This window comes from Bradyrhizobium sp. CIR18 (genome assembly GCF_014198295.1).
Classification (GTDB): domain Bacteria; phylum Pseudomonadota; class Alphaproteobacteria; order Rhizobiales; family Xanthobacteraceae; genus Bradyrhizobium.
On the sequence record NZ_JACIHF010000016.1, the window covers coordinates 115,343 to 168,268 of the forward strand.

The following is a 52,926-nucleotide window of genomic DNA, read 5'->3' on the forward strand; positions in this document are numbered from 1 at the left end:
AGCACGGCGGCGGCGAGCAGGAGGATGGCCACGGCGTCGAGGGCACGGTCAGCCATGATCAGCTCTTGACCGATCCCGACCAGGCGGTCGACTTCGTTCGTGCCACCAAGGTCGATGCGCTCGCCATCGCAATGGGCACCTCGCACGGAGCCTACAAGTTCAGCCGCAAGCCGGATGGCGACATCCTGGCGATGCGCGTGGTCGAGGAGATCCATCGCCGCCTGCCGAATACGCACCTCGTCATGCACGGCTCCTCGTCGGTGCCGCAGCCGCTGCAGGACATGTTCAACCAGTTCGGCGGCGAGATGCCGCAGACCTGGGGCGTGCCAGTCGAGGAGATCGTGCGCGGCATCAAGAGCGGTGTGCGCAAGGTCAATATCGACACCGACTGCCGCCTCGCGATGACGGCCGTGTTCCGCAAGGTCGCCGCTCAAACGCGTTCCGAATTCGATCCGCGCAAATTCCTTAAACCCGCGATGGACGCGATGCGCGAGCTCTGTCGTGATCGTTTCGAGCAGTTCGGCACCGCCGGCCACGCCAGCAAGATCAAGGTCATTCCCTTGAGCGAGATGGCGCGGCGCTATCGCGCCGCCGAGCTCGATCCGCGCATCGATGCCCGCGAGCCCGTTGCGGCTTAGTCAATCGGAAACAACAGAGAAAACAACAGGAGAGAGACATGAACGCACATGCAGGCACGGTTCGCGGCAAAGAGCGCTATCGCTCCGGTGTGATGGAATACAAGCGCATGGGCTATTGGGAGCCCGATTACACGCCAAAGGACACCGACGTCATCGCGCTGTTCCGCGTGACACCGCAGGAGGGCGTCGACCCGATCGAGGCCTCGGCTGCGGTGGCAGGTGAATCCTCGACCGCGACCTGGACCGTGGTGTGGACCGATCGCCTGACCGCGGCGGAGAAGTATCGCGCGAAATGCTACCGCGTCGATCCCGTGCCGGGCACGCCGGGCTCGTATTTCGCCTACATCGCCTACGACCTCGACCTGTTCGAGCCGGGCTCGATCGCGAACCTCTCGGCCTCGATCATCGGCAACGTGTTCGGCTTCAAGCCGCTCAAGGCGCTGCGGCTGGAAGACATGCGTTTCCCTGTCGCCTATGTGAAGACCTTCCAGGGGCCGGCGACCGGCATCGTGGTCGAGCGCGAACGGCTCGACAAGTTCGGCCGGCCGCTGCTGGGCGCGACGGTGAAGCCGAAGCTCGGGCTTTCGGGCCGCAACTATGGCCGCGTGGTCTACGAGGCGCTGAAGGGCGGACTCGACTTCACCAAGGACGACGAGAACATCAACTCGCAGCCTTTCATGCATTGGCGCGACCGTTTCCTCTACTGCATGGAGGCCGTGAACCGCGCACAGGCGGCCTCTGGCGAAGTGAAGGGCACCTACCTGAACATCACCGCCGGCACGATGGAGGACATGTATGAGCGTGCAGAGTTCGCCAAGGAGCTCGGATCGTGCATCGTCATGATCGATCTCGTGATCGGCTACACCGCGATCCAGTCGATGGCCAAATGGGCGCGGCGCAACGACATGATCCTGCATCTGCATCGCGCCGGTCACTCCACCTATACGCGGCAGAAGAGCCATGGCGTGTCGTTCCGCGTCATCGCCAAGTGGATGCGGCTCGCGGGTGTCGATCACATCCATGCCGGCACGGTGGTCGGCAAGCTGGAAGGCGACCCCAACACCACGCGCGGCTATTACGATGTCTGCCGCGAGGACTTCAATCCGACCAAGCTCGAGCACGGCCTGTTCTTCGACCAGAACTGGGCGAGCCTGAACAAGATGATGCCGGTCGCCTCCGGCGGCATCCATGCCGGCCAGATGCATCAGCTGCTCGACCTGCTCGGCGAAGACGTCGTGCTGCAATTCGGCGGCGGCACCATCGGCCATCCCATGGGCATTGCGGCCGGCGCGATCGCCAACCGCGTGGCGCTGGAAGCGATGATCCTCGCCCGCAATGAGGGCCGCGACTACGTCCACGAGGGTCCCGAGATCCTGGCCAGGGCGGCCGAGACCTGCACACCGCTGAAGGCCGCGCTCGAGGTCTGGAAGGACGTGACGTTCAATTATCAATCCACCGACACGCCGGACTTCGTGCCGACCGCGCTCGAAACCGTCTAGGGAGACGCAGCATGAAACTCACTCAGGGTTGCTTTTCGTTCCTGCCCGATCTCACCGACGACCAGATCTATAAGCAGGTGCAGTATTGCCTTGGCAACGGCTGGGCGGTGAATATCGAATTCACCGGCGATCCTCATCCCCGCAACACCTATTGGGAGATGTGGGGCCTGCCGATGTTCGACCTCCAGGACGCCGCCGGCGTGATGATGGAGCTCGCGGAGTGCCGCAGGGTGTATGGCAATAAGTACATCCGCATCAGCGGCTTCGATTCCAGTCATGGCTGGGAATCGGTGCGGATCTCCTTCCTCGTCAATCGGCCTCCGCATGAGGCGGAGTTCGAGCTGGTGCGGCAAGAGGTGGGCGGCCGCGCGATCCGTTACACCACTGTGCGGAAACCAGCCCACGCGTCGACTTAACGATCCGCTTCCGCGCGGAGCTCTCCCTGCTCCGCATCCTTGGCGGACCAACTGCTTCGCCGCTCCCCCGCGGCGAAGCTCTTTTCTTCGAGGGTAGCCATGCTCGATGTTCCCCACGCAACCACGACTGAGCCCAACGAGACCCAATTCGATCTCCGCAAGGAAGCCGAGGCGGCCGGGATCACCGACACGCTGCAGCAGCTCGAGCAGGAGCTGATCGGATTGAAGCCGGTGAAGAACCGCGTGCGCCAGATCGCCTCGCTGCTGCTGATCGAGCGCATCAGGCAGCGCGCGGGCCTGGCATCGGCTCCGCCGACGCTGCACATGTCGTTCACCGGCAATCCCGGCACCGGCAAGACGACCGTCGCGCTGCGCATGGCCAAGATCCTGCACGGGCTCGGCTTCGTGCGGCGCGGGCAGGTGATCTCGGTGACGCGCGACGATCTCGTCGGCCAATATATCGGCCACACTGCGCCGAAGACCAAGGAGATCCTGAAGAAGGCGATGGGCGGCGTGCTGTTCATCGACGAGGCCTATTATCTGCATCGCCCCGACAACGAGCGCGACTACGGCCAGGAGGCCATCGAGATCCTGCTCCAGGTGATGGAGAACCAGCGCGAAGACCTCGTCGTGATCCTCGCCGGCTATGGCGAGCGCATGACGAGCTTCTTCGCCTCCAATCCCGGCTTCCGCTCGCGCATCGCCCACCACATCGAATTCCCTGATTATGCGGAGGCCGAGTTGCTCGTCATTGCCGAGCTGATGCTGAAGGAGCGGGGCTATCGCTTTTCGGCCACGGCCCGCGAGGCGTTCGAGAAATACATCGCATTGCGTCGGACTCAGCCGTTCTTCTCCAATGCGCGTTCGATCCGCAACGCCGTCGACCGCATCCGCTTGCGGCAGGCCGATCGCCTGGTGTCCGACCTCGACCGTATGCTCGATGTCGACGATCTCGAAACTATCGATCCCATGGACGTCCTGGCGAGCCGCGTCTTCAGCGGCGGCGCCGATGCGCGGAGTGCAAAGCCATGACCAGAGAGATCATGATTGCTCCCTCGATCCTGGCCGCGGATTTCGCGCGCCTCGGCGAGGAGATCGCCGCAATCGACACGGCCGGCGCCGATTGGATCCATTGCGACGTCATGGATGGACACTTCTTGCCCAACATCAGCTTCGGTGCCGATGTCATCAAGGCGATCCGCCCGACGACGAAGAAGATATTCGACGTGCATCTCATGATCGCGCCTGTCGATCCCTATCTCGAGGCGTTCGCAAAGGCCGGGGCTGACGTCATCACGATTCACGCCGAAGCCGGCGCCCATCTCGACCGCTCGCTGCAGGCCATCCGTGCCCTCGGCAAGAAAGCCGGCGTCAGCCTGTGTCCCGCGACTCACGAGAGCGCGATCGAATATGTGCTCGACCGCATCGATCTCGTGCTGGTGATGACGGTCAATCCGGGATTTGGCGGCCAGTCCTTCCTCGAATCCCAGCTCGAGAAGATCGAACGGATCAAAGCCATGATCGGCGACCGGCCGATCCGGCTCGAGGTCGATGGCGGTGTCACGCGCGACAATGCCGCTGCCGTGGCGGCCGCGGGCGCCGATACGCTGGTAGCGGGTTCCGCCGTGTTCCGCGGCCAGAGCGTTGCCGAATATGCCGCGAATATCGAGGCCATCCGCGTCGCTGCCGAGACAGGCCGGGTTCTGAAGCGGCAAGATAATTCTACGCAGCCGCTACGCGTCAGCGAGGCAGGCCGTATCCGGTAGACTACGGAAGGCGCAAGCCGGAAGATCCGCCCGTGCCGGTTGTCCCACGGCGTGGCACATATCTCCGGGGTTCCACGGAGGTTGCGGCAAAAAGCGATCGCGTCTTTCAGGTCGGGGTAACCAACGCATTCGAGGCGAAAATTCGATTAACGCCCGCGCAATGCTGTGCATCGCAACCTGCGTGCAGGAATGCCAAGAGAGCGCGGGGATGCGGATCAAGGCTATTGCCAGGCATGAGGCCTGCACGCGGCATGGGGCGATGGCGTGAGCATGCATCGCTTGTTCGCCGAGCAGCTTCGCTGCGCGACCGATGCGGCCGGACATGTCGACGTCCTCAAGCTGGGCGAGCTCGTCAGCGCGGCCTATGACGCGAGCGATCGCGACCGCCAGCGGATGACCGACGCACGCGCTCACTCGCACGATGAGGTCGAGCTTGATCTGCTGCGAACCCAGGAGTTCCTCGACACCATCGTCGAGAACATTCCGATCGCCGTCTTCGCGAAATGCGCGAAGAGTTCGCGCTATATCCTGCTCAACCGCGCCGGGGAAGACTATTACGGCATGCCGCGCGAACAGATGCTCGGCCGAACACCTGAAGAGATATTCCCGGCCGACGTCGCGCGCGTGGTCATTGAACAGGATCGTCGAGTCGTTGCCAGCGGCATGCCGATGTTCCTCGAGGAGCATCTGCTCGACATCGGCGTCAAGGGCCACGACCGCGTGGTCAATTCACGCAAGATGCTGATCGCGGATGGCGCCGGCGAACCGCAATATCTGGTCGGTGTGATCGAGGACGTCACCGAGCGCGTCACCACCCGCGAACGCATCAGCCATCTTGCGCATCATGATGCGTTGACCGACCTGCCGAACCGCAGCGCCTTCAACGCCGTGCTCGGAGAACGGCTGGAGCGGGCGCAGGAGGCGGCGACCAGTTTTGCCGTGCTCAGCCTCGATCTCGACCGCTTCAAGGAAGTCAACGACGTGTTCGGCCACCCCGTCGGCGATCTGCTGATGCGGGCGGCGGCGGACCGGCTTGCCGAGGAAGCCGACAGCGCCTTCGTCGCCCGTATCGGCGGCGATGAGTTCATGATCCTGATGCCCGACGACATCAGCCGCGATGACGTTCTGGCGCTCGCCGAACGCCTGGTCGAGAGCATCGGCCAGGAGCTGGAGGTCGACGACTATCTCTCCCATGTCGGCCTTAGCGTCGGCATCGCGTTCTATCAGGACGACGGCGTGAATGCCGCCACGCTGCTCGCCAACGCCGACTCGGCGCTCTATCGTGCCAAGCGCGAGGGCAGGGGCCGGGTGCGCTTCTTCGAATCCGAGATGGACCAGGAGCTGCGCGACCGCAGGCTGTTGCAGCACGATCTGCGACAGGCGCTGGAGCAGAACCAGTTCCTGGTCTACTTCCAGCCGCAGGCGCGGGTGGATGGCGAGGTCATCGGCTTCGAGGCTCTGCTGCGCTGGAACCACCCGACGCGCGGCTTCGTGCCGCCGGACCAGTTCATTCCGCTCGCCGAAGAGAACGGGCTGATCGTCCAGATCGGCGAATGGGTCTTGCGCGAAGCCTGCCGCGAGGCGGCATCCTGGCCGCGGCCGCTGCAGGTCGCCGTCAATCTGTCGCCGATCCAGTTCCAGGCGGGCGATCTCGAACGTTCGATCCACCAGATCCTGCTGGAGACGGGGCTGACGCCGACGCGGCTCGAGGTCGAGATCACCGAGGGCGTGCTGATCGGCGATTTCACCCGCGCGCTCAATCTGCTGCGGCGGCTGAAGGCGCTCGGCATCCGCATCGCGATGGACGATTTCGGCACCGGCTATTCCTCGCTGTCCTATCTCCAGTCGTTCCCGTTCGACAAGATCAAGATCGATCGCAGCTTCATCTCCAATCTCGAGGCGACGCCGCAATCGGCCGAGATCGTCCGCGCGGTCCTGAGCCTCGCGCACGCGCTGCATATCCCGGTCATTGCCGAGGGGGTGGAGACGGAAGCGCAGCGTGCCTTCCTGGCGGGGGAGGCCTGCGAGGAGATGCAGGGCTATCTGGTCGGCCGACCCGCCCTGATCGAGCGCTATCTCGACCTGGTCGGCATGACCGTGGAGAGCCGGCTCTACGCCTAGAGCGCGATGCGATTAGAATGAATCGTCATCGCGCTTTAGGTTGTTATTTAAGTATAATCCGGAAAACCGCTGCGCACTTTTCCGGATCGTGCTTTAGTCCCTGGCTCCGGTGGCGGGTTACCGAGTGTCAGTCATCGACATTTGGAACCTTGGCCCGGATACGCGCTTCCCAAGAACGAGCCGAGGTCAGGCGCGCGACGGGCGCAGCAAATCTTTTGCACAATCGCCATCGGCCTGACGCAAATCGGGGCAATAAGCCTTGTGAGTGCGAGGGAGGGTCTCATGGAGAACGTACGTCGCTACCGGGCGCTGGCGTCCCTCTGTCGTCAGCAGGCGGCCTACCGGCCGCTTCAGAACTGGGAACTCCTCGGCCAGGCCGAACATTTCGAGTATCTCGCTGAGGTCGAACTCAAGGCGCATTTCGACGCGTGCAATGTGCAACACGACGAGGGCGCTGCCGCGCCCGCGACGTGGGAGACCCCGGTCGCGGCGTGACGGCGCCGGGCCGGCCCGGCTCAATGCGACATCAGCGTCGGGACCGTCATGGCCTGCAGCATGGCGCGGGTGACGCCGCCGAGAACGCGCTCCTGCAACCGCGAATGGCCGTAGCCGCCCATCACCAGGAGATCTAGCCCCTCATCGGCCGCCAGTGACAGGATGGTCGGCTGGATGTCGGCGCGCGTCGCTGACAGGCCGACCGTGCGGGTCGACAGTCCGCGCCGGCCGAGGTGTCTTGCCAGGCCGTTCGCTGAAGCTTCGTCGGAGACCGCGGCGGCCTCGTTGATGGTGATGATCACGATCGCATCGGCGCGCGCCAGGAACGGCGCCGCGTCGTGCACGGCGCGAGCCGCGAGGCGGCTGCCGTCCCAGCAGATGCCGATCCGGTTCGCCTTGAAAGGTCCATGGAAGGTGTAGGGCAGGAACAGCACCGGGCTGCCCGCCTGAAACAGGATCTCGCCCGGCACGTCGTTGTCGAACGAGCTTTGCGCCGGATCTGGTTGCAGCACGACGCTGAGGTCGTGCAGTCGTGCCATCTCACCGAGCGAGCCGGCTGCATCCACCGGGATCGCGCCAAGGGGGCGGCAGGCGTAGGAGATGCCCGCGTTCGCCGCTTCGATGCCAAACACCGCGAGCGCGGCCTCGGCCCGCTCGACTGCGCGCTCGCGCTCCAGTTCGAACACGGCCGCCACCGCGGCGCCGCCTTCCATTACGTAAGCCGCACTGGTTGCCACATAGCCGATCGCAACTGCGTCGAGATGGGCGTTGAACTGCGCCGCGAGCGAAATCGAGCCGTCGATCGCGGAACGCATGGGACGTTCGGTGGGGATGTGAACGAGAATGTCTTTGTACATGGCGCGCCTCCGATGAACATCAGCCGGTGGCCGCAGTTTTTCACCGCCGGAAGGGCCCGCGTTGAGCTGTATCAAATGCGCACGGGAGGACTTCCGCTGGGGCGCGCGCATTGTTTGCCAAGATTTAATCGGATGGACGGGGCGTCGTAAGGTGACGATGGCCATGTTGGAGGCAAGGCGACACCTTATCCAACATGGACATTTCGACATGAACCATCGCGTCAATTCCGACACCACGACGTCCCGCAGGATCTTGAGGCCGCGCCGGCTTGCGCTGCTCGGCACCGTGGCCGCGCTCGGCGTGGCCGTGCTAGCGGCTGCTCCCGGCTCTTCGCCGTTCGGTCCGAGCTCCTTCATTACCCCGGCCCAGGCCGCCGAATCCGCTGCGACGCCGCCGGGCTTTGGTGACCTGGTCAGCAAGGTCAAACCCGCCGTCATCTCGGTACGGGTCAAGATCGACCAGGACAACGACAAGAGCGCGATGCTGCAGCAGAACCGGATGGATCAGGACGAGGACACCCCGTTCGACCAATTCTCGCGGCAGTTCGGCTTCCGCGGCCCGGGCGGCATGAACGGCATGCCGCGCCAGCGCCATCAGATGATTACGGGCGAAGGCTCCGGCTTCTTCATCTCCGCCGACGGCTATGCCGTGACCAACAACCACGTCGTCGACCATGCCGAGTCGGTGCAGGTGACCATGGATGACGGCACGAGCTACACCGCCAAGGTCGTCGGCACCGATCCGAAGACCGATCTCGCGCTGATCAAGGTCGACGGCAAGAAGGACTTCCCGTTCGTCAAATTCTCCGACCAGAAGCCGCGCATCGGCGATTGGGTGGTTGCGGTCGGCAATCCCTTCGGTCTCGGCGGCACCGTGACTGCCGGCATCGTCTCGGCCAGCGGCCGCGACATCGGCAACGGCCCCTACGACGACTTCATCCAGATCGATGCGCCCATCAACAAGGGCAATTCCGGCGGCCCGGCCTTCGACATGAGCGGCAACGTGATCGGCGTGAACACTGCGATCTTCTCGCCCTCCGGCGGCTCGGTCGGCATCGGCTTCGACATTCCGGCCTCGACCGCAAAACTCGTCGTTGCGCAGCTGAAGGACAAGGGCGCGGTGACCCGTGGCTGGCTCGGCGTGCAAGTGCAGCCGGTTACCGCCGAGATTGCCGACAGCCTCGGCCTGAAGGAGGCGCGCGGTGCGATCGTCGACAATCCCCAGGATGGCAGCCCGGCGGCGAAGGCTGGCATCGAGGCGGGCGATGTCATCACCGCCGTCAACGGCACCGCGATCAAGGATTCCCGCGACCTCGCCCGCACGATCGCGACCCTTGCGCCTGGCAGCTCAGTGAAGCTCGACGTCTTCCACAAAGGCGACAGCAAGACGGTGACGCTCGCGCTCGGCGAACTGCCGAACGAAAGGCAGGCCAAGGCCGATGTTGGCAAGGACCAGCCGGGCCCCGGCACGCCGCGCCTCGGTCTTGCTTTGGCTCCGGCCGGTGACGTCCAGGGCGCTGGCCAGAAGGGCGTTGTCGTCACCGAAGTCGATCCGCAAGGGCCTGCGGCGCAGCGCGGCATCCAGACCGGCGACGTCATCCTCAATGTCGGCGGCAAGGCCGTCGCCAATGTCGGCGACGTCCGTTCCGAGCTGGCGCAGGCCAAATCGTCCGGCAAGCGCAGCGTGCTGTTGCAGGTCAGAGGCGCACAGGCGACCCGCTTCGTCGCGGTCCCACTCGCCTGAGGCGAACCTCGATCGGCATAGATCAAGAAAGGCGGCCCTCGTGGCCGCCTTTTCCGTTCGGCTTCAGGACTGCCGGGAAGCGATCGATAACATTCTCGTTAACGGCAGCGACGATGACGCGGTTCGTCCGAAAAAGCCGTGTTCGCTCATCAAAGTTCCGAACCGTGCAGGTCGCCGGTGGCAACGATGCCACCGGGACGCAAGCGTGGAACTTCGAACTTGCCGCCGGCTTCTGGAACTGGCCGCTGGTTCGCATTTGATCGGTGCCGACATGGATCGATTGAAGCTCTCGCTGAGGAGTGCGCTGCTCGTGGCGCCATTCGTGCTGTGGGGCGGAGACGCTCTCGGGCGGGACGACGGCCGCTACGCGGATTCACCCCTGAAGTCCTGGTTCGACAGTTTGCGCAGCCACCTTGGTCCGTGCTGCTCGGATGCGGATGGCTTTGCCGTCGCCGATCCGGACTGGGAGTCGCATAACGGGCATTATCGCGTGCGTCTCGACGGCGAGTGGATCGAGGTGCCGGACGAAGCCGTCATCACCGAGCCGAACCGCGCCGGCCGCACCATGGTGTGGCCGGTCAAGACCGCGTTCGGCGTTTCGATCCGCTGCTTCATGCCGGGCAGCATGATCTGACGCGGGTCAGGGTCAGCGCTTGCTGGATTTGCGCTTCGACGATTTCTTGCTTGTCTTCTTCGTCGTCCTCTTCTTGGACGTTTTCCTGGAGGTCTTCTTGGCAGCCTTCTTCGGGACCTTCTTGCCCTTCTTGCGTGCCTTCGACAGTCCGATCGCGATCGCCTGCTTGCGACTCTTCACGCGTCCGCCACGGCCTTTGCGACCGCTCTTTGCCGTGCCCTTCTTGTAGCGGCGCATCTCGCTCTCGACATCACTGCCGGAGCTGCGCGAGTAGCGGCGTTTCTTTGCCTTGCGTGCCATGCATGTTCTCCCTTGGCCGGGGAGAACCATTCGACACGGGCATGGTTCCCGAAGGACGCGGACAGCGTTCCAGGCGCAGCCTAGAAGGAATTCGCCAGCTCGATCTCGGCTTCCAGCACCTGGATGCGACGTGCGGCCTCGCTGAAGGACAGATCGCGCGCATATTGCGCGGGCTGATACGCTTCTTCACTCAGCCGTTTCAGCCTGAGCCCCTGCGTCCGTGTCATCTGCTCGGCGAGGAAAACCCTGGCGTCGTATTTGCCTTGAACCTGCATGTCGCTTCTCCGCTCTGAAATCGTGACTTGACTATATGTTCTTATTTTGTTCTAACAAGCCATGGACAACAGAATTAATGAAATTCGACGTCAAATCAGCGCCTTGAGGGTTGAGATGGCCGGCGTCGAGGCCTCCGTGCGCGATCTCATCAACGGCGACCGCGATTGCGTCCAGCAGGCCTTGGCGCAGATGGATTTGCGCCGGAAGGTCAATTTGCTGATCGGCGAATGGAAGGCTGCCGGCGGCGGCGATATCCTGCCTGACGTTCGTGACCGGGTGCGCCTTCGTCTCGTGAAGACAGTCATTAGTCCCGAGCGCGCGAGCACGCGGCGCTGAAACCTTTTGGGGGCGTCGTGGAGGAAGACCCGGACACTTACCGGATCTTGAGGTTGCGCGCCGAGATTCTCGAATTGGGCTCTGCCATCCGGCAATTGCAGCGTGCGGGGCTCGACGATGCTGCGGCCCAACTTCTGATCGGACGCAAGCGGGCGCAGCTCGAGCAACTCGTGAAGACGAATGCTGCGGGCCGCGCGCTCAACTCTGAAACGCGTCGCCGGTAACGAGCTGACGCGGGCGCTCGACGATGTTGGCTCAAGAAACAAGAAAAAAGCCCCGCGTCGCGGCGGGGCTTTTGATGTCGTGTCGGCCTGAGCTCACTTGGTATTGCTCATGCCCTTGCTGCTCTGGTTCGTCATGGTGCCGCCCTGGTCCGAGCCGGGACCGGAGCCGCCCTGGCCGGAAGGATCCGCGCCCTTCGAGGCCTTGGTGTTGGCGCCGGTGGTCTGCGAGGACGACATCGATGATCCGTGTTTCGCCTTGTGCGACTTGGCCTGTGCGGCGAGCGGCGCGGCGGCGAGGCCGGTGGCCAACATTGCGGTGAGAACGAGCTTGGCCGTTGTCATGCGGGGAACTCCCTGAGTTAAATTGACGCAGGCAGCCAACCTCCATTTGCCGAAGGAGTTCCCGACAAACGCATCTGCCGCGCACACGCGCGCTTCAAGATTGCTTGTCCTCAGCGAGGATGAACACGACGCCGGTGAGTGTCGCGCCGATCGCGAACGTCGTCACCAATGTGAGGGCGAAGACGATTACGGCTTGGCTTCCGCCGTGATCGAGCAGCCTGGCGACGGCGGGATTGGACAGGATCAGCGCGAGGCTGAAGGCGAGGCCGAGGGCTGCGCCCATCATCGCATGCGTCATCAGCTTGATGAGGCCGGTGGGAGAGATCAGGTCCGACGACTTTTTTGCGCGCATGGGAACTGCATCCCGAACTGACATGCAAACGCGGACGATATTCACCGGTTCCAAATGCATGAAGGAATTGTCATCACCGGCTTCATCCGACGTTCATGCCGGGCCTGCGAGGATAAGCGTCGGCAAAACGGGAACATTCGATATGGGTAAGGTAGTCTTTCTTTACCGCTCGCTGGCCTATCGCAACGCGGCTGCGGACATGCTGCGCAAGGCCCGCAAACTGCCGCGCGGCGCGGAGCGAAGTGCGGCCCGCCGCTACGCGAGGGCGCTACGCGATCTCGCTCAGACGGAAGCCTGGCTCGAAGGCCGTCTTGCCGAGGAAGCGCGGCCGGCGCGGCAAACCAGGATGGCGGCGTCGGGCTAAAGCATGATCCGGAAAAGTGCGCAGCGGTTTTCCGAAAAGATCATGCTCGAATAACGACCCAAAGCGCGATGACGATTCATCCTGATCGCATCGCGCTTCAGCCCGAGGCGCGTTGCAATTCGGCGGAGCCGGGGGCGTCGAATTTTCCGGGTGCGGTCGTCGCCGTCTTGCGTGTCAGCGGCACCTCGAGGCGGCACAACAGTCCTTCGGCTCGCCAATCGAATTGCGCCTGTCCACCGAGCTGGGACTCGACGCTCGCAAGCAGGCTCCGCGTGCCGAAGCCGCGAGATTTCGGGGTCATGACGAGCGGACCGCCGGACTCTTCCCACCTCAGCGTCAGCAGCTGGTCCTCGACTTGCCAGCCGATCATGAGCCGTCCCGACCTGGTCGAGAGTGCGCCATACTTGGCCGAGTTGGTGAAGAGCTCGTGCAACGCGAGCGCCAGCGTCTGAGCCGTCGCCGGCACCAACTGGACCTCCGGACCCGCCAATACGATCTGGCCGCCGAGCGAATAGGGCGCAAGCTCCTCGTCGATCAGCTTGGAGAGCTCCGCGCCCTGCCAGCTCGATAGCGACAGGATGGTGTGCACGCGCGCCAGCGCATTGATGCGCCCCTCGACGGCGTTGACATAGGCCTTGACCTCGTCGGCACGGGTGAGGCGCACGATGGACTGCGCCAGCGCCAGCGCATTCTTGGCGCGATGATCGACTTCCCGCGCCAGCAGATTCTGCCGTTCCTCGGCTCGCTTGCGTTCGGTGATGTCCACGGTGACACCGCTCACGCGCACGACACGACCGCTGTCGTCGACCGTCGCGGCCGCCGTGCCGACGCACCAGCGCACCTCACCGTCGGGCCGCACAATGCGAAACTCGGTCTCATAGGCCCGCCTGCCCTTGTTGAACTCGGCGATCGCCTTGCGCAACTGATCGACGTCGTCGGGATGCAACAGCGCCTGAACGTTGGCCGGATTGACCTCGAAGCTCTCCGGGCCGACCCCAAAGATGCGATATTGCCCCTCGTCCCACATCCAGTCGCCGCTGATCCAGTCCCAATCCCAGGAGCCCATCTTGCCGGCGGCGATGGCCATGCTGCGCCGCTGCTCGCTTTCGCGCAGCTTCGCGGTGGAGTTCTCCAGTTCCGCGGTGCGCGCGCGGACGCGGTCCTCGAGCTCCTGGTTCAGCCGTTCCAGCTCGCGGGTCTTGCGGTACAGCTCGGCAAACACCTTGATCTTGGCGCGCAGCACTTCCGGTACGACCGGGACCGGCACGTAGTCGACCGCGCCCATCTCGTAGCCGCGCAACCGGTCGATGTCGCTGACCTGGATGGCGGAGATGAAGATCATCGCGGTCTTCTGGAAGCGCGGATGCTCGCGGATCATCGCGGCGAGCTCGAAGCCGTCGAGCTCGGGCATGCAGACGTCGACCAGGATCACCGCGATCTCGGTCTTGAGCAGCACCTCCAGCGCCTCGCGTCCGGACGAAGCGATCACGAGGTTCTCGCCGAGTTCCTTCAGGATCACCTCATAGGCGAGCAGCTTGGCCGGCTGGTCGTCGACGAGCAGGATGTTGACCTTTTCGTGGTCCATTCGCGGGCCCAACTCAGCGGTGCAGCCACATGCGGATCGCAAGCAGCAATTGATCGGTGTTGACGGGTTTGGCGAGGTAATCGGACGCGCCGGCTTCAAGGCACTTTTCCCGGTCACCCTTCATCGCCTTGGCGGTCAGCGCGATGATCGGAAGGCGGGCGAAGGCAGGGTTTTCGCGAATGACGCCGATGGTCTGGTAGCCATCCATCTGCGGCATCATGATGTCCATCAGAACGATGGCGATCTCCGGATTGGATTCGACCAGGGTGACGGCTTCACTGCCGGTCGTGGCGGTCAGCACCTTCATGCCGCGCCGTTCCAGCACGCTCGACAGCGCGAAGATGTTGCGGGCGTCGTCGTCGACGAGAAGCGCGGTCTTGCCGATCAAATCCTCGTCGGAACTGTTCAGCTTCTCCAGCATGCGCTGCTTCTCGACCGGAAGCTCCGTGATCACGCGGTGCAGGAACAGCGCGGTCTCGTCGAGCAGGCGCTCGGGCGATTCCACGCCCTTGACCACGATGCTGCGCGCCATGGTGTGGAGTTCCGCATCCTCCTCCGCCGAGAGTTCGCGGCCGGTGAAGACCACGACCGGAACGTTGGACAGCGCCTCATCGTTGCGGATCTGGTCCAGCACCTCGAAGCCGCTCATATCGGGCAGCCTGAGGTCGAGCACCACGCAGTCGCAGGGCGCCTCGCGCAGCGTCGACAGCGCGCCGGCGCCGGTGTCGGTGGTCACGATCTCGATGTCGTCGTGGTGCAGCAGCTCGCGGATCGAAAGCTGCTCGGCCTCGTTGTCCTCGACGATCAGGAGCCGCTTGCGCCTGGGACGCGCATATTCCTTGATCTGCGTCAGCGCCGCCGAGACGCCTTCGGTCGTCGTCGGCTTGTTGACGAAGGAGAACGCGCCACGGGCCAGCGCATGCTGGCGGTCCTCGTCGAGCGTGATGATCTGCACGGGGATGTGGCGCGTCAGCGGATTGTGCTTGAGCTGGCTCAGCACGGTCCAGCCGAGCATGTCAGGCAGGAACACGTCGAGCGAGACTGCTCTCGGCTGGTACTGCTTGGCAAGCTCCAGCGCCTCGGCGCCGCGGCCGGCGACCAGGACCTTGAATCCCTTGTCGCGCGCGAGGTCGACCAGCACACGTGCATAATGCGGGTCGTCCTCGACGATCAGGAGGATGCTGTCGCCAGGCTCGAGGTTGAGCCGGTCGTCGGGAAGCTGCTCGATGACGCGCTGCTGCTCCGGCGCGGCCGGCTGCAGCGCCGGCGGCTGGTTGTATTGCTGCGGCGCCGGTGCGGCGCGCGGCGCGAGCGTCGGGCCGGAATATTTGAGCGGCAGATACAGCGTGAACGACGAGCCCTTGCCTGGCGAGCTGCGCAGATGAATCTCGCCGCCGAGCAGGCTTGCCAATTCGCGACTGATCGCAAGCCCAAGGCCGGTGCCGCCATATTTCCGGCTGGTGCCGGCGTCGGCCTGCTGGAACGCCTCGAAGATCAGCTTCTGCTTCTCCAGGGGAATGCCGATGCCGGTGTCGGACACTTCGAACGCGATCACCGCCGGCGCGGAGTTCAGTACCGGATGATCCGTTCCCCAGCCGCCGACCGCGGCGGCGACATTGAGGCGCACCTCGCCTTCGGCGGTGAACTTGAAGGCGTTGGAGAGCAGGTTCTTCAGCACCTGTTGCAGGCGCTTGGAGTCGGTGACGATGCTGCGTGGGAGGGCCGGATCGACGTCGATCTTGAATGACAGATTGCGGTTGTCCGCCTCATGCCGGAACGGCCGTCCGACGGTCTCCAGCAGGTTCGCGGTAAGGATTTCCTCGGCGTCGACCGTCACCGTGCCGGATTCGATCTTGGACAGATCCAGAATGTCGCTGATCAGATTGAGCAGGTCGGTGCCGGCGCCGTGGATGGTGCGGGCGAATTCGACCTGCTTGGCCGAGAGGTTGCCGTCCGGATTGTCGGTGAGCTGCTGTCCCAGGATCAGGATCGAGTTCAGCGGCGTGCGCAGCTCGTGGCTCATATTGGCGAGGAATTCGGACTTGTACTTCGAGGTCAGCGCGAGCTCGGTCGCCTTTTCCTCGAGGGCGCGGCGGGCCTGCTCGATCTCCTGGTTCTTGCGCTCGACCTCGACGTTGCGCTCGGCGAGCTGCTGTGCCTTCTGTTCGAGCTGGTCGTTGGTCTGCTGCAATTCGCGCTGCTGGGTCTGGAGTTCGCCGGCAAGCTGCTGCGACTGCTTGAGCAGGCCTTCGGTCTGCATGGTCGCTTCGATCGAATTGAGCACGATGCCGATGGAGTCGGTGAGCTGCTCCAGGAAAGTCATCTGCGAGGTCGTGAAGGAGACGAGCGAGGCGAGCTCGATCACGGCCTTGACCTGGCCCTCGAACAGCACCGGTAGCACGACGAGGTTCTTCGGCGCGACCCGGAACAGCGCCGAGTTGATCGGCACCGCGTCGGACGGAATGTCGGCGACCACGCGCGGCCGCTTGTCGAGCGCGCACTGGCCGATCAAGCCGTCGCCGAACTGCAGCACGCGCTGATACGGGTAGATGCCGTCACTGGCATAGGAGGCCAGCAGCAGGAGCTGCGGATTGTCCTCGCTCTCGACCTGGTAGATCACGCCGGTATGGGCGTTCACCAGCGGCGACAGCTCGGTGAGCAGCAGCCGGCCCACCGTGGTGAGGTCGCGCTGGCCTTGCAGCATGTTGGTGAATTTGGCGAGGTTGGTCTTCAGCCAGTCCTGCTCGGTGTTCACGTCCGTCGTGAGACGGAGGTTCGTGATCATCGTGTTGATGTTGTCTTTCAGCTCGGCGAGCTCGCCGCGGGCGTCGACCTGGATCGACCGCGTCAGATCGCCTTTGGTCACGGCGGTCGCGACTTCCGCGATCGCGCGCACCTGCGAGGTGAGGTTGGCCGCGAGCAGGTTGACGTTACCAGTGAGGTCCTTCCAGGTGCCGGCGGCGCGGGGCACGTCGGCCTGGCCGCCGAGCCGGCCTTCGACGCCGACCTCGCGTGCCACTGACGTCACCTGGTCGGCGAAGGTCGCGAGCGTCTCGGTCATGTTGTTGATGGTATCGGCGAGAGCGGCAACTTCGCCCTTGGATTTCACAGTGAGGTTCTGCTTGAGGTCGCCGTTGGCGACCGCGGTCACAACCTTGACGATGCCGCGGACCTGCTCGGTCAGGTTCGCCGCCATGAAGTTGACGGTGTCGGTGAGATCCTTCCAGGTGCCGGCGACGCCGGGCACCTGGGCCTGGCCGCCGAGCTCGCCCTCGGTGCCGACCTCGCGCGCCACGCGCGTGACTTCGCCGGCGAAGGCGTTGAGCTGGTCCACCATGGTGTTGATGGTGTTCTTCAGCTCGAGGATTTCGCCCTTCACGTCGACGGTGATCTTGCGGGACAAGTCACCGCGCGCGACCGCCGTGGTCACTTCGGCGATGTTGCGGACCTGGGTGGTGAGGTTCGCCGCCAGCAGGTTGACGTTGTCGGTCAGATCCTTCCAGGTGCCGCCGACGCCGGGCACGACGGCCTGACCGCCGAGCCGGCCTTCGGTGCCGACCTCGCGCGCCACGCGCGTCACTTCGGCGGCGAAGGAGCGCAGCTGCTCGACCATGGTGTTCAAGGTGTCCTTGAGCAGCAGGATCTCGCCGCGCACGTCCACCGTGATCTTCTTCGACAGGTCGCCGCCGGCGATCGCGGTCGCGACCTCCGCGATGTTGCGGACCTGGGCCGTGAGGTTCGAGGCCATGAAGTTGACGTTGTCGGTGAGGTCCTTCCAGGTGCCGGCGACGCCGGGCACTTCGGCCTGGCCGCCGAGCTTGCCTTCGGTGCCGACCTCGCGCGCCACGCGCGTCACTTCGCCGGCAAAGCCGTTGAGCTGGTCCACCATGGTGTTGATGGTGTTCTTCAGCTCGAGGATTTCGCCCTTCACGTCGACGGTGATCTTGCGCGACAGGTCGCCGCGCGCCACGGCGGTGGTCACTTCGGCGATGTTGCGGACCTGGGCGGTGAGGTTGCCGGCCATCGAGTTCACGGAGTCGGTCAAGTCCTTCCAGGTGCCGGCGACGCCCGGCACGTTGGCCTGGCCGCCGAGGCGGCCTTCGGTGCCGACCTCGCGCGCCACGCGCGTCACCTCGCCCGCGAAGCGGTTGAGCTGGTCGACCATCGTGTTCAGCGTGTCCTTGAGCTGAAGGATCTCGCCGCGCACGTCCACGGTGATCTTGCGCGACAGGTCGCCGCCGGCGATCGCGGTCGCGACTTCGGCGATGTTGCGGACCTGGGCGGTGAGGTTGCCCGCCATCGAGTTCACGGAGTCGGTCAAGTCCTTCCAGGTGCCGGCAACGCCGGGCACGCCGGCCTGGCCGCCGAGCTTGCCGTCGGTGCCGACCTCGCGGGCGACGCGCGTGACTTCGCCGGCGAAGGCGTTGAGCTGGTCGACCATGGTGTTGAGCGTTTCCTTCAGCTGAAGGATTTCGCCCGACACGTTCACCGTGATCTTCTTCGACAGATCGCCCTTGGCGACCGCGGTCGCGACCTCGGCGATGTTGCGGACCTGGCCGGTGAGGTTCGAGGCCATCGAGTTGACGCTGTCGGTGAGGTCCTTCCAGGTGCCGCCGACGCCGCGCACGACGGCCTGGCCGCCGAGCTTGCCTTCGGTGCCGACCTCGCGCGCGACGCGCGTGACCTCGCCGGCGAAGGCGTTGAGCTGGTCCACCATGGTGTTGATGGTGTCCTTCAGCTCCAGGATCTCGCCGCGCACGTCCACCGTGATCTTCTTCGACAGGTCGCCGCCGGCGACCGCGGTGGTCACTTCGGCGATGTTGCGGACCTGGGCAGTCAGGTTCGACGCCATCGAGTTGACGCTTTCGGTGAGGTCCTTCCAGGTGCCGGCGACGCCGAGCACGTTGGCCTGGCCGCCGAGCCGGCCCTCGGTGCCGACCTCGCGTGCGACGCGCGTCACTTCGCCGGCAAAGGCGTTGAGCTGGTCGACCATGGTGTTGAGCGTCTCCTTCAGCTGAAGGATTTCGCCCGAGACGTTCACCGTGATCTTCTTCGAGAGGTCGCCGCTCGCGATGGCGGTGGCGACGTCGGCGATGTTGCGGACCTGCGCGGTCAGGTTCGAGGCCATGAAGTTGACGTTGTCGGTGAGGTCCTTCCAGGTGCCAGCGACGCCAGGCACCTGCGCCTGGCCGCCGAGCTTGCCTTCGGTGCCGACCTCGCGCGCCACGCGGGTCACTTCCGAGGCGAACGAGTTGAGCTGGTCCACCATGGTGTTGATGGTGTCCTTCAGCTCCAGGATCTCGCCGCGCACGTCCACCGTGATCTTGCGCGAGAGGTCGCCGCGCGCCACGGCGGTGGTGACGTTGGCGATGTTGCGGACCTGCGCGGTCAGGTTGCCGCACATCGCGTTGACGGAGTCGGTCAGGTCCTTCCAGGTGCCGGCGACGCCGGGCACGATCGCCTGGCCGCCGAGCTTGCCGTCGGTGCCGACCTCGCGCGCCACGCGCGTCACTTCGGAGGCGAAGGAGCGGAGCTGGTCCACCATCGTGTTGATGGCTTCCTTGAGCTGAAGGATCTCGCCGCGGACGTCGACCGTGATCTTCTTGGAGAGGTCGCCGTTGGCGACCGCGATCGTCACCTCGGCGATGTTGCGAACCTGGTTGGTCAGGTTGTTCGCCATCGAGTTGACGCTCTCGGTAAGGTCCTTCCAGACGCCGGTCACCTCAGGCACCTGGGCCTGGCCGCCGAGCTTGCCTTCGGTGCCGACCTCGCGCGCCACGCGCGTCACCTCGGAGGTGAACACGCCGAGCTGCTTGATCATGGTGTTGACGATGGTCGCCGACTGCAGGAATTCGCCCCGGAGCGGACGGCCATCGACGTCGAGCTTGACGGTCTGAAGCAGGTCGCCTTGCGCCACCGCGGCGACCGCACGCGTCACCTCGCGGGTCGGCCACAGCAGGTCGTCGATCAGCGTGTTGACGGAGCCTTCCATATCGGCCCAGGAGCCGGAGGCGAGGCCGAATTTCACGCGCTGGCGCGTCTTGCCTTCGCGGCCGACCACCTGGCCGACCAGCTCGAGCTGCTGCGCCATGCGCTGGTTGGCGGCGATGATTTCATTAAAAGTGTCGGCGATCTTGCCGTCGATGCCGAGATAGTCGCCGCTCATCCGGACGGAGAAATCGCCGCTGCGCATGGCCTGCAGGGCGAGCAGCAATTCGGCCCGGGAATCCGGATCCGATACACCGTTGGGTTTTGGCTTTGGGACGCGACGACCGGACCGTGATGCAGATCCGGGATCGAGGTCGCTCATACTGATTCCCCCGCAGGTGTCGGCCGAATCCACGGCAAGACGCAATTGTCAAAATAGAGCGTCAGCCAAATTCGAAATCAAGCGCCAACGTGTGACGCGAGGTATGGAACCTGTCTTGCTCAGCCCGACGGCAATAACCGCAATCCGCTGAATTGGTTCCATTGGGGTTCAAAAAAGAAACGGCATCGGCGACCCGCCCCATTGTCGGTCCCCGGAAGGCCCCTTCGGAACGGAGCGCCGAGCCTCGCGGTTAGCCCCAAAACAGGGAGAAGGGATATGAAAGCAGGACTTGCTGCGATCGTCGTCATGCTGTTTGCCGGGTCAGCCTTGGCGCAGGGCGGGGCGCCCAGCGGCCGGGGCTCGATGACCGGCGATCCCGCCGCCAGTTCGGCCAATCCAAAGGCAGATTCCCCGACGACGGGGACAGCGACCCGGTCGAACCCCAGCGGAAGCGGCACCTCATCTTCGGGCGGCAAGGATGACAATGGCGATGCGGGTCGGGACAAGATGCCGGAGAGCGATCGCACCGTGCGGCCGGAGAGCCAGCAACACCATCCGAACTCCAAGTAAGGAGGCTACTTGTCCGCCATCGTACGCTGGGCGTCCTTGACCTGCGCGCGAAGTAACGGAAGCTGCTCGCGCGCGAAGGCTGCCAGCGTAGTGTTGTCGGGCGCCTTCAGGTAGCTTTCGAGCAGCTTGATGGCCGATTCGTATTCCGGAATCTGCGAGGCATAGAAGCTTCGGACGTAAGTCGGTCCGTCCGAGGTTTCGGGCTCGATCAGGCTGGCGCCGACGGACGTCGTCTTGCCGACGCGCGGCTCCGCGCCGATCGCCTCCTGGATCTGCTTCAGCGCCTTGTCGCGCTTGGCAGCTTCCTCGGCACGCAAGGCGGCGAGGTTCTTGACCTCGGCGTTGCCCTTCAGATCGGTGCTCTCCAGGAGGCCCTGCTGGAAGCGGCTGAAATCATAGAGGCCGCTGATGACGTCGGTTGCGCTCGGAGGGCGGTCGCCAGACTTTCGTTCACCGGTGCTGTCGGCAAGCGCGGCGGTGCTGATGAATGCCAGGACGATCGCGACAGCAACTCGCATCGATATCAAACAGCGAATCGCGTGCGAAGTTCCCTGAACATTACGATCCGGAAAGCGGGTTGCGACGCGAGAGTTCCGTCCCCACGTCTTCAACATGAAACAGTCTGACATCTTCAGGGATAATGCCGACAACTGTCTTCAGCTCGCTGAGCGCGCCGAGGGACAACCTGCCCACAAGCGTTTTTCGCGCATGGCGGACGCCTGGACGGCGCTCGCTCACGAGCAGGATTGGCTTGATGGCGAAATTCCGCCCGTCGTGGTCCGTTTCCCTCAAAAGCAGGATGCGTGAGGGCCCTCTCTTCGTGAATCCGCGTGTGAGACCGCTCACGGAACACAAGTGACCAATCGAGGATGATCCGGGAATAGTCGATCGCGTTGGTTTTCGTTTCCAGAAGGAGGTTTTGTGATGGCTCCACGTCTGGCTCTTCTTTCACTCATTCTCGCCTTTGGTGTCTCGGTTGCGTTCGCGACGGTGACGACGGTGCGCCAGGTTCATCTGGAGAAGGCATCGGCTCCAATCCACGCGGCGCACAGCTAGCGCCGCGCCGGAACATTCGACGCCGTAGTGCGTAACCGCTTCGACACATCAGGAGAGGCGAAGCACATCATGGCCCATTCCGACCACGGCATCGTCAAGGACAAACGGGCGGAGGAGCAGCCGCGCGATAAGGAGCGCGCTCAGTCCGTGCACAAGGCGGATCCGCAAAAGGCGGGTTCGAAAGGCTCACCGTCGCGAGAGGCGACGCGCGATCCCAAGCTGAACGACAACAGCAAGACCCCGGGCTCGGGCATGACGCCGGACGATTCCGGCGACGCGCCGAGCGGCTAAAGCATGATCCGGAGAAGCGCGCAGCGGTCTTCCGGAAAGGATTATGCCTAAACAACAATCTAAAGCGCGATGACGATTCATCCTCATCGCGTCGCGCTTTAGACGCAACGGATTAGCGCGAGGAACAAATCCTCGCGCGAGGCGTCGACAGGTTGCTTCCGGTTGTCATGCCCCCGGTGCGCCGGAAGCAATCTCCAAGGACGGCCCTGGCACCCACCGTGCCGGGGTCGTTCGCTTATGGACGGTTCTTGCGAGTCAGCCCCCGGTGCCGTTCTCGGGATCTTCCTGCGTATGTCCGTCGGGTCCGCGCCCGAACACGCCAAAGCTGCTCGACTTCACACCCGCGGCTGCGTCGACGCCGACGGCGGCCAGTCCGAACTTGAGCAGTTCGCGGACCGCTGCCGCTCGGGTCGGCATGCGATGCTTGAACCGGAAATCGTCAACGGCGGCCAACTCGTCCGGCGAGAGCATGACCTGAAGGCGCTCGGCGCGAAGGTCGTTCATGGTCGATCACGCAATTGAGTAGGTTGAGTAGGTTACTCAACAAACTAACTTGGCGGGAGTTCCACAAGAGTCGAAAAAGACGCCAAATGAGTAGGAAAATATAGCAAAATCAATAGGTTATTATTGAAACGACTTTGGCGGTGGCGCATTCTCTTGGAAAGGGAGAGAAGCCATGACGGACGAAGTCAGGTTGCCCCGAAAGCTTTCCGAAGAGCCGGAAGCCCCCAAGCCGGTGCGTCCCAGCCACCAGAAGGTCATCGAACAAGTCGAGCGCTGGGCCAACAGCCCGGGGCTGCAGCCACCGAGGACGGAAGATGCGAAGACGATCTGAGCCACATACATTCGAGCAGCGTCTCAGGGCGCAGAAGCTGCGGCTCGAGCACGAACTGTCGGGCCTGCCGGACGGCCGCCAGCGTGACGTTATTCTGGCGCGCATCGATCAGCTTCAGACGGCCGCCGAAATGTATGGATTTCTGATGCTACGGGAAGAGGCCGCGGCCCCTCGCTGATGGCCCCATGCGTTCGGTCTGCGTGGTGCGCGAGGTAATGCGAAGCTTTCGCCGCAGCCACCACGCCGACACCGACACGGCCGCGCATACCAGGATGGCGGCGACGAATGCGCCGATCACGGTTGTCGAAACCACGACGTAAAAGACTGCAGCAAATGCCGCCAGGCCGATGCTTCCAAGGCCGGCACCGGCGGCATCGAGCGCCGCGGCCTGCTGCCCGCGCCTGTCTCCGCTGAGGCCGGCCTTTTCCTTGGCGCGGCGCTCATGGCTTTCGATCAGCGTTGCGCTGGCGCAGAAGATGGCGGGGAGCGCGAGGAAGAGGCCGCCGACGGAGACGCCGAAACCTGTGGTCACGGCCCCCGCGAGGACGGTCGCCAGTCCGCCGAGCAGAAAGCGGATACCATACTCGTACCACCGCGTCTGTTTGAGCGCCGATGTAGACAGTTTGACCAGCATCAGGCAGCACCTCCGAAACCCGCGAGCAGAGCGAAGGCGACGACGAGCCATGCGGCAAAAGCGAGGGTGGTGGCTGGCAGAGCGGAGAAGTGAAACCTCATCAGGAGATGGCAGACGACGAGGCTGTAGCAGCCGAGTGCGATGGCACCATAGATCATCGTCCAGCTTTCGGCGGCGACATATCGCGGGCCGTACTGGACGACGGCTATGCTGAGGGTGGCCAGCGCGACCGACGGCGCCGCGCCGAGCAGGCCGGCAAAGCTCTTCGGTCGCAGCATGTCGCCCAGGATCGCGAAGACAGAGACGATCAGGCCGCCGGCGATGAAGCGCAGGAGATATTCGGTCATGACCGGACCCGCGAGGCTTTAGGCCGCCGTTTCGCCAGCGTGAACGGCCTGAACAGTCGCTCGACGGCGACGCCAAGCGTAAAGCCCGCCACCACATCGCTGGCCCAATGCGCGAGCACCACGACGCGCGTCAACGATAGCACCACGGCAAGGGCGCGGACCGCCCGACGCCGGGCAGGCGGCAACAGGCCGGCCGCCGAGGCGAGAGCGCCCATATGCACGGCGTGACCGGAGGGAAATGCGTCGCGGGATCGCCCCGAGAAGGGGACGCCCCGCCAATGGCCGGTGACGGTCAGCCGGTCCGGCCTGGTCTGATCGAACACGGACTTCAGAACATGCGGCAGTATGGCCGTCGCCAGCGAGACCATCAGAACGTGATCTGCAACGGGACGCTGCTGCGGGTGCCGCAGCCGGGTGTAGAGCCATCCCGCAGCGGCCAGCGCGATGAGCACATGCTCGTCGGCCCCCCAGGTCAATATCTGGGTGGTATGCTCGAGCCCCGAGTTGGTGTTGTGTGCGATCTCGTTCGCGATCGCCGTATCGATCCGGGTGGGTTTGACTGTTACGAGCGCCATCGGTGAGCCGGCGATATTTCCTCCATGACAGATTTGTAAAAGCTTGGAGACAAAGATGGTTCCTGAGCTCCAGCGAGCGTCCCAGCTCTGCTAAGGCTGCCCCGATCCACCCGCCGCCCCGTAAACCTGGCCGGTCGCATAGCTGGCGTCGGCGGCGGCAAGCTGCACGTAGATCGAGGCGAGCTCGACCGGCTGGCCGGGGCGGCCGAGCGGCGTCATGCCGCCGAATTTTTCGAGCTTCTCCATCGTGGCGCCGCCGGAGACCTGAAGCGGCGTCCAGATCGGCCCGGGCGCCACGCCGTTGACGCGGATGCCCTTCGACGCCAGCTGCTTGGCCAGTGCCTTCACATAGTTCATCGTCGCTGCCTTGGTCTGCGCATAATCGTAGAGATCGGGCGAGGGATCGTAAGCCTGCTCGGAGGTCGTGCCGATGATGCAGGATCCGGGCTTGAGATGCGGCAGCGCCGCCTTGATGATCCAGAATGGCGCGTAGATGTTGGTCTTCATGGTCGCGTCGAAGTCCTCCGAGGAGACGTCGAGGATGGAGGCGCGCGCCTGCTGCCGGGCGGCATTGTTGACGATGATGTCGAGACCGCCAAGACCTTGCACGGTCTGCTCGACCAGCCTTTTGCAGAACGCTTCCTCCTGGAGATCGCCGGGGATCGCCAGCCCGGTGCGACCTTCCTTCTTGATCAGCGCGATCACCTCCTGCGCATCCGGCTCTTCCGCCGCCAGGTAATTGATGGCGACGTCGGCGCCTTCACGCGCATACGCAATGGCGGCGGCGCGGCCCATGCCGGAATCGCCGCCGGTGATCAGCGCCTTGCGGCCGGCGAGCCGACCGGAGCCCTTGTAGCTGGTCTCGCCATGGTCCGGCCGCGGCTCCATCTTGCCGGCGAGGCCCGGCCAGGGCTGCGACTGCTTTTTGAACGGCGGCTTCGGAAAGCGGCCGACGGGATCGATCAGCGGCTGCTCGGCCATGTGCGGATCTCCTTTCGCGGTCGAAGACGCCAGCGTGCCGCGGCGAGCGACATGCTCGCGGCGCGAACGACGTGCCGGCTGGATATTGGGGGCCTGTCCTGCTGGGCCACGATGCTCTCCGCGACGTCCGTGATCGCAACGCGCGGGAGCCAGGCATCGTTGCTGGGACGCAGAGGACGCCGGCCAAGCCGGCGCCCGCGTTCGAGGTTACTTCGTCTGGCCGACGCTCGGCGCCTTGCCGAGCTCCTTGGCCATGTCGAGATGGTGCTTGAGCGCCGGCAGAGTCTTGCCGGCCCAATCCTTCAGCGTGGAATTGTCGCCGCCCTTGGCGTAGCGCTCGAACAGCGACACGGCATCCTCGTGGGCGCTCACCTGATAGGAGTTGTAGTCCGAGCTGAAGTCCTTGCCATTCGCACTCTTGAGCTTGTCGAGCTTGCTCTGGTGCGAGCTGTCGAGCGCCGTCGGCAGGGTCGCCTGCACCTTGCCGTCACCGACGAGGCCCTTGAGCTCGGTGCTGGTCTTGGTGTGGTCGGTCACCATCTGTTGCGCGAAGCTCTTCTCCTGCGCGTTGCCCTTTTGCGTGGCAAGCTTGCTCGACTCGATCTCGAACATGTCGCTGATGGCGACCTGCTTGACGAAGTCGGCAGTCGTTGGCGCGACGCCGAGCGCCGAATTGACGCCGGTCTTCTCGCCCAGCGACTGGGCGATCGCGGGCCCGGCGACAAGCACGCAGGCAAGGGCGATGATGGCACGCTTCATGGTTCGGTCCCTCCGAGTGGGGCGCGCGGCCTCTTGCCGCGCGGTGTTGCGCCGATCAACACGTCGCATGCGCCGAGGTTCCTAGCGACTAACCCGTCGGATTCCGCCCGGTGCGCGGATTGATCGGATCGGTCGGTTTGCGTCGAAGCCGCTCGGGCAGAAACGGCTCGGCGGGGGCGGCCGTGGCGTCGGCACGCACATCGGCATGGTGCTGCGCGCGCTCGTGCGGAGTCTTGTTGTCGTTGAAATGGTATTTCACGTCGACGCCGTCGACGGGATCGTTGACGCCGTGCTGGATGTCGCGAAAGTCGCTCATGGTTGACCTCATTGCTTTCCGGGCAGGATCGTTTCGAGCACCTGCCGCGCTGCTCCCTTGATCATCCCGCTTTCGTTCGGATCACCCTTCAAGAGGGCGAGCGAGAAGTTCTTGGCCTGCTGAAGCGTGATATGCGGCGGCAGCGGCGGCACTTCGGGATCGGTCTTCACCTCCAGCACGACGGGCATCTCGCTTCCCAGCGCCTGCTCCCAGGCCGAGCCGAGCAGCTGTGGGCTGTCGACGAAGATGCCACGCAGGCCGATGAGCTCGGCGAAGCGTGAATAGGAGACGTCGGGAATGCGCTGCGAGGCTTCGAATTTCGGATCGCCGTTGATGATGCGCTGCTCCCACGTCACCTGGTTGAGGTCCTCGTTGTTGAAGACGCAAACGATGAAGCGCGGATCGCGCCAGGAGCGCCAGTATTTCGCAGCGGTAATCAATTCGGCCATGTTGTTCATCTGCATCGCGCCGTCGCCGACGAGGGCAATCACCGGACGGTCCGGATGGGCGTACTTCGCGGCGAGCGCATAGGGCACCGCGGCGCCCATCGAGGCGAGGCCGCCGGAGAGCGAGGCGATCATGCCACGCCGCATCTTCAGGTCGCGGGCGAACCAGTTGGCGCAGGAGCCGGAATCGCTGGTGATGATCGCGCGGTCGGGCAGGCGCGGGGACAATTCCCAGGCGACGAGCTGCGGATTGACCGGCGCTGCCGGCTGATGTGCCCGGCCATCCAGCGTCTTCCACCATGTCGTGACGTCGTCTTCGATACCCTGGCGCCAGGCGCCGTCGCTCTTGGGTTTCAGCCGCGGCAACAGAGCGCGCAACGTCTCGGCGGCGTCGCCCACGAGGCCGACCTCCATGGGAAAGCGGATCGACATCATGCCGGCGTCGATGTCGATCTGCACGCCCCGCGCCGCGCCTTCCTTCGGCAGGAACTCGGCATAGGGGAAGGCCGAGCCGACCATCAGCAGCGTGTCGCATTCCATCATCATGTTGTAGCTGGGCTCGGTGCCGAGCAGGCCGATCGAGCCGGTGACCCACGGCAGGTCGTCGGGCAGCGCTGCCTTGCCGAGCAGCGCCTTGGCGCAGCCGGCCGAGAGCCGGTCAGCGACGGCGATCACCTCGTCGGTGGCGCCAAGCGCGCCGGCGCCGACGAGCATCGCGACCTTCTTGCCGGCATTCAGAACTTCCGCGGCGCGATCGAGATCGGCCTCACGTGGCATGATGCTGGGCGCGCTGTAACCAATGCCGGAATGCAGCGTGCCGTGTGCACGTGGGGGGCTCTCGAAAGCTTCTTCCTGCAGGTCGTTGGGCAGGATGATCACGGTCGGGGTCCGCCGCGCCAGCGCGATCCGCACCGCTCGGTCGATCAGGTGTCGCACTTGCGCGGGCGAGGATGCCTGCATGACGTAGGCGCCGGCGACGTCCTTGAACATCGAGAGAAGGTCGAGCTCCTGCTGATAGTGTCCGCCGAGAGCGTTGCGGGCCTGCTGGCCGACAATCGCCAGCACCGGCTGGTGATCGAGCAGCGCATCGTAGAGCCCGGTGATGAGATGCGAGGCACCTGGGCCCGAGGTCGCGATGCAGACGCCGAGCTGCCCTGAGAATTTTGCGTAGGCGCTGGCCATGAATGCCGCCATCTCCTCGTGCCGCGCCTGCACGAAGCCGATCTCTTCTTCCTTGCCTTGGGCCCGGCTCATCGCGCCGAACACGCCGTTGATGCCGTCGCCGGGATAGCCGAAGATGTGTCGCACGCCCCATTGATGCAGACGCTGGACGATGAAGTCGGAGACGGTCTGGGACATCGCGGGTGGCTCTCGGTTGTGCGTGAAGTTCAGAGAACGGCTCCTTCCCTGCGATGTTCCTGGCCCGCTTCCGGGAACATCTGCGCCGGAACGATCGCTTGCTCATCCGGTTGATTCATATTGGCTGAGTGGAGGATTAAGATGCTGAATCAAGGCGAGCTGGGCCGCAGCGAGATGGGACGGCTGATCGGCAGCGACAAGGTCGAGGGAACGTCGGTCTACGGCGCCGACCGCAACCGGATCGGTTCGATCGAACGCGTGATGATCGACAAGGTCAGCGGCAGGGTGTCTTACGCCGTGCTCGGCTTCGGCGGATTCCTGGGCCTCGGCAACGACCACTATCCGTTGCCCTGGCAGTCGCTGAAATACGACACGGAGCTTGGCGGGTATGTCACCGGCATCACCACCAAGGAACTGGAAGGGGCCCCGAAATATGGCGAACGAAGCGATTGGAACTGGGGTGATGACGCAGCTGTGCGCGGCATCAACTCCTATTACGGTGTTCCCTTCGCTTGACGTTCCCGGAAAGGGAGATCGATGAGCAAGGAACGGCCCAACGACGATCCCCGGCAGCAGAACGACTGGGGTTCGCACCGGCAGACGGACAAGCCCTGGAAGGGCAATCCGGAGAAGGAGCAGGGATCCGACGAGGAGAAGCCCGATCTCGAGAAATGGCACGAGACGAAGACGCACTGAGACAGGCGGCTTCCCGTGAGACGTCAGAGACGAGCGCGGCACGCAACTGTGCCGCGCTTCCTTTTTGAGCAGGCATTCACGAATGGCGGCGGGCCTCTCGCGATGCGGAACCATGCTTCGGTGCTGCGGTTAGGCTCGCGGCGGGCGAGGCGGCTCGTTGCCACCTGCCGCCGGTTGAGTCCCGAGAAAGGTGTTGGCCGTGGATGCTCAAACCCGGGAGCGTGGGCCGTCCGCGGAGCAGCCGCAGAGGGCGAAGGAAGCTCCAAAAACGCCTCCCGATCATCCAAGCGAGACCAGTCAGCCGGCGAAGGCGCCGTCGCTGCGAGACCGTTTTCGTCAGCATTGGCTGCTGGCAACCGCCGGCGCCTTCGTGCTGATCGCCGCGCTCGTTGGCGGTCTGCTCTATTGGCTCGAGGCGCGCCACTATGAATCCACCGACGATGCCTTCGTCGCCGCGCGCAGCTTTTCGGTGGCCTCGAAGGTCGGCGGCTATGTGACCGACATCCCGGTGACGGACAACCAGCACGTCAGTGCGGGCGATCTCCTCGCCAGGATCGACGAGCGCGACTACCGTATCGCCATCGATCAGGCCAATGCGCAGCTTGCCAGCGCCAAGGCGAACGTCGCCAACGTCGAGGCGCAGATCGATTCGCAGCAGGAGCAGATCAAGCAGGCCCAGGCGCAGCTCGAACAGGCGCAGGCTCAGCTGCAATTCTCGCAAGAGGAGTTCAAGCGCGCCGAGGATCTCGTCGAGAAGGGGGCCGGCACCGTGCAGCGCCAGCAGCAGACCCGTTCCGACCTTCAGGCGCAGCAGGCCAACACCGAGCGCGCCAAGACCGCGGTGACCTCGGCGCAACTCGGCATCAAGACGCTGCAAGCCCAGCTCGAAGGCGCCAAGGCTCAGCTTGAGCAGTCGCAGGCTCAGCTCGATCAAGCCAAGCTGAACTTGCAGTACACCAACGTCGTCGCGGCGCAATCGGGCCGTGTCGTCAAGCTCTCGGGCGCCAAGGGCACCTTCGTCACGGCGGGGCAGAGCCTGATGATGTTTGTGCCCGACGAGGTCTGGATCGTCGCCAACTACAAGGAGACGCAGCTGAACGACATGCGTCCGGGCCAGCCGGTCGAGATCCGCATCGATGCCTATCCCGGCCGCAAGCTCACCGGCCATGTCGATTCCGTGCAGCCGGGCTCCGGCACCGCGTTCAGCCTGCTGCCGGCGGAGAACGCGACCGGCAACTACGTCAAGGTGGTGCAGCGCGTGCCGGTGAAGATCGTGGTCGACAACTGGCCGGCCGATCTGCCGGTCGGTCCCGGCATGTCGGTCGTGCCCTGGACCAGGGTGCGATGACGGACGCTGCGCAAGGCGGCGCATCCGCAGGCGGCTGGTCGCCGGAGCGCTCCGCGGCCGGCGGGCATAATCCCTATTTGATCGCCTTCGTGGTCTCGATCGCGACCTTCATGGAGGTGCTCGACACCACCATCGCCAATGTCGCGCTTCGCCACATCGCCGGTGGGCTCGCGGTTGGCATCGACGAGAGCACCTACGTCATCACCAGCTATCTCGTCGCCAACGCGATCGTGCTGTCGATCTCGGGCTGGCTGTCGACGGTGATCGGCCGCAAGCGCTTCTACATGATATGCGTCGCGATCTTCTCGATCGCATCGCTGCTGTGCGGCTTCGCCTGGAATCTGCAATCGCTGGTGCTGTTCCGCATCCTGCAGGGCCTCGGCGGCGGCGGCATGGCCACCAGCGAGCAGGCGATCCTCGCCGACTCCTTCCCGCCGCACAAGCGCGGCCAGGCTTTCGCCATCTACGGCGTCGCCGTCGTGGTCGCGCCGGTGATCGGTCCGACGCTCGGCGGCTGGATCACCGATACCTACAGCTGGCACTGGGTGTTCCTGATCAACGTGCCGATGGGACTGCTCTCGCTGTTCCTGGTCGGTACGCTGGTCAAGGAGCCGTCGGACGCGGAGGAGGAGAGGGAGAAGCTGCTGAGCAAGGGCCTGCGCGTCGACTATGTCGGCTTCCTGCTGGTCGCGATCGGGCTCGGCTCGCTCGAATTCGTCCTCGACGAGGGTCAGCGCAACGACTGGTTCGGGTCGAACATGATCGTCGTCTTCGCGGTGCTGGCCGCGATCTCGCTGCTCGCGCTGATCCCGTGGGAGCTGACGCGGGAAGATCCGATCGTCGATCTTCGCTTGCTCGGCCGGCGCCAGTTCGCCGCCTGCTTCCTGGTGATGCTCGGCACGGGCGCGGTGCTGATCTCGACCACCCAGCTGCTGCCGCAACTGCTCCAGACCGAGCTGAACTACACGGCGATGCTGGCCGGCCTCGCGCTGTCGCCCGGCGGCATCGCGACCCTGGTGCTGATGCCGGTGGTCGGCCGCCTCGTCAGCACGGTGCAGCCGAAATATCTGATCATGTTCGGCGCTGCCATCGTCGCGTTCTCGATGTGGCATCTCACCGGGCTCACCGGCGACATCACCTATGGCTATGCGGCGCTGTCGCGCATCTTCCTCGCGCTGGGCCTGCCCTTCCTGTTCCTGCCGGTGACGACAGCGTCATATGACGGCGTTCCGCCTGACAAGACCAACCAGGCCTCTGCGCTGATCAACGTCGCCCGCAACATCGGCGGATCCATGGGCGTCGCGCTGGCGCAGACGGTTCTGGCGCAGCGCCAGCAATTCCACCAGAGCCGACTGATCGAGCACGCCGCGCCATCAGACCTCGGCTATCAGCAGACCATCGACGCGATGACGCGCTACTTCCAGGCGCAAGGGTCGAATGCGAGCGATGCCGCGTCACAGGCGCTCGCCTGGGTCGGCCGCACCTTGCAGCAGCAGGTTGATCTGCTCGCCTATATCGACGTGTTCTGGACGCTGGCGATCATTGCGGTGCTGATGATCCCCACGGCGGCGGTGCTGCGGCCGATCAAGCTGGGCGCGCCGGCGCGGGGACATTGAGAGTATGCACTGTGGCTTGGTCTTACCGCGATTGACGCTGTCTCCCCGTCACCCTGAGGTGGCCGCTTCTTCAGCGGCCCTCGAAGGGCGACGGCCCGGCTCGCAGCTGGGCCGTACATCCTTCGAGGCTCACCTAGCGGCGCGCCTGCGCCGCTAGGATCGCACCTCAGGATGACGGGACTTGCAACCAGACTTGGTGTCTCGACTCACCTCCTCGGCTCCTTTGGCCCACTCCCTCGGAGAGAAATGGTGACCGCGGCGCAAAAGTCCGGCTAGACTGAACCCAACCTGAGCAAATTCCGGGAGGCGAATTAAGTGAAGACCGCGATCACCGAGCTGTTCGGCATCGAGCACCCCATCATCCAGGGCGGCATGCATTTCGTCGGCTTTGCCGAACTGGCCGCTGCCGTCTCCAATGCCGGCGGGCTCGGCATCATCACCGGCCTGACGCAGAAGACGCCGGAATTGCTCGCCAAGGAGATCGCGCGCTGCCGCGACATGACCGACAAGCCGTTCGGCGTGAACCTCACCTTCCTGCCGACCTTCGCGGCGCCGCCCTATCCGGAATACATCGCGGCCATTGTCGAGGGCGGCATCAAGGCGGTGGAGACGGCGGGCCGCAGCCCCGAACAATACATGCCGGCGCTGAAGGCGGCGGGCATCAAGGTCATCCACAAATGCACCTCGGTGCGTCACTCACTCAAGGCCGAGCGGATCGGCTGCGACGCTGTCAGCGTCGACGGCTTCGAGTGCGGCGGTCATCCCGGCGAGGATGACATTCCCAACATGATCCTGCTGCCGCGCGCGGCGGAGGAATTGAAGATCCCGTTCGTCGCCTCCGGCGGCATGGCCGACGGGCGCAGCCTCGTCGCGGCATTGTCGCTGGGTGCCGCCGGCATGAACATGGGCACGCGCTTCATCGCCACCAAGGAAGCGCCCGTGCATCAGAACGTGAAGAATGCGCTGGTCGCGGCGACCGAGTTCGACACCCGCCTGATCATGCGGAGCCTGCGCAACACCGAACGCGTGCTGAGGAACGCCAATGTCGATCGCCTCATCGAGATCGAGCGCGAGAAGGGCGACAAGCTGAAGATCGATGACATCCACGACCAGGTCGCGGGCGTCTATCCCAGGATCATGCTGGAGGGACAGATGGACGCCGGCGCCTGGAGCTGCGGCATGGTCGCAGGGTTGATCCATGACATCCCCTCCTGCAAGGAACTCGTCGATCGCATCATGAGCGAGGCGGAACAGATCATCCGCAGCCGCCTGATGGGGTTCCTGGATGGGACGGGGCGACGCGAAAGGTCGCCTGACACCGCCAAACTTCTTAACCACGGCGGCAAATGGACGCTGGAATCGCGCGCGAGGCCTCCTAAATAAGGATAAAATACCTTCAAAATCAATTTCAGGAGGCGTCCGTGGTCCTGAAAAGCGTTTCTTTTGCAGTTGCCGTTGCCCTCGTGATCGCATGGGGTGGCTTCGCGCGCGCTGACGACTACAAGCCTGATGAATATCTCGGTCTCGACCTTTCGAAGGCCGTTCTGTCGCCGAAACGGCTCGGGCCCGAGACCCAATTCGCGCCGGTTGCACTCGAGGCGAAGGGTGGCAACGAGGCGCAGGCCCGCGCCGAGCCGGTCGACGTGCCGAAGAAGGTTGCCGCTGAGCGCGTCCGTGTAGCCGAGCCGAAGGTCGCGCATGGCAAGCCCGCGCAGCCGCGCGGCGTAGCCCGCGCCAAGCTCGCGCACCGCCGCGGCAATCCGCTGGATGCACAGGCGAGAGATACCCGCATCCAGACCTGGCCCTGCCGTTCCGGCGGCATCTGCAACTGGCAGCGCTAGAGGCTTCGTGTCTCTACGCCTCTCCCCGCCTGCGGGGCTATCTCGCCCCGTCATCCGCGCGTCGCAAAACCGTAGGCGCGGAGTCAAGAAACCGTAAGGGTAGGAGTCAAGGAGCGCAGGCACCTTCCGTCGCGATTCGACGAAGGTTTCCTGAATGGCAACGCTCCGCGCTTCGCGCGCATGGACCCGGCGGCAATTCCTGGTCCGCTCGACCTCCAGCCTCGCCGTCGCCTCGCTCGGCACGCTCGCAATGCCGCACCTCAGCCGCGCCGCCGACCGGCCGCAGATCGCGGGCGGTATTCAGTCCGGCGATGTCTCTGGCGACTCCGCCGTGATCTGGGCGCGCGCCGACCGGCCCGCGCGGATGCAGGTGGAATGCTCGACCGTCGAGAGCTTCAAGACCATTATTGCGTCAGCTTCGCGCGACGCTCTGCTTGATGCGGATTTCACCGCAAAGCTGCTGCTGAACGATCTGCCGCCCGGCCAGGATATCTTCTACCGCGTGCGCTTCGACGACGTCGCGACCGGCATTGCCGGCGAAAGCCGCGTCGGCCATTTCCGCACCGCGCCGTCCGCTGCCCGCTCGATCTCGTTCCTGTGGTCCGGGGATGTCGCGGGACAGGGCTGGGGCATCGACATTTCGCGCGGCGGCTATCGCAGCTATCGCACCATGCTCGACAACCGCCCGGATTTCTTCATCCACTCCGGCGATCACATCTACGCCGACTGCACGGTTCCTTCCGAGCAGAAGCTGCCGAACGGCGAGATCTGGCGCAACCTCGTGACCGAGGAAAAGTCCGAGGTCGCGCACACGCTGGCGCAGTTTCGCGGCAATTACAAATACAACCATCTCGACGAGAACTTTCGCGCCTTCCACGCCGAGGTGCCGATGTTCGCGCAGTGGGACGACCACGAGGTCACCAACGACTGGTCGCCGACCGGCAGCCACGACGAGGCGGGCTATGAGGACGACGGCACCCCGCGCCTGATTGCGCGCGCCCGCCGCGCCTTCTTCGACTTCATGCCGATCCGCGATATCGGCGCGCACCAAGGCCGGGTCTATCGCAAGATCGCCTACGGCCCGCTGCTCGACGTCTTCATGATCGACATGCGCAGCTATCGCGACGACAGCTGGAACAAGGGCGGCGATCACCGCGGTTGGATCTTGGGTGCCGAGCAGCTCACCTGGCTCAAGCGTGAGCTTGCGGCCTCGCGCGCAACCTGGAAGGTGATTGCGGCTGATCTTCCGATCGGCCTGATCAGTCTCGACGCCGTCGCGCTCGGCGATGGTCCGCCCGACCGGCGCGAGCACGAGATCGCCGACCTTCTGGCCTCCATCAAGCGCGCCGGCGTGCGCAATATCGTCTGGCTCACCGCCGATATGCACTACACCGCCGCGCATTATTACGATCCCGGCAAGGCGCAGTTTCAAGACTTCGAGCCATTCTGGGAGTTCGTTTCCGGCCCGCTACACGCCGGCACCTGGGGCCCGGGTGAGCTCGACGACACCTTTGGTCCGGTCGCGATGTACCAGAACGGCTGCAGTGCGGCGCAGGGCGAGAATTTGGCGCCGTGCTTCGGACTGCAATTCTTCGGCCGCGTCGACATCGACGGCGCCAGCGGCGTGATGACCGTGACCTTGAAGGACGTCGACAATCGCGACCTCTGGTCGGTCGACATCGTGCCGCAACCGCAGATCCGCCCGGCCGTGGTGGCGCAGCATTCGTGAGGGGCGATACTCTGTGCGCGGATCCGGCCATGACGAAGGATAGGCATGGCGCGCCGCTAACCCGATCTTGATTGGCCGCGCTGCCCATGCCGGGCTATGCTGCTCGCTCCCGCCATCTCTTTTCCATCACCGAAGAGTCCGCCCACGCGGCAACGCCGCGTGCTTCCAGCGGGTTGAACGACGTCAGGAGCCTGTTCATGGACAATCTGAAGACCCAGGGCATCAGCGTGCCCAAGCTCGGCCTCGGCACCTTCCGCCTGCAGGGCGATGCCTGCCGCGCCGCGGTCGAGAGCGCGCTGTCGATCGGCTATCGCCACATCGACACCGCCGAGATGTACGCCAACGAAGAACCCATCGGCGCTGCCCTTGCCGCGGCTCGCCTTCCGCGCGGCGAGCTGCACGTCACGACCAAGGTCTGGCATGAGAACCTCAGCCCCGACGCGATCCGGCGGGCCTTCGATGCCAGCCTGAACAAGCTCAGGCTCGATCATGTCGATCTCTATCTCGTGCACTGGCCGTCGAAGGCTGCGAACTGGGGTGCGGTGTTCGAGACACTGATGAAGCTGAAGCAGGAGGGGCGCACGCGGGCGATTGGCGTTGCCAATTTTACCACGGCACTGCTCAAGACCGTGGTCGAGGACATCAGGGCGCCGATCGCCTGCAACCAGATCGAATATCACGCCATGCTCGATCAATCGAAGGTGCTGGCCTATCTCGCCGCGAAGTCGATCCCGCTGGTGGCCTATTGCCCGCTCGCGCAAGGCCGCATCGCTTCGGAGCCGGTGCTGGCGGAGATCGGCGCCAGGCACAACGCGACCGCCGCGCAGGTGGCGCTGAAATGGCTGCTCGACCAGGACGGCGTCGCCGCGATTCCGAAGGCCTCGCGCCGGGAGAGCCAGCTGGCCAATCTCGATGCGCTGAAGATCACGCTCGACGATGCCGACCGCAACAAGATCGCGGCGCTGCCGAAGGACCGCCGCTGCGTCAATCCGGGCTTTGCGCCGGCTTGGGATTAGCTTCGTTTCAGGAATCGTAGGGTGGGCAAAAGGCGCACTTGCGCCGTGCCCACCACCTCTCAATCACTATGGAAGCGGTGGGCACGCTTCGCTTTGCCCACCCTACAAGACTGACGACACGCAAAAGAAATGGCCCCCGTGAGGGGCCATTTCCATATGCGCACTGCATTAGTCCCAGTGATGGTGACGATGGCGGCGCTTGATCACCACGACCTTGTCGCGATGGTGGCCGCGATGCCAGCCGTAGTCGCGATGGCCGCGGAATTCGGCGCGAGCGCCGTACGGCCCGTGATGATGGTGGTGGTAGCCGCCGCGCTTGATCACCACCGTCTCCGCGCTCGCCAGCGTCGGCGCCGCGATCACGAGCGCACCCAGGGCCGCAACCACATAACCAAGCTTCTTCATGATGTCCTCCTCCAATCGAATGCAAATCTAAACCGCGCATTCGCGCGAACGTTCCGGAGGAAACGCGGGAGAATTCTGAACAGCTGTTCAGGTGACTAATCGCAGCGTTGCTGCGCCGGCGTTGGCGCGCCTGTCGTGACGTACTTGCCGTCCCTGATCGTGTACTCGCCCCGCTCGCTGCGATTGTAGATCGCGCGCAGGCTGCCGTCCTTCGCCAGCAGCAGCCCGAACTCACGCGCCTGGTGCAGCGAGGGGAAGTAGACCATCACATTGAGCAGGCCCTCGGCGCCGACCGTGGCCGACACCACCTCGTTCTCGTCATTGGCCTTGCCGAAATTGCGCCGGTACATCACCCGGCCGTCCTTCCGGATTTCGTAAGTCAGGAGCGCGCCCTTGTCACGGTCGGGCCGGACGGCGCAATCGACCGCCCACGAGCCGAGCAGGCCCCATTGCTCGACCGTCGCGGTCAACGTCTCGGCACCTGCCGTGGAGGTGATTGCCGCCCACAGCATCGCAGCCGCGATCCAGCGGCTCAAACAACGCGTCATGTCCTGAAGAAACCCCCGCCTCGAAGAATTCCAAGTGTAGCATCCCGCCCGCTTCCGTCCATGGCTGCGGCCGATCGCTCGCGAATTTGATCCGCGTCAATGAGGCCGGTCTTTTCCGGAGTAGGATGGCGTTTCCCGAAGGCGAACCTGGATAGACCAATGCTGAATCAAGTCATGGATTTTGCGGGCGAAGTGCTGCCGGGGAGCTGTGCCGTGCCGCCCTATTCCGAGACCGCGTTTCTGACCGAGCTGGGCGATCGCTTGAGGTCCTCGCGCATGCGCTGCGACCTGTCGCGCCGCGAGCTGGCCCGCCGTTCCGGGATTTCCGAGCGCTATATCGCCCAGATCGAAGCCGGCAAGGGCAACGTCTCGATCGTCCTCTTGCTGCGGCTGGCCTCCGCGATCCACGGCAGCCAGCCACAGGCGGCCTGACGCTTCGAGGTGACCGCCATGGGGCAACTCGTACTCGCGGCCAAGGTCACCCACGTTCCATCGCTGATGCTGTCGGAGCTATCAGGCAGCCCGTTACGCGACGCGCGCAAAGCCGCCGTCGATTCGCTGCGCGAGCTCGGCCGGCGGGCGAAAGAGCGCGGCGTCACCTGCTTCGTGGTGTTCGACACCCACTGGCTCTCCAATTTCGGCTACCACATCAATGCCAATGCGCGGCATTGCGGCTCGTTCACGAGCCACGAGGCGCCGCATATGATCCAGGATCTGCGCTACGATTTGCCGGGTGACACGCGCCTGGCCGAAGCCATCGCCGACAGGGCCGGGGACGCCGGCCTGAACGTGATCGCCCATCAGGTGGCCAGCCTCGGGCTCGAATACGGCACCGTCGTGCCGATGCACTACCTGAACCGGGACGGCTTCGCGAAGGTCGTCTCGGTCGCCTCGCCGCTCTTCACCTCATTCGAGGAGAGCCGGATCCTCGGTGAAGCGACCCGCCGTGCGATCGATGAATCCGGTGAACGGGTCGCCATCCTCGCCAGCGGTTCGCTCTCGCACCGGCTCTGGCCGAACAAGAAGCTGGGCCCCGAAGCCTGGACCTCGGTCGCCAGCGAGTTCAACCGTCAGGTCGATTTGCGCGTGCTCGAGCTGTGGCAGAGCCGCCGCTACCGCGAATTCCTCGACATGCTTCCGGATTACGCCACCAAGTGCAACGGCGAAGGCGGCATGGCCGACACGATCATGCTGTTCGCCGCGCTCGGCTGGTACGACTATCGCGGCGCCGCCGAGCAGCTCTGCGACTATTTTCCGTCCTCCGGGAGCGGCCAGGTCAACGTGGAGTTTCACGTCGAGGCGTGAGGCCGCGGCTTCAAGCCCGCTTCTCCACATTGGCACTCCGGGCCGGCACGCCGAATTCCTTGCGGCAGACTTCGGCCAGCACGGCGACGCCCTCGCGGATTTGCTGATGCGTCGGACTTGCAAAGCACAGTCTCAGCCGTGAGGCGGAATGGCCCTTGCTAGTCGACCATTCCGGTCCCGGATTGATCGAGACGCCTGCGGCGAGCGCGGCCTGATAGAGTTTCAGCGTATCGACCTGATCGGGCAGCTTGACCCAGAGGAAGATGCCGCCCTTGGGCTCCTCGAACTCGGCGGCTGTCCCGAACTGTTCGTTCAGCGCCTCCATCAGCGTGTCGAGCTTGGTGCGCAACGCCTTGGTCAGGGCCGGCACATGGCTCGCGAAATGCGGCTTGCAATAGGCGGCGAGCACCATCTGCTCCAGCGCGCCGGAGCCGGCATCGGTCTTCAGCGCCAGCATCCGCGACATCACCGCCCAGGGCGCCACGATGAAGCCGACGCGCAGCGCCGGCGCGATCGATTTGGAGAACGAGCCGATATGGATCACGCCGCCGTTTGGGCTCATCGCATGGATCGCCGGCGGCCGCTGCCCCGACCAGACGAGGTCGGCATAGCAATCGTCTTCGAAGATCGGCACGCCATACTCGGTCGCGAGCCGTACCAGCTCAGTGCGGCGGCTCTCGGGCATGATGCTGCCGGTCGGATTCTGCACCGTCGGAATGGTGTAGATGTATTTCGGCCGGATGCCGCGGCTCTTCAGGTCAGCCAGTGTCGCGGCCAGCACGTCCATGCGCATGCCGTCCTTGTCGAGGGGGACGCCGACCACATTGACGCCGAGCCGCGCCAGGCGGGTCAGCGAGCCCTGATAGCTGTCCTGCTCGAAGATCACGGTGTCGCCGCGGGTCAGCAGCGTCGCGTTGACGAGGTCGAGCGCTTGCAGCGAGCCGGAGACGATCAGGAGATCGTCGACGGTGCAGTTGATGCCGGCATCGCGCTTGAGTTTGGTCACCAGGAATTCGCGCAGGGGAAGGTAGCCCTGCGGCCCATGCGCCAGCCCGTAGGTCGCGAGCGACCGGCCTTCGCGCTGTAACGCTGAGGTGGTCGCCTCGATCAGGCCGTCGAGCGGCAGTTGCTCGGAATCGTTGTTGCCGCCGACGAAACTGTATTTGGCAAGGCCCGTCCAGCGCGCAGAAGGGGCCGGCAGCCCTGCCGGAAACAGGGGTGCGAAATCGAAGCTGGACGTCATGGGGGTGTTCCTCGTTTTGTTCTTGTTGAGCCAGCCGGTGTTGCGCCGGCCAGCCTTACTTCTTGCCAGCCGTCCGGGTCGGACGGACTCACTTCTTTGTGGCCGTCCTGGTCGGACGGCCCTGGCTGATGAAAGCGTAATGCGCATTGGCGACGCCGCCAACCATCAGCGCCTCGACGACGGGCTCGGCGATCTCGCCCGTCGCAGCCCAGTCGACCAGGAAATTGGCCCCGGTCCCGCCACGCACGTCGTCGGTCGGAATGAAGATCGAGACGGTGGCAAGTGGCCTCAAGGCCACGGGCGCCTTCAGATAACTCTCGACCTGCTTGCCTGCGGTGTCGAAATAGGCGATGCGTTTGATCACCAGTGCTTGCGTCTCGGAGGCGTTGTGAACACTCAAGGTCACCGAGAAGTCGACGCGCAGCTTGCCCTGGCTCATTGCGACGCTGGAATAGGCAGGCACGTAGAATCCACCGGAGATTGCGAGTTCCTCCTTCGGCAGCGCGGCGAGGGAATCGGCAAAGTTCTGTTCAATATTGACCTTGGATTGTGCGGCCGCGGGCACGGCAAAGGCGAAGGGGCATAGCAGCATTGCTGCGAACAATCCTTTTCCCATGTGACGAATTGCTCGCTTGCCGCGCTGCAACCCGTCTCTAGGGTGCGGCAAAACGGACCAATTTGGCATGCACGAGCTCATTCGCGACATCACTCTCTGTATTCTGTTTGCCTGGATGCTGGGCCTTCTCGCCCATTTCTCCCGGCAGCCGCTCATTCTGGCCTATCTTATCGCCGGCTTTTGCATAGGTCCATTCGGCGCCGGCTGGGTCCATTCGCAGGAATCGATCGGCGTCATCTCCGAGCTCGGCCTGATCTTCATGCTGTTCATGATCGGGTTGGAGATCGACCTGAAGAAGATCGTGCGGGCGGGAAGGGTGATCCTGTTCGCGGCGGGTGGCCAGCTGCTCGGCGGCTGCCTGCTCGGGGTCCTGTTCTTCGTCGGCATCGGCCTGTCGCTCGGCGGCGGGCACTTCGATGCGGTCTATCTCTGCGTCGCCTGCGCGCTGTCGAGCACCGTCATCATCGTCAAGGTGCTCTACGAGAAGCGCGAGCTCGACACGCTGCCAGGGCGCATCACGCTCGGCGTGCTGGTGCTGCAGGACATCTTCGCCATCCTGTTCCTGGCGGTGCAGCCCAGCCTTGCCAATCTGCAAGCCAGCGTCATCCTGCTCTCGATCGGCCGTGTCGCGGTGCTGGTCGCCGCAGCTCTGCTGGTCAGCCGCTACGTGCTGCCGCGGCTGTTCCACCAGATCGCCCGGCGGCCCGAGCTGATCCTGCTCGGCGCACTGGCCTGGTGCTTTCTCGTCGCCGAGACCGCCGAGCGGCTGTCGCTGTCGCGCGAGATGGGCGCCCTGATCGCCGGCGTCTCGCTCTCGACCTTTCCCTACGCGCTCGACGTCACCGCCAAGGTCACCACGCTGCGCGACTTCTTCATCACGCTGTTCTTCGTCGCGCTTGGCATGACCATTCCCGTGCCCGGTCTCTCCGTGATCGGGCTGGCGCTGATGATCGCGGCTTTCACGGTGGTGAGCCGCCTCGTCACCACCTTCACGCCGCTCTATCTGATGAAGCAGGGCTTGCGCGCCAGCCTGTTGCCGGCGCTAAACCTCGCGCAGATATCCGAGTTCTCGCTGGTGGTGATCCAGACCGGCGTTGCCGATCACCATATCGCAGCGCAGACGGCGAATGCCGCCTCCTTTGCCTTCGTGGTGCTCGCGGTGCTCTCGACCTTCGCGATGAGCCGCAGCGACGAGATCACCCGCTGGGCCATCGGCCCCCTGAAGCGGATCGGCCTGCGCGATCTCGACCACGGCAACGGCCATGCCGAGGAGGGGCACGAGGGCGGCCATGGCGAGGCCCGCCGTATCGTCATCCTCGGCTTTTTCCGTGCGGCGAGCGCGCTGCTGGCCGAGATCGAACGGCAGGCGCCGGTGCTGCTCGAGCAGATCACCGTGGTCGATTTCAACCCCAATGTGTACCAGACGTTGCTGTCGCGCGGCCTGCACGTGATCTATGGCGACATCAGCAGCGCGGATACGCTGCTCCATGCCGGCGTCGGCAAGTCCGAGATGATCATCCTCAGCGTGCCGGATTCGCTGCTGAAGGGTGCCAGCAACGAGAAGCTGGTCCGCCACGTCCGCGCGCTCAATCCGACCGCCCTGATCGTGGCCACGGCCGATCTCCTGTCGGACGTGGAGGAGCTCTATGCGGCCGGCGCCAGCTACGTCACCGTGACCCGCCTCAGCGACGCTCATGAGCTGTTTACCGTGATCGAGGCCGCGCAGGCCGGCCTGCTGACCGACAAGCGCGCCGAGCTCGACCAGCGGCTCGGCGAGCGCCGCGAAGTGCTGCCCTGACGGGGCCGACCGCCTTCCACCTTGGCATTCCGCGCCTATATCCCTGGTATCTTCGGTGCAAGCCTGCCCACCTTGGCAGGCCTGCCGTCAGGCATATGCGGTTGCGTCCAGGACACTAGCGCCCCGGCCCAAGTCCGGCTAAGCCTCCCGCCCACAACCGATAGAGATTGGGACATGCCCGATAGCGTCCAGGAAGTCTTGCAGGCCTTTGCCCGGGGTGAGCTCGTGGTCGTCACCGACGACGAGGACCGTGAGGGCGAGGGCGATCTGATCGTCGCCGCCTCGCTCTGCACCGCCGAGAAGATGGCGTTCATCATCCGCCATACGTCAGGCATCGTCTGCGCGCCGGTGACCACCGAGGACGCGCGCCGCCTGCGGCTCGATCCGATGGTGGCCCACAACGATTCCGCGCACACCACCGCCTTCACGGTGTCGATCGACTACAAGCCCGATGGCGGCACCGGCATCTCCGCCGAGGAGCGCGCCTCCTGCTGCCGCGCGCTGTCCAATCCCAATGTCGGCGCCAATGATTTCGCCCGGCCCGGCCACATCTTCCCGCTGATCGCCAAGGATGGCGGCGTGCTGCTGCGCTCGGGCCATACCGAGGCCGCCGTCGATCTGTGCAAGCTCTCCGGCCTGCCGCCGGTCGGCGTCATCAGCGAATTGATGAACGACGACGGCAGCGTGATGAAGGGCGAGCAGGTCGCGCAGTTCGCGGCCAGGCACAAGCTCAAGCACGTCACCATCGCCGACATGATCGCCTACCGCCAGGCGCGCGAGAAGCTGATCGAGCGGGTCTCGACCTTCGTCACCGAAAGCCCGATCGGACCCTTGCAAGGCTATGCCTATCGTTCGCCGTTCGATTCCATCGCCCACGTCGCGTTCGTCTACAATGGCGTCGGTGACGGCAAGAACGTGTTGACGCGCTTCCACAAGCCGAACATCGTCAAGGACACCTTCACCGGCCACAAGCGCATGGCGGCCGTGCTCGAGCATTTCAAGAAATCAGGCCGCGGCGTCCTGGTTTACTTGCGCGACGGCGCGGCCGGTGTCCCCGTGTCCCCGTTGCCCGATGAGAGCGCGACCGAGGCCGACCGCAACCGCCAGTGGCGCGAGGTCGGCGTCGGTGCGCAGATCCTGCGCGATCTCGGCGTCACCTCGATCCGGCATCTCACCTCCTCGGTGCACGACTACAAGGGCCTGTCCGGCTTCGGCATCGAGATCGTTGCCAACGAGCAGCTCGAAACCTGACAACGGCATTTCCGGTTCGTCGGTGTTGCGCCCCGGAACGACCGAAACCAGGATGCAATTGCACTTGTTGCCGCGGCGCTTTACTTTGTCGGGCAAATTTTGACGGAACCAGACGAAAGGACGTTTCATGAGCGTGCGCCCTCAGGCCAAGGACAAGCCGGCTGCGGCTTCTTTCCAGTGGGACGATCCGTTCCTGCTCGACGAGCAGCTGACCGAAGACGAGCGCATGGTGCGCGACACCGCCCGCGCCTACGCCCAGGACAAGCTGCTGCCGCGCGTCTCCAAGGCCTATCTCGAAGAGAAGACCGACCGCGAGATCTTCAACGAGATGGGCGAGCTCGGCCTGATCGGCATCACGCTGCCGGAGGAATATGGCTGCGCCAACGCGAGCTACGTCGCCTATGGCCTCGTCGCGCGGGAGATCGAGCGGGTCGATTCCGGCTATCGCTCGATGAACTCGGTGCAGTCCTCGCTGGTGATGTACCCGATCTACGCCTATGGCGACGAGAACCAGCGCAAGAAGTACCTGCCGAAGCTCGCCAGCGGCGAGTGGGTCGGCTGCTTCGGCCTGACCGAGCCCGATGCCGGCTCCGATCCGGCCGGTATGAAGACCCGCGCCGAGAAGGTCGCGGACGGCTATCGCCTCACCGGCAGCAAGATGTGGATATCGAACGCGCCGATCGCCGACGTGTTCGTGGTCTGGGCCAAGTCGGCCGCGCATGACAACCAGATCCGCGGCTTCGTGCTGGAAAAGGGCATGAAGGGCCTGTCCGCACCGAAGATTGGCGGCAAGCTCTCGCTTCGCGCCTCCATCACCGGTGAGGTCGTGATGGACGGCGTTGTGGTTCCGGAAGATGCGCTGCTGCCCAACGTCTCCGGTCTCAAGGGTCCGTTCGGCTGCCTCAACCGTGCCCGCTACGGCATCTCCTGGGGCGCGCTCGGCGCCGCCGAGGACTGCATGCACCGCGCGCGCCAGTACACGCTCGACCGCAAGCAGTTCGGCAAGCCGCTTGCCGCGACCCAGCTCGTGCAGAAAAAGCTCGCCGACATGGAGACCGAGATCGCGCTCGGCCTTCAGGGCTCGCTTCGCGTCGGCCGCCTGATGGACGAGGGCAAGTTCGCGCCCGAGATGATCTCGATCATGAAGCGCAACAATTGCGGCAAGGCCCTCGACATCGCCCGTGTCGCGCGCGACATGCACGGCGGCAACGGCATCTCGATCGAGTACCATGTGATGCGCCACGTCCATAACCTCGAGACGGTCAACACCTATGAGGGGACGCATGACGTCCACGCGCTGATCCTGGGGCGCGCCATCACGGGCATTCAGGCGTTTTTCTGAGCGGCTACGCGGTGAACGCGTGAGGCACGAGAACTCTCCAACTGCGTCATGGCCGGGCTTGTCCCGGCCATCCACGTCTTAAGCCACGCGAAGAACGTGGATGCCCGGCACAAGGCCGGGCATGACGAAGTCAGCAAGGAATGAGCAAGCCATGTCCGACAATGACGACGTCCCGTTCAACCGCAACTTTCCGCTGAAGCCGGGCGTCGTCGAGGAAGTCCGGCCCGGCGTGCGCCGCGTGCTCTGCAACAATCCGAGCCCGTTCACCTTCACCGGCACGGTCAGCTATATCGTTGGCAAGGGCAATGTCGCGATCATCGATCCCGGTCCGGACGATGCGGCGCATGCGGCTGCGCTGCTCGATGCCGTGCGCGGCGAGACGGTGAGCCATATCTTCGTCACCCACACCCATCGCGACCATTCGCCGAACACCGCGCGGATCAAGCAGGCGACCGGCGCGCCGGTTTATGCCGAGGGCCCGCACCGGGCCTCGCGCCCGCGTTTCGAGAGCGAGAAGCACAATCCGGAATCCGGCTCCGATCGCGACTTCGTACCCGACATCCGGATCGCGCATGGCGATGTCGTCGAGGGCGACGGCTGGCGGCTCGAGGCCGTTGCGACGCCGGGCCACACCGCCAATCATCTGGCATTCGCCTGGCCGGAGCGAAAGTTCAACTTCGTTGGCGATCACGTGATGGGCTGGTCCACCTCGATCGTGGCGCCGCCCGACGGCTCGATGATCGACTACATGGACTCGCTCGACCGGCTCGCCGCACGCGAGGAGGATCTCTATTTCTCCGGCCACGGCCCCGAGATCCCCGACGGCCAGCGCTTCGTGCGCTTCCTGATCCGGCACCGCAAGGCGCGCGAGGCCTCGATCCTGCACCGCCTCGCCAAGGGCGAGACCGACATCCCGACCATGGTCCGCGCGATCTATATCGGTATCGATCCCAGGCTGACGACGGCCGCCGGCTATTCCGTGCTGGCGCACCTGGAAGACTTGGTCGCCCGCGGGGTGGTGGCGACCGACGGCGATCCCGTGATCGGCGGGACGTATCGGATGGCGTAGGGGCGAATAGCGAGTGGGGAGTAGCGTTCCATTCGCAATTCGCTACTCGCCATTCGCCAGTTTCATTTCTTCACCGTCTTTGCCGGCGCCTTCGGCGGCGCCACCGGGGTCTTCTTCACCGGCTTGAGCGCGTCGGCATCGGCGGCGGTGTTGAGATCGTCGATGAATTTCTTGACGCGCGCGGCATTGCTGCCGAGATCGCTGTCGAAATTGCGCGAGGCCGAGCGGATGTCGACGCGGGAATCATCGCCGTCCGGCACGAACCTTATCGAAATGTCCTCGCGAAACCCCATGATCGGCGTGCGCGCCACCGCCTCGATGCGGCCGATGCGGCGCGGCGGCTGCGGTGCGCGCTCGTCGATGATGATCCATTTGCGCTTGTTGACGAGCTGGAGCGCGATCGCATAGGCGCGGTCGACGGAGATCTCGAGCTCGACGGGCTCGATATCAGGGTAGAAGTGGCGCTGCTGCTCCGCCGAATAGAGGCCGGCATAGACGGCGGTGTTGGTGCCCTCGCCGGTGCGCAGGCGCGCCAGCGCGTCGAAACGCGGCGGATCGATCGGGTCGGTGGTGATGTCGTAGATCGCCGGCAGCTTGCGATATTGCAGGGCCAGATAGGCGGGATAGGCGAGGATCGCCCCGTCGATCAGCAAAGCGAGCAGGATGCGCGCCATGCCACGCGAGCCGTTCTGCCAGATCGCGGCAAAGCCGGCGAGCCCGAACAGGATCGACAGGCCTGATATCGCGAGCCCGCCGAAGAAGGTCGCAAGGGCCGGCTTCGGCTCCAGGAAATCGAAGCGGACGATGATGATCGAGACCACCACCGCCACCACCGCGAACACGGCCAGATTGCGCGCCCAGCTCGCGAGGCTGGACACGGGCTCCGACTGATAGGGAGCGGAAAACCTGCGGGCCATCGAGTGAGCTCTGCCGGGGTTGGCGATGCCGGCCAGTTCGGCGCGACGATGGGCCGTTGAGACCACGGCGCGGGGGCAAATTCAAGGGAGACCGGGCTGTTATGACCGGTCATTCCGGGGCGGCTCAAAGAGCCGAACCCGGAATCTCGAGATTCCGGGTTCGATACTTCGCATCGCCCCGGAATGACGTTGCTTGCTTTGCCGCTACGCCGCCGCGTTCGGGAAGCGATAATCCCTAAACTGGTCGCGCAGCGCCGTCTTCAGGATCTTGCCGGTGGCCGTATGCGGAATGCCCTCGACGAAGGCGACGTCGTCGGGCATCCACCATTTGGCGATCTTGCCGTCCATGTATTTGAGGATGTCCTCGCGGGTGGCCTGCTGGCCCTGCTTGAGCTGCACGATCAGGAGCGGCCGCTCGTCCCATTTGGGGTGGAACACGCCGATCACGGCGGCTTCCGCCACGGCCGGATGGCCGACCGCGAGGTTTTCGAGGTCGATCGAGGAGATCCACTCGCCGCCGGACTTGATCACGTCCTTGGAGCGGTCGGTGATCCGCATGTAGCCGTCCTCGTCGATGGTCGAGACGTCGCCGGTGTCGAAGAAGCCGTCCTCGTCGAGGATGTCGGTGTCGACGCGGTAATAGGCCTTGGCGACGGCGGGGCCGGAGACCTTGAGGCGGCCGAAGGTCTTGCCGTCCCAGGGCAGCTCCTTGCCGGCATCGTCGGTGATCTTCATCTCGACCGCGAAGGGCGCGTAGCCCTGCATCTGCAGCACGTCGAGCCGCGCATCGCCGGTGGCGTTCTGGAACGGCGGCTTCAGCGCCGCGACGCTGCCGATCGGGCTCATCTCGGTCATGCCCCAGGCGTGACGCACGTTCGAGCCCATGTCGAGGAAGGCCTTGATCATCGAGCGCGGCATCGCCGAGCCGCCGCAGATCACCATCTTGAGGTCCGGCAGCTTGAGATTATTGGCGGTCATGTGCTGGAGCAGCATCAGCCACACCGTGGGCACGCCGGCGGTGTGCGTCACCTTCTCGGTCGAGAGCAGCTCGTAGACCGAGGCGCCGTCGAGCTTGGCGCCGGGCATGACCAGCTTGGTGCCCTGCGAGGGCGCGGAGAAGGCGATGCCCCAGCTGTTGGCATGGAACAGCGGAACCACCGGCAGCATCGTCTCGGACGCACTGGTGCCGAGCGCGTCGACATTGTTGGCCATTAGCGCGTGCAGCACGTTGGAGCGATGCGAATACAGCACACCCTTCGGGTCACCGGTCGTGCCCGACGTGTAGCACATCGCGGCTGCCGTGTTCTCGTCAAAGTCCTTCCATTTGAATTTGCCGTCGGCCTCCGCAATCCAGTCCTCGTAGGCGACCACATTCTTCAGCGTCGTCTGCGGCATGTGCGCCTTGTCGGTGAGCACGACGTAGCGTTCCACGCTGGTCAGCTTGTCGGCGATCTTCTCCAGGACCGGAACGAAGGTGATGTCGGTCATCACGATGCGGTCCTGCGCATGGTTGATGATCCAGGCAATCTGCTCGGGGAAAAGGCGGGGATTGACGGTATGGCAGATGGCGCCGATCCCCATGATGCCGTACCACACCTCGAGATGGCGCCAGGTGTTCCAGGCGATCGTCGCGACACGGTCGCCGAGCTTGATGCCGTCGCGCTCCAGCATCTGCGAGACCTTGAGCGCGCGCTTGTGGATCTCGGCGTAATTGGTGCGATGAATCGGTCCCTCGACCGAGCGGGTAACCACCTCCTGCTTGCCATGAATTTTGGCGGCATGTTCGATGATCCGGTGGCAGAGCAGGGGCCAATCTTGCATCAAACCAAGCATTCCGACGTTCCTCCGAGAAGTCGCTGGGCGCGTTGTCGCTCTCAGCGTTGGGCCAAAGAATTGTCATGAGTTTTAGCCTGCCGGACTTTCGCCGCAAATGGTCTTGTCGCGGCTATATGTCCGCTGGCGCGGCAATGGTTACCGCTGCGCTCGGGCTGTCGCTCGTCCTCGCCGAGAGGGCAGAGGCGCGAAAATACACATCCCCACTGGATATCTTCGGTATCGCCGCACCACGGCCGCGCCCCGCGGTTCATTCCGCCAGGATCCCGCTGCCGAGACCGCGCCCCGAGGAGGCGCCCAAGGCATCGGACAAGGCATCGGACAAGGCATCGGACGAGGCTCCGCCGGACGCGGACGGCAAGCCTTCGGCGGACAAGCCCGGCGCCGACAAGCCCGCCGAGGCTGCGGCACCAGCCCAGAAGCCGGTCTCGGCCTGTCGTCTTGCGCTGACCGAGGAAATCGCGATCGCGCCCTCGATTCCGGATATCCGCGGCCCCGGCGCCTGTGGCGGCGAGGATCTGGTGCGGCTGGAAGCCGTCGTTCTGCCGGACAAGCGCAAGGTGACGGTCAAGCCGGCGGCGATCCTTCGCTGCACCATGGCGTCGGCGATCGCCGATTGGCTGCGCAAGGACATGGCGCCGCTGGCCATCAGCCTTGGCTCGACCATTGGCGAACTCGACAATTTCGACAGCTTCGAGTGCCGCGGCCGCAACCGCGTCGTCGGCGCGCTGCTGTCGGAGCACGGCAAGGCCAACGCCCTCGACGTCCGGGCCATCAAGCTGGCCAATGGGCAGTCGATCGGCCTCACCGACCGCAGCATGTCGCGCGAGGTGCGCGAGCGCGTGCTGCATTCGGTCTGCGCACGCTTTTCCACCGTGCTCGGCCCGGGCTCAGACTGGTACCACGAGGACCATATCCATCTCGACCTGGCGCAGCGGCGCAACGACTACCGGATCTGCCAGTGGAACGTCTGGGATCCCCTGCCGCAGGTCGCCCCGCTGCTGCCGGCGGAACGCCCCGAGGAGGCGCCACCGCGCGAGGTCGCGGCCAAGCCCGAGACCAAGCCCGAGGCCAAGCCCGAAGAAAAGGAAGGAGCTGACGACGAGGCGGTGGAGAAGTCTCCGGCGCCTGCGAAAAAGCCGGCGGCCGATGCCAGCAAGTCCCAGCCGCGCAAGCCGGCAACAAAAAAGCGCCGGTGAAACCGGCGCTTTTGGATCTCAGGGATCAGCAGGCGATCAGTAGCTGCCCGCCTGGCCGGTCTGGCTGCCACCGAGCGCCAGCCGCGAATTGTAGGGCGAATCGCCGTGCTTCGGCTCGAGCACCACGACGAGGGTGCCGAGCTTGACGCGATCATAGAGATCGATCGCATCCTCGTTGGTCAGGCGGATGCAGCCAGACGAGATCGAGGCGCCGATATATTCCGGCTGGTTGGTGCCGTGGATGCGGAACAACGTGTCTTTCCCGCCGGAATAGAGGTAAATCGCGCGAGAGCCCATCGGATTGTCCGGGCCGGGTGCGACATAGGTCGGCACGCCCAGGCGCGAAATTTCGCCGGGGGTGGGGTGCCAGGCTGGCCACTCGGTCTTGCTGCCCACCTTGGCGATGCCCGACCAAGCCATGGCCTCTTCGCCAACGGTGATGCCGTAACGGATCGCCTTGCCGCCATCCAGCACGTAATAGAGATAGTGATTGTCGGAATCGACCACGATCGAGCCCGGCGATTCCTTGCGGTGGTATTGGACGATGGCGCGGCGGAACGGCTCGGCAACCGGGGTGTTCTCGTACCGAACTTTGGCGAGCAGTTCCTTGTCCTTCGGCTTGAAGGCTTTGGTGTCGGTCGCCTCGAAATGCGTGGCCTGCATGCAGCCCGACAGCATCAGGCCGGCGGCCAGAATTCCCAACTTAACTTTCAGCGACGACATGATTTGGTTCCAATCAAAACAATACCGTGCGGAAGGCCTGAGCTTACTGCCCAAGTTCCTCGACTCCGTTAATCCCATTATCGTTGAAATCTGCCACAATTCCAGCACTGAAGGCCTTATCCCGCGCTGCGAGACCCAAGCTGTGGCTTTTCTGCCGCAAGTTTTGCGGCCCCGTGAAGATTTTTGGGCCAAAGGGAGCCGGACTGTCGATTCCGTGCCACAGTTGAGCCATGGCCGCGCCACAAATGCAAACGCTCCATTAATGTGGTTGTCATCGTGAACTTGTCAGAATCGCGCTAAGGGCTGTCATTCTGCCGCAGGTTCTCTGGAGTCGTGCATGTTTTCGGTGTTTGTTCCCTCCGAGTCTGTCCTGAAGAAGGTTGTCATCGAAGATCTTGCCGCGGTGCCCGAAAGCGCGGTCTGGATCGACCTCGTCAACCCCACCGCGGCCGAGGACAAGGCAGTGGAGCGGCTCGCCGGCATCGCCATCCCGACCCGGGAAGACATGCAGGAGATCGAGATCTCCAGCCGTCTCTATATCGAGAACGGCGCGCGCTACATGACCGCGACGCTGATGTGCCACTCCGATACCGACATGCCCCGGACCACGGCGGTGACCTTCATCCTCGGCGACCACCGCCTGGTGACGGTGCGCTACGACCTGCCGAAGCCGTTCGCCCTGGTCGAGGCCAAGCTTGCCCGCTCCTGCACGCCCTCCATTACCGGCGAGATGGTGCTGATGGAGCTGCTGGACGCCGTGATCGACCGCTGCGCCGACATCCTGGAGCGCTGCGGCGCCGAGATCGACCAGGTCAGCCACGACATCTTCGAGCCCGAGAGCGAGCGCCACGGGCAGGCAAAGAGATATTCCCAGATCCTGATCTCGATCGGCCGCAAAGGCGATCTGACCTCGAAGGTTCGCGAGAGCCTGGTGTCGATCGGCCGTGTCGTGACGTTCCTGTCCGCGGTGGTCGAGGGCGTGAAATGGTCGAAGGACATGCGCGAGCAGCTCAAGACCATGCAGCGCGACGTTTCCTCGCTGACCGACCACGCCTCCTATCTCTCCAGCAAGATCACCTTCGTGCTCGACGCCATGCTCGGCGTCGTCAATCTCGAGCAGAACAACATCATCAAGCTGTTCTCGGTGATGGCCGTCGTGCTGATGCCGCCGACGCTGATCGCCTCGATCTACGGCATGAACTTCAAGATGATGCCGGAACTCGAATGGGCGCACGGCTATCCGATGGCGCTGGTGATGATGCTGATCGCCGCGATCGTCCCGTATTGGATCTTCAAGTGGAAGAAGTGGCTCTGATCCCGTCGCGCTCGGAAAATAGCTACCGAGACCTTACGCCGGTCGCACAGACACGGTGAATCGTGTCGCAGAATAGATCGGGATTGAGGCCGCGCCGTGATGTGTGCGTCGTGCCGCAATTCCTCCGGTAAAATTTGAGCGGTGGGCTGAACGTTTGCGCGAAACTTGTCTGCGATAAGCAGTGCGTAGCCGCGAGGAACAACCATGGTTGAAAAACACATAACGTCGCCCCGCAACGTCATCGACCTGGCGAACTATCGTCAGGTCTTGGCGAGCGGCAAGGCGTCGTCGATGTCGGCACGCATGTGCCGGCACTGTGGTGCTCCGCTGCTCGACGGTGAGAACGACGACGACTGCTCGACCGCATTCAGCACGGCCGCTCCACGGCCGCGCGACAGGTCACGTCGGATTCGAATCGATTGAGGAACGGAAGGCGAGGGCGATCCAGGTCTTGCGGCGGCGTTGTCTGGATCGCCTTGCTTCCCTTCTGTTCAGGACAATCGGCTGTGACGTCCGATTGGCGGGTGCGTTAGAGACCGGCTGAACCCCCATCCAGCCAAAACGGGGCCTGTGTCGCGCTCTGTCAATCCGCCTCGCTAAAAATATTCCACTTTACCGAAATTCGGTTTCGGCGTATGTGTCGCGCATCCCGGCTCACCCAAGAGGGGCGACTATGTGGTCGTCACTG

At 64.4% G+C, this 52,926-nt stretch carries 58 protein-coding genes (1 of these 58 running past the window's edge); 35 read left to right on the forward strand and 23 right to left on the reverse strand.

Going from position 1 to position 52,926, the window contains the following annotated elements; translation table 11 throughout:
* From fba to GGD65_RS33715, 7 genes are all read left to right on the forward strand, one after another.
* A protein-coding gene (fba, locus tag GGD65_RS33685) for a class II fructose-bisphosphate aldolase (protein ID WP_183238048.1) crosses the window boundary here: on the forward strand, nucleotides 1-638 show its 3' portion. The gene continues 448 nt to the left of window position 1, outside the view; the window shows 638 of its 1,086 coding nt (coding positions 449-1,086); the start codon falls outside the window, past its left edge; its stop codon occupies nucleotides 636-638.
* A gap of 38 nt (nucleotides 639-676) precedes the next feature.
* Nucleotides 677-2,137, forward strand: coding sequence for a form I ribulose bisphosphate carboxylase large subunit (locus GGD65_RS33690; protein WP_091964799.1), 1,461 nt, complete (start codon nucleotides 677-679; stop codon nucleotides 2,135-2,137).
* Nucleotides 2,138-2,148: 11 nt separating this feature from the next.
* Nucleotides 2,149-2,553 carry a ribulose bisphosphate carboxylase small subunit gene (locus GGD65_RS33695; protein WP_183238049.1) on the forward strand — a complete coding sequence of 135 codons (405 nt, stop codon included), beginning with the start codon at nucleotides 2,149-2,151 and terminating at the stop codon, nucleotides 2,551-2,553.
* 99 nt (nucleotides 2,554-2,652) lie between these two features.
* The gene (gene cbbX, locus GGD65_RS33700; protein ID WP_018321759.1) at nucleotides 2,653-3,585 is read left to right on the forward strand and encodes a CbbX protein; all 933 of its coding nucleotides are present in this window, start codon (nucleotides 2,653-2,655) and stop codon (nucleotides 3,583-3,585) included.
* Complete coding sequence (gene rpe / locus GGD65_RS33705) at nucleotides 3,582-4,319, forward strand: ribulose-phosphate 3-epimerase (RefSeq protein ID WP_183238050.1); 738 nt, start codon at nucleotides 3,582-3,584, stop codon at nucleotides 4,317-4,319. Before cbbX ends, rpe begins: the two co-directional genes overlap by 4 nt.
* A 270-nt stretch (nucleotides 4,320-4,589) precedes the next feature.
* Nucleotides 4,590-6,440, forward strand: a complete 1,851-nt coding sequence (locus GGD65_RS33710; RefSeq protein ID WP_210317460.1) for a bifunctional diguanylate cyclase/phosphodiesterase — start codon at nucleotides 4,590-4,592, stop codon at nucleotides 6,438-6,440.
* Between the two features lie 282 nt (nucleotides 6,441-6,722).
* Nucleotides 6,723-6,935, forward strand: a complete 213-nt coding sequence (locus tag GGD65_RS33715) for a hypothetical protein (RefSeq protein WP_063203548.1) — start codon at nucleotides 6,723-6,725, stop codon at nucleotides 6,933-6,935.
* Between the two features lie 20 nt (nucleotides 6,936-6,955).
* Here GGD65_RS33715 and GGD65_RS33720 read toward each other — a convergent pair whose 3' ends face one another.
* Nucleotides 6,956-7,792, reverse strand: a complete 837-nt coding sequence (locus GGD65_RS33720) for a universal stress protein (RefSeq protein WP_183238052.1) — start codon at nucleotides 7,790-7,792, stop codon at nucleotides 6,956-6,958.
* A gap of 208 nt (nucleotides 7,793-8,000) precedes the next feature.
* Between GGD65_RS33720 and GGD65_RS33725 the strand changes: the two genes are divergently transcribed.
* Nucleotides 8,001-9,536 (forward strand): Do family serine endopeptidase, encoded by a 1,536-nt coding sequence (locus GGD65_RS33725; RefSeq protein ID WP_183238053.1) that lies wholly within the window; start codon nucleotides 8,001-8,003, stop codon nucleotides 9,534-9,536.
* Between the two features lie 271 nt (nucleotides 9,537-9,807).
* Nucleotides 9,808-10,170: a hypothetical protein gene (locus GGD65_RS33730; RefSeq protein ID WP_183238085.1), complete on the forward strand. Its 363-nt coding sequence runs from the start codon at nucleotides 9,808-9,810 to the stop codon at nucleotides 10,168-10,170.
* Between the two features lie 12 nt (nucleotides 10,171-10,182).
* Here the strand turns inward: GGD65_RS33730 and GGD65_RS33735 are convergent, their stop codons facing one another.
* Together GGD65_RS33735 and GGD65_RS33740 are read right to left on the reverse strand one after the other, a co-directional pair.
* Nucleotides 10,183-10,470, reverse strand: coding sequence for a DUF6496 domain-containing protein (locus GGD65_RS33735; protein WP_183238054.1), 288 nt, complete (start codon nucleotides 10,468-10,470; stop codon nucleotides 10,183-10,185).
* Between the two features lie 80 nt (nucleotides 10,471-10,550).
* A complete protein-coding gene (locus GGD65_RS33740) occupies nucleotides 10,551-10,745 on the reverse strand; it encodes a DUF3072 domain-containing protein (protein ID WP_018321749.1) in 195 nt (64 codons plus the stop codon).
* 115 nt (nucleotides 10,746-10,860) lie between these two features.
* Here GGD65_RS33740 and GGD65_RS33745 point away from each other — a divergent pair, with 115 nt between their 5' ends.
* Together GGD65_RS33745 and GGD65_RS33750 are read left to right on the forward strand one after the other, a co-directional pair.
* Nucleotides 10,861-11,082: a hypothetical protein gene (locus tag GGD65_RS33745; RefSeq protein WP_183238055.1), complete on the forward strand. Its 222-nt coding sequence runs from the start codon at nucleotides 10,861-10,863 to the stop codon at nucleotides 11,080-11,082.
* A 17-nt stretch (nucleotides 11,083-11,099) separates the two neighbouring features.
* Nucleotides 11,100-11,306 (forward strand): hypothetical protein, encoded by a 207-nt coding sequence (locus GGD65_RS33750; RefSeq protein ID WP_183238056.1) that lies wholly within the window; start codon nucleotides 11,100-11,102, stop codon nucleotides 11,304-11,306.
* 93 nt (nucleotides 11,307-11,399) lie between these two features.
* Here GGD65_RS33750 and GGD65_RS33755 read toward each other — a convergent pair whose 3' ends face one another.
* Together GGD65_RS33755 and GGD65_RS33760 are read right to left on the reverse strand one after the other, a co-directional pair.
* On the reverse strand, nucleotides 11,400-11,648 hold the full coding sequence (locus GGD65_RS33755) for a hypothetical protein (RefSeq protein WP_018321746.1): 249 nt from the start codon (nucleotides 11,646-11,648) through the stop codon (nucleotides 11,400-11,402).
* Between the two features lie 94 nt (nucleotides 11,649-11,742).
* Nucleotides 11,743-12,000, reverse strand: a complete 258-nt coding sequence (locus tag GGD65_RS33760) for a hypothetical protein (protein ID WP_092262548.1) — start codon at nucleotides 11,998-12,000, stop codon at nucleotides 11,743-11,745.
* 142 nt (nucleotides 12,001-12,142) lie between these two features.
* Here GGD65_RS33760 and GGD65_RS33765 point away from each other — a divergent pair, with 142 nt between their 5' ends.
* Nucleotides 12,143-12,364 carry a hypothetical protein gene (locus GGD65_RS33765; RefSeq protein WP_026202612.1) on the forward strand — a complete coding sequence of 74 codons (222 nt, stop codon included), beginning with the start codon at nucleotides 12,143-12,145 and terminating at the stop codon, nucleotides 12,362-12,364.
* Between the two features lie 97 nt (nucleotides 12,365-12,461).
* Here the strand turns inward: GGD65_RS33765 and GGD65_RS33770 are convergent, their stop codons facing one another.
* Nucleotides 12,462-13,949 carry an HWE histidine kinase domain-containing protein gene (locus GGD65_RS33770; RefSeq protein ID WP_183238057.1) on the reverse strand — a complete coding sequence of 496 codons (1,488 nt, stop codon included), beginning with the start codon at nucleotides 13,947-13,949 and terminating at the stop codon, nucleotides 12,462-12,464.
* A 13-nt stretch (nucleotides 13,950-13,962) separates the two neighbouring features.
* A complete protein-coding gene (locus GGD65_RS33775) occupies nucleotides 13,963-20,259 on the reverse strand; it encodes a HAMP domain-containing protein (RefSeq protein ID WP_018321742.1) in 6,297 nt (2,098 codons plus the stop codon).
* A 276-nt stretch (nucleotides 20,260-20,535) separates the two neighbouring features.
* Between GGD65_RS33775 and GGD65_RS33780 the strand changes: the two genes are divergently transcribed.
* Nucleotides 20,536-20,829 carry a hypothetical protein gene (locus tag GGD65_RS33780; RefSeq protein WP_183238058.1) on the forward strand — a complete coding sequence of 98 codons (294 nt, stop codon included), beginning with the start codon at nucleotides 20,536-20,538 and terminating at the stop codon, nucleotides 20,827-20,829.
* A gap of 5 nt (nucleotides 20,830-20,834) precedes the next feature.
* On the opposite strand, the gene GGD65_RS33785 is transcribed toward GGD65_RS33780, so the two are convergent.
* Nucleotides 20,835-21,347, reverse strand: a complete 513-nt coding sequence (locus tag GGD65_RS33785; protein ID WP_183238059.1) for a DUF4142 domain-containing protein — start codon at nucleotides 21,345-21,347, stop codon at nucleotides 20,835-20,837.
* A gap of 94 nt (nucleotides 21,348-21,441) precedes the next feature.
* Between GGD65_RS33785 and GGD65_RS33790 the strand changes: the two genes are divergently transcribed.
* The 3 genes from GGD65_RS33790 (at nucleotide 21,442) to GGD65_RS33795 (ending at nucleotide 22,176) form a co-directional block, all read left to right on the forward strand.
* Nucleotides 21,442-21,636, forward strand: coding sequence for a hypothetical protein (locus GGD65_RS33790; protein WP_092262557.1), 195 nt, complete (start codon nucleotides 21,442-21,444; stop codon nucleotides 21,634-21,636).
* A 117-nt stretch (nucleotides 21,637-21,753) separates the two neighbouring features.
* Nucleotides 21,754-21,885: a hypothetical protein gene (locus GGD65_RS40880; protein WP_256375115.1), complete on the forward strand. Its 132-nt coding sequence runs from the start codon at nucleotides 21,754-21,756 to the stop codon at nucleotides 21,883-21,885.
* A 69-nt stretch (nucleotides 21,886-21,954) separates the two neighbouring features.
* Nucleotides 21,955-22,176 (forward strand): hypothetical protein, encoded by a 222-nt coding sequence (locus tag GGD65_RS33795; RefSeq protein WP_179735292.1) that lies wholly within the window; start codon nucleotides 21,955-21,957, stop codon nucleotides 22,174-22,176.
* Between the two features lie 255 nt (nucleotides 22,177-22,431).
* Here GGD65_RS33795 and GGD65_RS33800 read toward each other — a convergent pair whose 3' ends face one another.
* Nucleotides 22,432-22,680, reverse strand: coding sequence for a hypothetical protein (locus GGD65_RS33800; RefSeq protein WP_018321737.1), 249 nt, complete (start codon nucleotides 22,678-22,680; stop codon nucleotides 22,432-22,434).
* A 172-nt stretch (nucleotides 22,681-22,852) separates the two neighbouring features.
* Between GGD65_RS33800 and GGD65_RS33805 the strand changes: the two genes are divergently transcribed.
* Entirely contained in the window at nucleotides 22,853-23,011 is a 159-nt protein-coding gene (locus GGD65_RS33805) for a hypothetical protein (protein ID WP_018321736.1), read from the forward strand.
* A complete protein-coding gene (locus GGD65_RS33810) occupies nucleotides 22,995-23,189 on the forward strand; it encodes a hypothetical protein (RefSeq protein WP_183238060.1) in 195 nt (64 codons plus the stop codon). The genes GGD65_RS33805 and GGD65_RS33810 overlap by 17 nt, the downstream gene beginning before the upstream one ends.
* Here the strand turns inward: GGD65_RS33810 and GGD65_RS33815 are convergent.
* The 7 genes from GGD65_RS33815 to GGD65_RS33845 all read right to left on the reverse strand — a co-directional run bounded on the left by GGD65_RS33815 (nucleotide 23,160) and on the right by GGD65_RS33845 (nucleotide 28,428).
* Nucleotides 23,160-23,645, reverse strand: coding sequence for a hypothetical protein (locus tag GGD65_RS33815; RefSeq protein WP_183238061.1), 486 nt, complete (start codon nucleotides 23,643-23,645; stop codon nucleotides 23,160-23,162). The two genes, GGD65_RS33810 and GGD65_RS33815, sit on opposite strands and share 30 nt — an antisense overlap.
* On the reverse strand, nucleotides 23,645-23,992 hold the full coding sequence (locus GGD65_RS33820) for a DUF3147 family protein (protein WP_183238062.1): 348 nt from the start codon (nucleotides 23,990-23,992) through the stop codon (nucleotides 23,645-23,647). Before GGD65_RS33820 ends, GGD65_RS33815 begins: the two co-directional genes overlap by 1 nt.
* Entirely contained in the window at nucleotides 23,989-24,567 is a 579-nt protein-coding gene (locus GGD65_RS33825) for a phosphatase PAP2 family protein (RefSeq protein ID WP_092262575.1), read from the reverse strand. The genes GGD65_RS33820 and GGD65_RS33825 overlap by 4 nt, the downstream gene beginning before the upstream one ends.
* Before the next feature lie 90 nt (nucleotides 24,568-24,657).
* Nucleotides 24,658-25,548, reverse strand: a complete 891-nt coding sequence (locus tag GGD65_RS33830) for an SDR family oxidoreductase (protein WP_183238063.1) — start codon at nucleotides 25,546-25,548, stop codon at nucleotides 24,658-24,660.
* Nucleotides 25,549-25,755: 207 nt separating this feature from the next.
* The gene (locus GGD65_RS33835; RefSeq protein ID WP_018321731.1) at nucleotides 25,756-26,307 is read right to left on the reverse strand and encodes a DUF4142 domain-containing protein; all 552 of its coding nucleotides are present in this window, start codon (nucleotides 26,305-26,307) and stop codon (nucleotides 25,756-25,758) included.
* An 88-nt stretch (nucleotides 26,308-26,395) separates the two neighbouring features.
* On the reverse strand, nucleotides 26,396-26,623 hold the full coding sequence (locus tag GGD65_RS33840; RefSeq protein ID WP_183238064.1) for a hypothetical protein: 228 nt from the start codon (nucleotides 26,621-26,623) through the stop codon (nucleotides 26,396-26,398).
* An 8-nt stretch (nucleotides 26,624-26,631) separates the two neighbouring features.
* The gene (locus GGD65_RS33845; RefSeq protein ID WP_018321729.1) at nucleotides 26,632-28,428 is read right to left on the reverse strand and encodes a thiamine pyrophosphate-requiring protein; all 1,797 of its coding nucleotides are present in this window, start codon (nucleotides 28,426-28,428) and stop codon (nucleotides 26,632-26,634) included.
* 141 nt (nucleotides 28,429-28,569) lie between these two features.
* Here GGD65_RS33845 and GGD65_RS33850 point away from each other — a divergent pair, with 141 nt between their 5' ends.
* The 8 genes from GGD65_RS33850 to GGD65_RS33885 all read left to right on the forward strand — a co-directional run bounded on the left by GGD65_RS33850 (nucleotide 28,570) and on the right by GGD65_RS33885 (nucleotide 36,674).
* Complete coding sequence (locus tag GGD65_RS33850; RefSeq protein WP_028144036.1) at nucleotides 28,570-28,944, forward strand: PRC-barrel domain-containing protein; 375 nt, start codon at nucleotides 28,570-28,572, stop codon at nucleotides 28,942-28,944.
* A gap of 21 nt (nucleotides 28,945-28,965) precedes the next feature.
* Nucleotides 28,966-29,124: a hypothetical protein gene (locus GGD65_RS33855; protein ID WP_018321727.1), complete on the forward strand. Its 159-nt coding sequence runs from the start codon at nucleotides 28,966-28,968 to the stop codon at nucleotides 29,122-29,124.
* 199 nt (nucleotides 29,125-29,323) lie between these two features.
* The gene (locus tag GGD65_RS33860; protein ID WP_183238065.1) at nucleotides 29,324-30,472 is read left to right on the forward strand and encodes an HlyD family secretion protein; all 1,149 of its coding nucleotides are present in this window, start codon (nucleotides 29,324-29,326) and stop codon (nucleotides 30,470-30,472) included.
* Nucleotides 30,469-32,088 (forward strand): DHA2 family efflux MFS transporter permease subunit, encoded by a 1,620-nt coding sequence (locus tag GGD65_RS33865; RefSeq protein WP_183238066.1) that lies wholly within the window; start codon nucleotides 30,469-30,471, stop codon nucleotides 32,086-32,088. Before GGD65_RS33860 ends, GGD65_RS33865 begins: the two co-directional genes overlap by 4 nt.
* A 315-nt stretch (nucleotides 32,089-32,403) precedes the next feature.
* Nucleotides 32,404-33,471 (forward strand): nitronate monooxygenase family protein, encoded by a 1,068-nt coding sequence (locus GGD65_RS33870; protein ID WP_312017762.1) that lies wholly within the window; start codon nucleotides 32,404-32,406, stop codon nucleotides 33,469-33,471.
* Nucleotides 33,472-33,509: 38 nt separating this feature from the next.
* Complete coding sequence (locus GGD65_RS33875; RefSeq protein WP_183238067.1) at nucleotides 33,510-33,929, forward strand: hypothetical protein; 420 nt, start codon at nucleotides 33,510-33,512, stop codon at nucleotides 33,927-33,929.
* A 154-nt stretch (nucleotides 33,930-34,083) separates the two neighbouring features.
* Nucleotides 34,084-35,658, forward strand: coding sequence for an alkaline phosphatase (locus GGD65_RS33880; RefSeq protein WP_183238068.1), 1,575 nt, complete (start codon nucleotides 34,084-34,086; stop codon nucleotides 35,656-35,658).
* A gap of 197 nt (nucleotides 35,659-35,855) precedes the next feature.
* The gene (locus tag GGD65_RS33885) at nucleotides 35,856-36,674 is read left to right on the forward strand and encodes an aldo/keto reductase (RefSeq protein ID WP_183238069.1); all 819 of its coding nucleotides are present in this window, start codon (nucleotides 35,856-35,858) and stop codon (nucleotides 36,672-36,674) included.
* Between the two features lie 168 nt (nucleotides 36,675-36,842).
* On the opposite strand, the gene GGD65_RS33890 is transcribed toward GGD65_RS33885, so the two are convergent.
* Nucleotides 36,843-37,079: a hypothetical protein gene (locus GGD65_RS33890; protein WP_183238070.1), complete on the reverse strand. Its 237-nt coding sequence runs from the start codon at nucleotides 37,077-37,079 to the stop codon at nucleotides 36,843-36,845.
* A 95-nt stretch (nucleotides 37,080-37,174) separates the two neighbouring features.
* Complete coding sequence (locus GGD65_RS33895) at nucleotides 37,175-37,627, reverse strand: hypothetical protein (RefSeq protein WP_183238071.1); 453 nt, start codon at nucleotides 37,625-37,627, stop codon at nucleotides 37,175-37,177.
* A 159-nt stretch (nucleotides 37,628-37,786) separates the two neighbouring features.
* Here GGD65_RS33895 and GGD65_RS33900 point away from each other — a divergent pair, with 159 nt between their 5' ends.
* Both GGD65_RS33900 and hpaD read left to right on the forward strand, forming a co-directional pair.
* On the forward strand, nucleotides 37,787-38,059 hold the full coding sequence (locus tag GGD65_RS33900; RefSeq protein ID WP_026202606.1) for a helix-turn-helix domain-containing protein: 273 nt from the start codon (nucleotides 37,787-37,789) through the stop codon (nucleotides 38,057-38,059).
* Between the two features lie 18 nt (nucleotides 38,060-38,077).
* Entirely contained in the window at nucleotides 38,078-38,932 is an 855-nt protein-coding gene (hpaD, locus tag GGD65_RS33905) for a 3,4-dihydroxyphenylacetate 2,3-dioxygenase (RefSeq protein WP_183238072.1), read from the forward strand.
* A gap of 10 nt (nucleotides 38,933-38,942) precedes the next feature.
* Here hpaD and GGD65_RS33910 read toward each other — a convergent pair whose 3' ends face one another.
* Entirely contained in the window at nucleotides 38,943-40,175 is a 1,233-nt protein-coding gene (locus GGD65_RS33910; protein ID WP_183238073.1) for a PLP-dependent aminotransferase family protein, read from the reverse strand.
* An 88-nt stretch (nucleotides 40,176-40,263) separates the two neighbouring features.
* Nucleotides 40,264-40,791, reverse strand: a complete 528-nt coding sequence (locus GGD65_RS33915; protein WP_409362777.1) for a DUF3124 domain-containing protein — start codon at nucleotides 40,789-40,791, stop codon at nucleotides 40,264-40,266.
* A 67-nt stretch (nucleotides 40,792-40,858) separates the two neighbouring features.
* Between GGD65_RS33915 and GGD65_RS33920 the strand changes: the two genes are divergently transcribed.
* From GGD65_RS33920 to GGD65_RS33935, 4 genes are all read left to right on the forward strand, one after another.
* Nucleotides 40,859-42,589, forward strand: coding sequence for a cation:proton antiporter (locus GGD65_RS33920; protein ID WP_183238075.1), 1,731 nt, complete (start codon nucleotides 40,859-40,861; stop codon nucleotides 42,587-42,589).
* Nucleotides 42,590-42,763: 174 nt separating this feature from the next.
* Nucleotides 42,764-43,840: a 3,4-dihydroxy-2-butanone-4-phosphate synthase gene (ribB, locus tag GGD65_RS33925; protein WP_018321713.1), complete on the forward strand. Its 1,077-nt coding sequence runs from the start codon at nucleotides 42,764-42,766 to the stop codon at nucleotides 43,838-43,840.
* Between the two features lie 127 nt (nucleotides 43,841-43,967).
* Nucleotides 43,968-45,182: an acyl-CoA dehydrogenase gene (locus GGD65_RS33930; RefSeq protein ID WP_018321712.1), complete on the forward strand. Its 1,215-nt coding sequence runs from the start codon at nucleotides 43,968-43,970 to the stop codon at nucleotides 45,180-45,182.
* A 151-nt stretch (nucleotides 45,183-45,333) separates the two neighbouring features.
* Nucleotides 45,334-46,251: an MBL fold metallo-hydrolase gene (locus GGD65_RS33935; RefSeq protein WP_092263357.1), complete on the forward strand. Its 918-nt coding sequence runs from the start codon at nucleotides 45,334-45,336 to the stop codon at nucleotides 46,249-46,251.
* Nucleotides 46,252-46,313: 62 nt separating this feature from the next.
* On the opposite strand, the gene GGD65_RS33940 is transcribed toward GGD65_RS33935, so the two are convergent.
* Nucleotides 46,314-47,168 carry a DUF1499 domain-containing protein gene (locus tag GGD65_RS33940; RefSeq protein ID WP_018321710.1) on the reverse strand — a complete coding sequence of 285 codons (855 nt, stop codon included), beginning with the start codon at nucleotides 47,166-47,168 and terminating at the stop codon, nucleotides 46,314-46,316.
* Between the two features lie 204 nt (nucleotides 47,169-47,372).
* Nucleotides 47,373-49,001 (reverse strand): fatty-acid--CoA ligase, encoded by a 1,629-nt coding sequence (locus GGD65_RS33945; RefSeq protein ID WP_018321709.1) that lies wholly within the window; start codon nucleotides 48,999-49,001, stop codon nucleotides 47,373-47,375.
* A gap of 65 nt (nucleotides 49,002-49,066) precedes the next feature.
* Here GGD65_RS33945 and GGD65_RS33950 point away from each other — a divergent pair, with 65 nt between their 5' ends.
* Nucleotides 49,067-50,200: an extensin family protein gene (locus tag GGD65_RS33950; RefSeq protein WP_183238076.1), complete on the forward strand. Its 1,134-nt coding sequence runs from the start codon at nucleotides 49,067-49,069 to the stop codon at nucleotides 50,198-50,200.
* Between the two features lie 36 nt (nucleotides 50,201-50,236).
* Here the strand turns inward: GGD65_RS33950 and GGD65_RS33955 are convergent, their stop codons facing one another.
* The gene (locus GGD65_RS33955; RefSeq protein ID WP_018321707.1) at nucleotides 50,237-50,923 is read right to left on the reverse strand and encodes a L,D-transpeptidase; all 687 of its coding nucleotides are present in this window, start codon (nucleotides 50,921-50,923) and stop codon (nucleotides 50,237-50,239) included.
* Between the two features lie 337 nt (nucleotides 50,924-51,260).
* Between GGD65_RS33955 and GGD65_RS33960 the strand changes: the two genes are divergently transcribed.
* Together GGD65_RS33960 and GGD65_RS33965 are read left to right on the forward strand one after the other, a co-directional pair.
* Nucleotides 51,261-52,238: a magnesium transporter CorA family protein gene (locus tag GGD65_RS33960; protein WP_183238077.1), complete on the forward strand. Its 978-nt coding sequence runs from the start codon at nucleotides 51,261-51,263 to the stop codon at nucleotides 52,236-52,238.
* A gap of 204 nt (nucleotides 52,239-52,442) precedes the next feature.
* Entirely contained in the window at nucleotides 52,443-52,661 is a 219-nt protein-coding gene (locus GGD65_RS33965; RefSeq protein WP_038972668.1) for a hypothetical protein, read from the forward strand.
* Nucleotides 52,662-52,926 lie beyond the last annotated feature (265 nt).

Excerpts from the sequence above, each read along its gene's own strand:
- GGD65_RS33780 (WP_183238058.1), top strand. The coding sequence starts at position 20,536 with ATGAAAGCAGGACTTGCTGCGATCGTCGTCATGCTGTTTGCCGGGTCA.
- GGD65_RS33955 (WP_018321707.1), bottom strand. The coding sequence starts at position 50,923 with ATGTCGTCGCTGAAAGTTAAGTTGGGAATTCTGGCCGCCGGCCTGATG.
- GGD65_RS33920 (WP_183238075.1), top strand. The coding sequence starts at position 40,859 with ATGCACGAGCTCATTCGCGACATCACTCTCTGTATTCTGTTTGCCTGG.
- GGD65_RS33695 (WP_183238049.1), top strand. The coding sequence starts at position 2,149 with ATGAAACTCACTCAGGGTTGCTTTTCGTTCCTGCCCGATCTCACCGAC.
- GGD65_RS33710 (WP_210317460.1), top strand. The coding sequence starts at position 4,590 with ATGCATCGCTTGTTCGCCGAGCAGCTTCGCTGCGCGACCGATGCGGCC.
- GGD65_RS33800 (WP_018321737.1), bottom strand. The coding sequence starts at position 22,680 with ATGAACGACCTTCGCGCCGAGCGCCTTCAGGTCATGCTCTCGCCGGAC.
- GGD65_RS33945 (WP_018321709.1), bottom strand. The coding sequence starts at position 49,001 with ATGCTTGGTTTGATGCAAGATTGGCCCCTGCTCTGCCACCGGATCATC.
- GGD65_RS33900 (WP_026202606.1), top strand. The coding sequence starts at position 37,787 with ATGCTGAATCAAGTCATGGATTTTGCGGGCGAAGTGCTGCCGGGGAGC.
- GGD65_RS33755 (WP_018321746.1), bottom strand. The coding sequence starts at position 11,648 with ATGACAACGGCCAAGCTCGTTCTCACCGCAATGTTGGCCACCGGCCTC.
- GGD65_RS33715 (WP_063203548.1), top strand. The coding sequence starts at position 6,723 with ATGGAGAACGTACGTCGCTACCGGGCGCTGGCGTCCCTCTGTCGTCAG.
- GGD65_RS33720 (WP_183238052.1), bottom strand. The coding sequence starts at position 7,792 with ATGTACAAAGACATTCTCGTTCACATCCCCACCGAACGTCCCATGCGT.
- GGD65_RS33930 (WP_018321712.1), top strand. The coding sequence starts at position 43,968 with ATGAGCGTGCGCCCTCAGGCCAAGGACAAGCCGGCTGCGGCTTCTTTC.
- GGD65_RS33820 (WP_183238062.1), bottom strand. The coding sequence starts at position 23,992 with ATGACCGAATATCTCCTGCGCTTCATCGCCGGCGGCCTGATCGTCTCT.
- GGD65_RS33810 (WP_183238060.1), top strand. The coding sequence starts at position 22,995 with ATGCGAAGACGATCTGAGCCACATACATTCGAGCAGCGTCTCAGGGCG.
- GGD65_RS33765 (WP_026202612.1), top strand. The coding sequence starts at position 12,143 with ATGGGTAAGGTAGTCTTTCTTTACCGCTCGCTGGCCTATCGCAACGCG.
- ribB (WP_018321713.1), top strand. The coding sequence starts at position 42,764 with ATGCCCGATAGCGTCCAGGAAGTCTTGCAGGCCTTTGCCCGGGGTGAG.
- GGD65_RS33915 (WP_409362777.1), bottom strand. The coding sequence starts at position 40,791 with ATGGGAAAAGGATTGTTCGCAGCAATGCTGCTATGCCCCTTCGCCTTT.
- GGD65_RS33845 (WP_018321729.1), bottom strand. The coding sequence starts at position 28,428 with ATGTCCCAGACCGTCTCCGACTTCATCGTCCAGCGTCTGCATCAATGG.
- GGD65_RS33910 (WP_183238073.1), bottom strand. The coding sequence starts at position 40,175 with ATGACGTCCAGCTTCGATTTCGCACCCCTGTTTCCGGCAGGGCTGCCG.
- GGD65_RS33760 (WP_092262548.1), bottom strand. The coding sequence starts at position 12,000 with ATGCGCGCAAAAAAGTCGTCGGACCTGATCTCTCCCACCGGCCTCATC.
- GGD65_RS33825 (WP_092262575.1), bottom strand. The coding sequence starts at position 24,567 with ATGGCGCTCGTAACAGTCAAACCCACCCGGATCGATACGGCGATCGCG.
- hpaD (WP_183238072.1), top strand. The coding sequence starts at position 38,078 with ATGGGGCAACTCGTACTCGCGGCCAAGGTCACCCACGTTCCATCGCTG.
- GGD65_RS33950 (WP_183238076.1), top strand. The coding sequence starts at position 49,067 with ATGAGTTTTAGCCTGCCGGACTTTCGCCGCAAATGGTCTTGTCGCGGC.
- GGD65_RS33725 (WP_183238053.1), top strand. The coding sequence starts at position 8,001 with ATGAACCATCGCGTCAATTCCGACACCACGACGTCCCGCAGGATCTTG.
- GGD65_RS40880 (WP_256375115.1), top strand. The coding sequence starts at position 21,754 with ATGGCTCCACGTCTGGCTCTTCTTTCACTCATTCTCGCCTTTGGTGTC.
- GGD65_RS33805 (WP_018321736.1), top strand. The coding sequence starts at position 22,853 with ATGACGGACGAAGTCAGGTTGCCCCGAAAGCTTTCCGAAGAGCCGGAA.
- GGD65_RS33880 (WP_183238068.1), top strand. The coding sequence starts at position 34,084 with ATGGCAACGCTCCGCGCTTCGCGCGCATGGACCCGGCGGCAATTCCTG.
- GGD65_RS33730 (WP_183238085.1), top strand. The coding sequence starts at position 9,808 with ATGGATCGATTGAAGCTCTCGCTGAGGAGTGCGCTGCTCGTGGCGCCA.
- GGD65_RS33790 (WP_092262557.1), top strand. The coding sequence starts at position 21,442 with ATGAAACAGTCTGACATCTTCAGGGATAATGCCGACAACTGTCTTCAG.
- GGD65_RS33740 (WP_018321749.1), bottom strand. The coding sequence starts at position 10,745 with ATGCAGGTTCAAGGCAAATACGACGCCAGGGTTTTCCTCGCCGAGCAG.
- GGD65_RS33785 (WP_183238059.1), bottom strand. The coding sequence starts at position 21,347 with ATGCGAGTTGCTGTCGCGATCGTCCTGGCATTCATCAGCACCGCCGCG.
- cbbX (WP_018321759.1), top strand. The coding sequence starts at position 2,653 with ATGCTCGATGTTCCCCACGCAACCACGACTGAGCCCAACGAGACCCAA.
- GGD65_RS33775 (WP_018321742.1), bottom strand. The coding sequence starts at position 20,259 with ATGAGCGACCTCGATCCCGGATCTGCATCACGGTCCGGTCGTCGCGTC.
- GGD65_RS33830 (WP_183238063.1), bottom strand. The coding sequence starts at position 25,548 with ATGGCCGAGCAGCCGCTGATCGATCCCGTCGGCCGCTTTCCGAAGCCG.
- GGD65_RS33855 (WP_018321727.1), top strand. The coding sequence starts at position 28,966 with ATGAGCAAGGAACGGCCCAACGACGATCCCCGGCAGCAGAACGACTGG.
- GGD65_RS33890 (WP_183238070.1), bottom strand. The coding sequence starts at position 37,079 with ATGAAGAAGCTTGGTTATGTGGTTGCGGCCCTGGGTGCGCTCGTGATC.
- GGD65_RS33965 (WP_038972668.1), top strand. The coding sequence starts at position 52,443 with ATGGTTGAAAAACACATAACGTCGCCCCGCAACGTCATCGACCTGGCG.
- GGD65_RS33690 (WP_091964799.1), top strand. The coding sequence starts at position 677 with ATGAACGCACATGCAGGCACGGTTCGCGGCAAAGAGCGCTATCGCTCC.
- GGD65_RS33885 (WP_183238069.1), top strand. The coding sequence starts at position 35,856 with ATGGACAATCTGAAGACCCAGGGCATCAGCGTGCCCAAGCTCGGCCTC.
- GGD65_RS33735 (WP_183238054.1), bottom strand. The coding sequence starts at position 10,470 with ATGGCACGCAAGGCAAAGAAACGCCGCTACTCGCGCAGCTCCGGCAGT.
- GGD65_RS33850 (WP_028144036.1), top strand. The coding sequence starts at position 28,570 with ATGCTGAATCAAGGCGAGCTGGGCCGCAGCGAGATGGGACGGCTGATC.
- GGD65_RS33770 (WP_183238057.1), bottom strand. The coding sequence starts at position 13,949 with ATGGACCACGAAAAGGTCAACATCCTGCTCGTCGACGACCAGCCGGCC.
- GGD65_RS33960 (WP_183238077.1), top strand. The coding sequence starts at position 51,261 with ATGTTTTCGGTGTTTGTTCCCTCCGAGTCTGTCCTGAAGAAGGTTGTC.
- GGD65_RS33745 (WP_183238055.1), top strand. The coding sequence starts at position 10,861 with ATGGCCGGCGTCGAGGCCTCCGTGCGCGATCTCATCAACGGCGACCGC.
- GGD65_RS33935 (WP_092263357.1), top strand. The coding sequence starts at position 45,334 with ATGTCCGACAATGACGACGTCCCGTTCAACCGCAACTTTCCGCTGAAG.
- GGD65_RS33940 (WP_018321710.1), bottom strand. The coding sequence starts at position 47,168 with ATGGCCCGCAGGTTTTCCGCTCCCTATCAGTCGGAGCCCGTGTCCAGC.
- GGD65_RS33815 (WP_183238061.1), bottom strand. The coding sequence starts at position 23,645 with ATGCTGGTCAAACTGTCTACATCGGCGCTCAAACAGACGCGGTGGTAC.
- GGD65_RS33865 (WP_183238066.1), top strand. The coding sequence starts at position 30,469 with ATGACGGACGCTGCGCAAGGCGGCGCATCCGCAGGCGGCTGGTCGCCG.
- GGD65_RS33895 (WP_183238071.1), bottom strand. The coding sequence starts at position 37,627 with ATGACGCGTTGTTTGAGCCGCTGGATCGCGGCTGCGATGCTGTGGGCG.
- GGD65_RS33795 (WP_179735292.1), top strand. The coding sequence starts at position 21,955 with ATGGCCCATTCCGACCACGGCATCGTCAAGGACAAACGGGCGGAGGAG.
- rpe (WP_183238050.1), top strand. The coding sequence starts at position 3,582 with ATGACCAGAGAGATCATGATTGCTCCCTCGATCCTGGCCGCGGATTTC.
- GGD65_RS33840 (WP_183238064.1), bottom strand. The coding sequence starts at position 26,623 with ATGAGCGACTTTCGCGACATCCAGCACGGCGTCAACGATCCCGTCGAC.
- GGD65_RS33835 (WP_018321731.1), bottom strand. The coding sequence starts at position 26,307 with ATGAAGCGTGCCATCATCGCCCTTGCCTGCGTGCTTGTCGCCGGGCCC.